Here is a 57,671-nt window from a genome sequence, read left to right as displayed (position 1 = left end):
AAGTATGGGTTAGGTAGATAGGCACAATAGTATTGCGTTGGTAAATCGCTAAGTAACTTACGGCATACTAGTGTTTTACCTGTACCCACCTCACCAGTTACCTTAATAAAGCCTTCACCGGTTTCAATGGCTGTTTGTAGCACTTGTAGCGCCTCTACATGAGGCGCTAAGCCAAAAAAGAATTCAGTATTTGGCGTTAAAGTGAATGGAAACTGTGATAAACCAAAATGCTGCAAATACATGTTCGCGTCTCTTCGGCATTACTGCTCAGAAGGATACCAACGCTCGATTAAGTCTTGTGAACGCTGTAACTCATTCGCCCAGGTATCACCACCCACCACTGTCGGCTTAAGCATAATGATGAGTTCAGTCTTCTTGGTTGATTGACTTCTATTAGTAAAGGCTTCACCCAAAAGAGGAATATCACCCAGTAGTGGAACCTTTGATACTAGCTCAACGCTATCGCTCTTCATCAAACCACCAATGACTACAACGTCACCTGACGCAGCTTTAATGACAGTGTCAGACTCGCGGATCTCACTTTGTGCAAGCGGCAGTTCAAGGGTTGAGTCACTGACTTTAATCTCTTTAGTTTGCTCTTTAACGTCGATGACTGAAGGGTGAACATGTAATAGTACATTGCCATCTTCATCAATTTGAGGGGTAACATCTAACGCGATACCAGAGAAGAATGGCGTTAGCTCGACCTGCGGCGTTGTCACTGGCGTAGTACCTGCAACGGTTGTTGACGATACGTCAGTCACAAAATACTCATCATTACCAACTTTAATCACCGCTTTTTGGTTGTTAGACGCAGTTACGCGTGGGCTTGAAAGCACATCAACATCACCTTGGGTATCAAGCAAGCTGATCATGGTATTAAAGTCACTACCTTTAACATTGATAGATGTAACCCCGCCAATCACGCTCGTAATAGAGTCGCTTAAGCCCTGACCTGCACCGGTACCAAAGGTAATATCGGTATCACCAATGTGGCCTACAACATTGTCCCATTGAATACCTTGCTGGTAACCATCAGACAGAGTCACTTCTAAGATTTTCGCTTCTAAGATCACCTGACGCTGCAGATGCGATTCGGCCTTTTTAATAAACTCACGCACCTGGCGCAGTTCATTTGGATAAGCGCGAATCGTCACTAAGCCTGCTTGTGGGGTGATCACAACCTTGCGACCATCACCAGTGTGACCAATAATTGAAGCCAGCGTATCTTCTAGCTCACCCCAGAAGTCGGTTTTGGTTTTTGAACGAATAAAAGTGCCATTAGTGTTGTCACTGCTATTGTTATTGTTGTTATTGCCGTTGGAGTTATTACTACTATTATTGCTGAAGTTGTTCGAGCTGTTGTTACTGCTGTTATTGTTGTTCGAATTATTATTGTTATCTGAAATGCGGCCCGAGCTAACAGAGGTTAACGATAACCCTTCACGTTCCATGTACAAGTAGTTCAGCGGGAAAGTCTCGGTACGCATACCTGCTGGGAAAATACGTAATATGCGGCCTTCACGACTCACTTCATAACCGTAAATATCCTCTACCACTTGCACCGCTTCAGAAAGGGTCACACCTTTTAACGATAAGGAAATACTGCCCTCTACATCTGGATGCACTGCAACACTTAACGGAGTGCCTTTAACCAGGCTTGGAAAGAACACTTTTGCATCCACATCATTTGCCGACACATCAAAACGTCGCTCAGCTGGGCGAGCCGGACTTGTAGCAGCAATATTGCGTGAGTTATTCAGTTCAGCTTGCACATCTGCAGGCATAACCGCAGGTGGTGGAGTAGCTTTAGCTGGCGCAGTAGCAGTTTGCACAGACTCATTTAACGCGCCTTTAACCGCTGTCGGCTCAGGACGATTAGTAGACTGACAAGCCACTAAACATAGGGATAGTACTGGGGTTAAAATTTTCAACGATTTCATTATATTGCCGTTCCTATCTCTTTATAACCGACTTGAATAATTGCAACTTGCCGCCATCAGAAAAGTTGACGTAGTCATCGCCTATATACGACACTCTACGCCCTTGAATCACTTCACCGACGGATACGATTTGGTCGTTAATCACGGCATGGCGATTAGCACCAGTCACAATACTCTTTAGCACTAATTTCTGGGTTGTTGTTTGCGATGACGATGTCACAACCTGGCCTTTTCCTGGCCTAGTTGGGTCGCGCAGTGTTTGGCTAGTTGCAGGCAAGCTCGCTAGCAATGACAAACATGTCACAGCCACTAGCCAACTCTTTTTACTTAGCCAATTAATCTTGCTTAGCAACACCGATAAAGTCCTTATTAATGCTCAATGTGTACATTTCCAACTCAATAGTACCTTTAGGATAACTATCAACCTGGTAATCTAATCGTTCCCAAAATAGTTTGTCTGGCATATCTTCAACGGCTTGCACAAACTTCATAATGGAAAAGTAGTCACCGGTAAGCGATAAGCGAATGCCGTGACTGTATAAGTTCATTTTCTCTTGCTCACCAACTTGGATCAGTGGCACTGGTGGGATTGATGCGAACGACTCTAACGTCACGCCCTTCATGTTCGCCAATAAATTAGATAGCACCGTCGGCATATAATCTGCTGGCACCATATCAATCATCTGCGACTTAAGCTCAGCATCAACTTGCGCCATTTGCTCTTCAAGCAACACCAAGCGCTGACGATAATCGTCATTTGGATCTAGCTTTAAGCGCTGCTCATACAGGGCGATTTGCTGCTCAGAAATACGGTTTTCATTCTCAAGGCTAGTTAACTGGCCTTTCAATCGTTGCAGATCTTTGAACTGGCCTTCAAGCAAGGTGAACGCCACCATAGCAACGATAATAATCACCACTAACGCAATAAGTCCGCGCTCGCGCTGGCTAAGGTCATTAAACTTAGTTTCTAATTGTTGCCACTGCTGATTCACTGCACACTCTCCTCAACAGGGGTACTGGTTAGCTTAAATGCCAATGGTTTATCTTCCCCACGGTTCATGGTCATTGAGGCAAACGAGTAACCTTTTAAGGTTTCAGTACCTTTAAGCTTTTCAACCCACATAGGAATGCTTTGCGCCGTTGAGCCGTAACCTTCAAACTCATATTTACCGTCATTAACGTGAATGCGACTTAACCAAACTGACGAATCAGACACCTTGGCAAGATCCATCAATAATGGTGAATAGCCCATGCTGACTTCAGAGCGTCTGGCACTTAGCTCGCCCTTGAGTAACTGTTTCAGCTCGAGCCTTTTTTGCTCTAGCTCGACTTTAGCAACCAAAGCTGCGTCAGGTTGTCTTGCTGCAATTTGTGCTTCTAGTTGCTGCTTTTTAAGATCAAATGTCGATTTTTGTGCTTGCGCGGCAATGATTTCATTGTTGCGCTGCGAGCTTTGCCACGCTAGACCCATTCCAATAAACAAGGCAACAACTACCATTACTGCGCTCGTTACCATCAAGCGCTTAAACGACAGCCTTAGTTTAGGCGGCAGCAGGTGACTGGAATATAAATTTACTGTCTGCTTGGTCATGCTTGGCCTCGCACTAATTCATGCATAGCTAACTTTGCCACAAAGTTGGCTACACCCTGATGTTCTACTTCTTGCACGGTTTGGTTAAAGTTAGCAGCCACTAACTCAGTCAAGCGCGCAGCTTCACCGCCAACAAGTAATTTGATTGACGATACAGGCGGCTGACGTAGCTGACTTTCAAAATAATCCATTGAGCGCTGGATCTCTAAGCTCAAGTTATCAGCCATGCCATAACCTAGCTCTTCAGCTTTCACCGTATCTAACTGGTTAAAGCCACGAATACGGCGGTGCATTAATAACTGCCCAGCTTTTACCACAGACAGTAACAACTCTTGCTCAGGAAGGTGCATCACCAACAGGTGCGCCATTGAGTCATCTTTGAATAAATGTCTGAGAGCCAACTCTTCAATGCTAATGCCATTAACGCTAAAGCCAAGGTCATCGCAAATCACCGCAAGCTCAACCAAGAACTCACGGCTGCAAATCACCACGTTAACTTTGTCGTTATTAGTCACTGGGCTTTCAAAATAATCGAGATGAATATTGGTAACTGGCTCAGTTACCATATCTTTGATTTGCCAGATCAATGCCTGGTTAACTTCAGAGGGTTCAACGTTGGGTTTGTCAGCTTGCAGTAGCTGATATAAGCCATCAGATAGAATGATTTGTAATTTAGCAGCGCCAAATTGAGACTTCATCGCTTCAAACGCGTCCCGCCACTGACCATTGCTCACTTCATACGTGACAGCTTGTTCTGGCGCGTCGTTTTTAGCGGCCTGGTAAACATAAATTGCACTTTCGCTTACAAACACGCCCAACTCGCCCGACGCAGAGTGAGTTTGCCAAAACGCCAACTTTTCAAAAAAGCGATTACTCATTTATGCTTTCCATAGTCTTATAAAGCACGTGGTGCTTATATTTATCTGCATTTACTATGCATGTGTATATTGACAAAAATACAACATTAGTTGTGATTTACCGTCAAAATTTGTTATCCCACAATTCTAAACGCTAATTGGCTAATTTTATAGAAATTTACTGTGAAAATGTGCCTTTAATTAAGATAGTTTGCTAACTAGGGATACACAAGTATTGACGCTATTTATTCGAATTTGCCCAAATAGGCCCAGTACATATTTAATATGCAATTATAAGACCATTACCAGCCATGACGCAGTGAAGGTACGACGACAAGTATCAGTAGCGCAATAAATAACTTAGGCCAAAATCTCAGGCTGCGCTGAGCCAAAATACTCACCTTGCGCAGCACTGACGCCCAAAATTTTCAATGTTTGCCACTCTTCAAAACTCCCTACCCCTCAGCGAGTACTTGCACCTCAGCACGATATAGGCCACCAATTAACGAGCGGATAAACAACTGGTTTTCAGAGCGTTGATGAATTTCACGCACAATTGAACGGTGCAGTTTTACTAAGTCAAAATGAAACTCTTGAATATAGTGAGTACCCACTACCTGCTGACCAACATTGTCAACTGCCAGTTTAGCGCCCATTTTACGGATCATATCAAGGGTTTTGATTAGCATAGGGTGACTCTGATGCTTAACAATAATGTCCTCAGACACCTCAAACACTAGGCGCTGTGCTAGCGGTCTGTGCTCCAATAATGTTGATTGCAACCAACGCACAAATGCGCGGCTGGTGAGTGAGTCAAAGCTCAAGTTGACGCAGTATGTATCCTTACTTACGGACATGATTTGCTGCATTACCAAAGTCAGCATTTGCCGCTCAATCTGCGGCATCAAACCACATTTGTTTGCCATTGGGATAAACAAGGTGGCGCGTACATCGCTGCCATTGGCATCATGAGCGCGAGTGAATACCTCTCGATACAGTAGCTTTTCATCACTATCGACAATGGTTTGCACTAGCGGATAAAAGCGCTTGGCCACTAACGCATTTTCTAAGAAGCTGCGCCAACGCACTGAACCTTTAGCAATTTCACTATCAAGCACACCTTTGTCGTACATAAACCAAGTGTTTATTCGCTGCAGCTGCGCCGCCTTAAGTGCCATTTCAGCTTCTTCGACAATTTGACTGGTGACATCGCCCGACTTATAAAACGCTGCGCCAACGTGTAGGTAGTTGTCTTCTTCTACCACATCATCCATTGGTAGCGCCAAACAGTTATTAAGCACCCTACTCGCCAAAGTATCGGCTTCAGTTAACGACAATTGCGGCACCACAATTGCCAGCTGATGCTTTCGGCGCCGTGCAATAAAACTATCAGGAATATTCTCGATCAGCTTATTAACAGCTTGCGACACGGCTACCATCGCTTGACTAACAGATGCAGCTCCAGAGTCGAACTCATCAAATTCAACCAACATCACCACGCCATGGGCGATCATCACTTGATGATTACTTAAGGCATCAAGACGGTTAGCGAAAAAGATATGGTTACCAATTTCAGTGTCTGGGTCTAAAAAGGTATTGGAGCGGATAAATTTATCAAAACGGCCGCGCTCTTTTTTGGCATCTTCCAGTTCATGTAACAACTTGGTCAACGCTCGATTAATAACAATAGGCTTACCCTTGCGGGAAACTTCGCTAGCAGCTTTATACTCGCCATCGAGCACTTGTTTACTGCGCGCTGCAAGCACCTCGATACCATTTACCTCGCGGCTAATCCAGCCGTAACCAAAACGTACAAACATGCCGATAGCGCTAAGCCCAATAAATAAGGTGAGATATTCGTACCAATCAGGCGAATGCAGAGTATAAGGCTGAGGCAAACTAATAAGCATCATCACCTGCTCTTTGGCATCGATCTCAAAGCGATAGCGCTTATAATAATTAAACGAGTCTGATGCTTTTGGCTCAAGACGAATAAGCGACTCGCCATTGCGGGTGAGCTCAAACTCACTGGCATGGAACGCTTGCAACATAGGCTCTAGCCACACGGTGAGCTGCTGCAGGTCTTCTTCATGATAATGCTCGGTAACAATCTGATGTAACTCAGTGACTTTTTGCTGCTGAAATGAATAGGTAAGTTGGATAAAACTGATGGCAGCGGTAAGCAAGAACACAAAAGCGACGGCCGATAGCGACAACATCCAGAAGCTGGTGAGTTTTTTAGTGAGGATTTTGGTCAATTTCATGGTACTGCGGCCCTGCAGAAAAGTGACTTATTATTGTTATAAACCAGTGTCAGATGAAACGCTGACAATCCCCTTCACAAGGGCAACTGGCGAGTTCCGTGCTCAAATATGCATAGAGCTTACTACAACACGCTAGCATGCAAACTTCAAATACAAAAAAGGGGCAAATGCCCCTTTTATTAAGTTTGCTGTGCGCATTAAAACTCTAATGCGACAAAGTTACAGCCAAATTAGATCTCATAATCTTGCGGTAAGGTGTCAATCGATGCCACACCTGAGTCTATTGCTGCTTGAGATACTGCGCGCGCTACGTTTGGCAGTAAACGTGGGTCCATTGGTTTTGGCAGCACGTAACCTGGACCAAACTCTAATGAATCCACGTCAGGATATGCAGCAAGTACTTCAGCTGGCACCGGCTCTTTAGCAAGATCTGCAATTGCACGCACTGCAGCAATCTTCATTTCATCATTAATGCAGCTAGCACGCACATCTAACGCTCCGCGGAAGATAAATGGGAAGCAAAGCACGTTGTTGACCTGATTTGGATAGTCACTGCGGCCGGTACCCATAATTAAGTCAGTGCGAGTAGCGTGAGCAAGTTCTGGCTTAATTTCAGGGTCAGGGTTAGAGCAGGCAAATACCACTGGGTTTTCTGCCATTAACGCTATGTCTTCTTCTTTTAATAAGTCTGCACCAGACAGACCTAAGAAAACGTCAGCTCCAGTAATAACATCTTGCAGAGTACGCTTGTCTGTATTGTTAGCGAACAGTGCTTTGTACTCATTAATTTCTTCACGGCGAGTATGCAATACACCCTGACGGTCTAGCATGTAGACGTTCTCACGTAGTGCACCACATTTAACAATCATGGTCATACAAGCAATAGCGGCTGCACCTGCGCCCATACACACGAAAATCGACTCTTCAATCTTCTTGCCCTGAATTTCTAGGGCATTGATGATACCAGCGGCAGTCACAATTGCGGTGCCATGCTGATCATCATGGAATACGGGTACGTTACAACGCGAGATAAGCTCACGCTCAATTTCAAAACACTCTGGCGCCTTGATGTCCTCAAGGTTAATACCACCAAATGAATCAGAAATCGCTTCAACGGTTTGAATAAACTCTTCGCTTGTACGGTGCTTAACTTCAAGGTCAATTGAATCAATGCCAGCAAAGCGTTTGAACAACAGCGCCTTACCTTCCATTACAGGCTTCGACGCCAATGGGCCTAAGTTACCTAAACCTAAGATAGCAGTACCGTTTGAAATAACCGCAACCGTATTACCCTTGTTGGTGTAACGGTAAGCATTGTCAGGATCCGCTGCAATTTCTCGGACAGGCTCAGCGACACCGGGGCTATAAGCCAGAGACAAGTCATGGCTAGTTTGCGCTGGCTTGGTCAGCTTTACAGCCGTTTTACCGGCAACTGGAAATTCATGGTAATCGAGAGCTTGTTGACGAAAATCTGACATTTTTTTACATCCTGAAATGCACAATTTTTTAAGGAATTAGGCCGCGTGTTTTGCTCGATTTCCCCACATGAAAGTTGGGGCTGGCAAAATCAGGCTAACCATACGCTAGTTAGCGATGGAGTTAAATCAAAAAATGTCCAAAACAGGACTTACCAGAGGATGAAAAACATAAAAAGCTAAAATGAAAACTTATTGAAAAACTGCACTTATAAATCAACAAGTTAAAAATGTAGGAAAATAACAAGATTTAGCAATCTCTTGTCAGTTTTATTAATTTTCGGTGCAATTTTATTCGTAAACATAACAATATTTACACTGAATAAAAAATCTCTTATTTATAACAAAAAATTTTAATGGAAATAGGGCTGCAACCCAGAAGAATTGGTCAATTGGCTAACCCACGCACTTAAAAAACAAGCAACAAAAAAGGCGCCTAAGGCGCCTTTTATGAGTAATCGAAATCGATTACTTCTTACCAAGCATACCGAAACGCTTGTTGAACTTGTCGATACGACCACCGGTATCAACAACTTTCTGAGTACCAGTGTAGAATGGGTGACATGCACCACATACGTCTAAGTGTAAATCTTTACCAGCAGTAGAGTTTACTTTGATAACGTTACCACAAGTACAAGTTGCAGTGATTTCTGCATATTCAGGGTGAATACCTGGTTTCATTTGGATTACCTCAGTTTAAGGCCATGTCGCTCTCCCAACCCGAAGTTGAGCACCACATGCAGTTAATTAACAATCTGATTTAGGCGCGAGATAATACAGCTAATACGCTATACAAACAAGCCTAATTTATCCGCAATGGACAAATTAGGCTTGATTCGCAAAATATGTTGGAATTTTTACAGCCACTTGGCAATGCACTAAAGCACTTTACCCCGCGGTATAGCTAAGGTTTAACTCGCCTTACTGGGCAAATAGGGTATCAAACTCTTCTTTGTTGCTGTCGTTATCGCGGTACACCTGAAGCACTGCATCACTTGGGCAGGCAAGCTCGACATCAGCGCGCAGCTTAGAGATTTTACCGCCAGCAAAGCCTCTTGGGTTAGCCTCATGAATCGCGAGCATGGCACCAAACAGCCCAACATCCCACGACTTAGAATACTTCTGTGCTAACTTCCATAAGGTTTCACCTTCGCCACGTTCTAACACGCAGTCGCCATTTGTTTTAATCGCCACTTCTTCTTGCGGCTCATCAAGGTCAGCAAGCTTCACCGCAATATCTGAGTTGCGAATATCTTCTACAATAGCTGCTGGTTTATCTTCTGCGCTCACTTGCTCGCTAAACGGCTCTGCCACTGAGGCTTGCATCTCTTCAACAACATCTTCATTGGCATGAGTCATATCAGCCGCGCTTTCAACAGCTTCATCTGCCGTTTCAGCCACCACAACTTGTTCAGGGTCAGAAGCTTGTTCAAAGTCTTGCGCTTGTTGCTCAGATGCTGGTGTGACTTCTACAGCATTGTCTAGTGTATCTTCTAATGCGTTTTCAGCCAGCTCGACCTTGCCTGCGACACGCAAATCAAAGCTACGTTTGTCTGCGTTCACGTCCACATAGTTATCTAATATCGACTGAGTCGGGCATTCAAGCTCAACATCAGCACGTAAATGCCCTATCTCACCACGCTTAAACGCCTGCGGGTTGGCATCATGGATTGCTAACATGGCACCAAACGTATTGGTATTCCATACTCGCTGATTTTTCGCTGCTATGCGCCATAGGGTATCGCCATCATCTCGTAGCACTTCACACCCTGCGAGGTTATCGTCGCTCATTGCTGCGCCATTGCTAGCAACAACTACAGGCTGTGATGAATAAGTGCGCTTAGCGGGCTTTTTGCTTGAGTCAGCAACTAAAGTCTCAGACTTTGACTTAGCTTGGGGTTCGGCTTGTGGCTTAGGTTGAGGCTTAGCTTGAGCTGTAACAACAGGCTTTGGCTTAGTTGCTTTCATGGTCTTTTTAGCAACCGCTTTCGACTTATTATAAAAGTCGTTGTCATCAAACACAGGCACAGGCTTATATTGCTGCCATTTAGAATGGCGATACTCAGACACGATTAACGTTGCGTTAGGATCTTGAATAGGCTCTTTGCCTTTAAGCGCAATACGCGTGCCCGTGCTTGTTAGCACTTCTAACTTTTCAAGAATAATGGTGCCGCGATAGATTTGTCGCAGATAGAAATTAAGCCGAGAAACATCTTTATGCTCGGTCTCAACATTTACGTAAATAGTAGGAAGCGAGCCTGCTTCGTACTGATTACTATCAATTCTGACATGGCTTATTTCAGCAAATGCCGTTGCTGTTGTGCCAAAAACCAGCGTAACCAGAAGGGCTAACGCTGCAAACGCTTTCATCAAATCAATCCTTTTTGATTATTTTCAGTTTTGGTAACACTTAAAAAAGCCGTAAATCACCGTACCTGAATTATTGTTTTGGATCCGTCAATGTAACTTATAAAGCAGATAACAACGCAATGATAGTAAAGAAAAATTTGCATAACTACCAGAGCTGGCTCAAAAAACCAGTTACAAATTCCAGCCTTTGTTTTTAACCTAGCAAATAGTAATACTACTGCGCATTCAAGAGTAAACCGTCTAGTATGCCGCTTTAATGGTGCCTATAACGGGATACCAACTCGAAACTAACTGGCTCACCAACATCAAGAGCTTCGCTAACTAAAACCAAAGACTGAGCTTAATACCTAGATTAAGCCTTAATCAGGTGATAATTCAACCCACTCTTTATAAGGTTGTTAACAAGGGCATAGTTAACGTCTTACCGATAGCAAACCGCAAAAATATTTAATTCACATAGCGCTAGATAAAGGTACACTGATTGTATCGTCCCTTTATGAATTTAAGCTTGTGTTTGTTGAAGTCGCCCTGCCCGTTCCTCTGCGTCAAAACTTTACCTACCAATTGAAAGCAGAACAGCAAACTCAGGTTAAAGTTGGCCTGCGGGTAAAAGTGCCATTTGGCCCTAGGCAACAAATCGGCTTAATCACCAAGCTTAATGTTGAATGCCAGTTCGATACCAGTAAAGTCAAGCCTGTCACCGAGATACTTGAGCACGAGCCATTAATCCCAGAGTCACTTTTCAAACTCACCCTGTGGGCAGCTAGATATTATTTTTGCAGCCAGGGGCAAATGCTCAGCCAAGCGCTACCGGTCGCCCTGCGTAAAGGTGAAGATGCCGCGCCCAAGTCGATTACGCATTTGGCATTAACGTCAGCAGGGTTAGAGGCAGAATTGAATGTGCTTAACCGCGCACCGGCGCAAAAACGCCTACTGCAAAAGCTGCAGCAAGAATCAAACTCACACTCTATTACTATGGATGAGTTCAACGCCCTTGAGCTGAGTAAAGCGGCATTAAAAGCATTGCAAGACAAAGGCTGGGTTGAGAAAAAGCAAGTTGAAGTGAGCATCGACCTGTCTTGGCGTCAGCAGCTGGTAATGAACGAGTCAGCCCATAAGCTTAATAAGCAGCAAGCTGTAGCGGTGTCAGTGCTTAATCAGCAGCAAGGTTATCACTGCACCTTATTAGAGGGCATTACCGGATCAGGTAAAACTGAGGTATACCTCAATGTGCTTGAAAACGTGCTTAAACAAGGTAAACAAGCGCTGATTTTAGTGCCAGAGATTGGCCTTACTCCGCAAACCATTAATCGCTTTAAGCGCCGCTTTGATGTGCATGTCGCTGTGATTCACTCAGGGCTAACCGACAATCAACGCCTCGATGCCTGGCGACTTGCGCGCTCAGGGCAAGCGGCAATTATTATCGGCACTCGCTCAGCGCTGTTCACGCCTATGGCTTATCCTGGGCTGATTATTCTCGATGAAGAGCACGATGCCAGCTTTAAGCAGCAAGAAGGTGTGCGCTATCACGCCCGTGATTTAGCAGTAATGCGCGGCAATTATGAAAAGGTGCCAGTCATCCTTGGCACAGCAACGCCATCATTAGAAACCCTGCAAAACGCCCTTAATGGTCGCTACCACCATATCGAGTTAAGTGAGCGTGCTGGTAAAGCACAAAAGGTCAAACAAGGCCTGATCGATATTCGCTCCTTGCCGCTCAAAGCGGGCATGTCTGACTCATTAATTAATGAAATGCGCATCCACCTCGATGCGGGCAATCAGGTATTGCTGTTCTTAAACCGCCGCGGCTTTGCACCAGCGCTGCTGTGTCACGAGTGCGGCCACTTACATGAGTGCGATCGCTGCGATGCCTTCTTTACCGTACATAAAGGGCTTAACGAGATTTGCTGTCACCACTGTGGTAACGAATACGCCATTCCAAAACAATGCCACCAATGCGGCAGCACTATGTTGATGGGTCAAGGCTTAGGCACAGAGCAGCTAGAGCAAGAGTTAGAAAAAATATTCCCGCAGTATCCTGTGGTGCGAATCGACCGCGATACTACCCGCCGTAAAGGCTCGCTTGAAAAACAGCTGCATGCCATTCACAAAGGCGAGTATAAGATATTAGTTGGCACGCAAATGCTGGCTAAAGGGCATCACTTTCCTGATGTCACCCTAGTCGGTTTGATTGATGTCGATGGCGCGCTATTTAGCGCCGATTTTCGCGCCCCTGAGCGATTCGCCCAGCTTTATACACAGGTTTCTGGCCGCGCAGGCCGCGCAGATAAGCCAGGCAAGGTACTGCTGCAAACTCACCAAAGCGACAATGTGGTCATTCGCGACATTCTTAAACACGGCTATCACCACTTTGCGAAAAACCAACTGACTGAGCGAAGTCAGGCACTATTGCCACCGGTTTGGCACATGCTGCTTATTCGCGCCGAAGCCCATAACGCCCAAGATGCTGATGACTTTTTGCAAGCGGTAAGCGAATTGCTGCCACAGAACACCCATTGTGAAGTCATTGGCCCAATTCCAGCGCCGCTCGATCGTAAAGCAGGCAAGTATCGCCGTCAGTTATTGTTCCAAACGAAACAGCGTAATCAGCTACAAGCGGCATTTGAGCAGGCTCTGCCGCAAATTGAGCAACTGCCACAACAAAAACGCTGCCGCTGGAGCATAGACAGAGATCCTCAGGATCTGATGTAACTCAGTTATCACTCTGCTAGCTGCTGCATTCTAATATTTCCCGCAGCCACTAAACCTAGCTAACCCCAAGCCTGAATCCGCGTCATAAAATTTTCTGCAAAAATTCACCATAATGATGCAAAACGGATAGCATTTAGGCAGTAGAAATGAGTAAAATATGCGGTTCGGTCAAACTTGAGTTTTTACTCGTTATTTGGCCAACCGCGTCATCATTTTTGAATCCACCTTGAGTGCAAAGTAACGCCATGAAATCACATATTATCTCTTTACTTGAACAAACCATTGAATCGTTTAAACAGCAAGAAATTATCCCTGCTGATTTTCAAGCACGTATTCAGGTAGACCGAACCAAAGATAAAAGCCATGGCGACCTAGCAACTAACTTAGCAATGATGCTAACCAAGGTGGCAAAGAAGAACCCACGTGAAATCGCGCAGTTGATCATCGACAACCTGCCTGAGTCTAGCCATGTCGCTAAAGTTGAAATTGCAGGCCCAGGTTTCATCAACTTCTTTATTGATGACAACGCCCTAGCCAACCAACTGCAAGCAGCGCTAAACGATGAGCACCTTGGTATTGAATTACCAAAGCCGCAAACCATTGTGGTTGACTACTCATCACCAAACCTAGCCAAAGAAATGCACGTAGGTCACCTGCGTTCAACTATTATTGGCGACAGTGTGGTTCGCGCACTTGAGTTCTTAGGCCACAAAGTTATCCGCCAAAACCACGTAGGCGACTGGGGTACTCAGTTCGGTATGCTATTGGCATACATGGAAGAGCTACGCGCAAGCAACCAAGAGCAAGCATCACTTGAGCTTTCTGATCTACAAGAATTCTACCGCGCCGCAAAAGTACGTTTTGACGAGTCAGAAGAGTTTGCCACTCGCGCCCGTAAGCTAGTAGTTGAGCTGCAATCAGGCGACGAATACTGCAACAAACTATGGCGCGAATTTAACGACATCTCGCTAAGTCACTGTATGGAAATCTATGAGCGTTTAGGTGTTAGCCTAACCCGTGAAGACGTACGTGGCGAAAGCGCATATAACGATGACCTAGACCAGGTTGTTGCCGACCTTGATGCCAAAGGCCTACTAACTGAAAGTGACGGCGCTAAAGTTGTATTCCAGGACGAGTTTAAAACCAAAGACGGTGAGCCACTGCCAGTTATCATCCAAAAAGCAGATGGCGGCTACCTATATGCCACAACAGATATGGCAGCAATGCGTTACCGCTCAAACTTGCTAAAAGCTGATCGCGCACTGTACTTTGTTGACCTGCGCCAAGCGCTGCACTTCCAACAAGTATTTAGCCTAGCCCGTCAGGCTGGTTTTGTTAGCCCAGACATGTCACTAGAGCACACAGGCTTTGGCACCATGAACGGTGAAGATGGCAAGCCATTTAAGACCCGCTCTGGCGGCGTAGTTAAGTTGGTTGACCTGCTTGATGAAGCCAACACCCGTGCACTTGAGCTAGTACGCAGCAAGAACCCAGATATGGACGAGCAAACGCTAACTGAAATCGCTCGCGTTGTTGGTATTAGCGCAGTTAAGTACGCTGACCTTTCTAAAAACCGTGCCAGCGACTACATCTTTAGCTTCGAGCAAATGCTGAGCTTTGAAGGCAACACTGCGCCTTACCTACTGTACGCTTACACCCGTGTAGCGGGCATCTTTAAGCGTGCTGAAGGCGTTGATTTAACCGACGCTAAGATTGTACTTGAGCATGAAAAAGAGAAAGATTTAGCAACCAAGCTGGCTCAGTTCAACGAAATTCTTGCGCGCATGACAGATAAAGGCCAGCCGCACGTACTATGTGGTTACCTGTACGAGCTAGCAAGTGAGTTCTCAAGCTTCTACGAGGCTTGCCCAGTGCTGGCAGCCGACACCGAGGAGCAAAAACACTCGCGTCTATTGCTTGCTAAGCTAACTGCAAACACCCTGAAAACAGGTTTATCACTACTAGGCATCGAAACCTTAGAGCGCATGTAACTATGAGCCGAGATTACGCCAACCGTAAACCAAGAAACGCTAAGCCGCGCAGCTCGCGCGGCAAAAAAGCGCCTGCTAAAAAGCCAGTGCCATTCGGTATCATCTTGTTTACCGTCAGCTTTGCCGCCGGTTTCATTTACTTTTTGTACTGGTTAGCCACGAGCGATGCGCCAACACCTGTTGAGCCTGCGCCCGTAGTTAAGGAGCAAACTAAACCCAAACCTAAGCCAAAAGCGCAAGACGAGCTGCCACCTAAGCCTCAACAAAAATGGACTTACCAAGAAGAGCTTGAAAACAAGCAAATCGAGGTAGACATTCCTGAGTCAGAAATGGTGCAGGTAAAGCTTTACCAAATGCAATGTGGCTCATTCCGTAAAGAGTCGCAGGCCGAACAACTAAAAGCGCGAATTGCATTCCAGGGTATGGAAGCGCAAGTTAAGCGCACCGAAGGCACAACCGGCCTTTGGTACAAGGTGGTACTTGGCCCATTTGAAGGTAAACGTAAAGCTGAAAGCCAGCGCCACATTCTGCAACGTGGCGGCATTAACGGCTGTAAAATTTGGCTGTGGCAATAAGTCTGCTAGTCATCCAAGACAAGTAACCAAAGCTTAATCGCCCCAAAATCCACCGCTCAGGCCACTTTATGTGGCCTGAGTGTTATCTATACCTTGAATTTATCTGCACTGTCCCCATATCTGCTTTATCAGTCAGCCAACGACACAGACTCCTTGGCTGTTAAATGAAGAGGATTTCCCGTGACTACAATCGTATCCGTACGCCGCAATAATCAAGTTGTCATCGCAGGCGATGGCCAAGTTTCCCTCGGCAATACTGTCATGAAAGGCAATGCACGTAAGGTGCGTCGTCTATATAACAACAAGGTGCTAGCAGGTTTTGCTGGCGGCACCGCAGATGCATTCACCTTATTTGAACGCTTTGAAACCAAGCTAGAAATGCATCAAGGCCACTTACTTAAATCAGCGGTTGAGCTAGCCAAAGACTGGCGCACAGACAAAATGCTGCGCAACCTAGAAGCCATGCTGATTGTCGCCGACACTGAAGCATCATTAATCATCACAGGTAATGGTGACGTAGTACAACCTGAGCACGACATTGTCGCTATTGGCTCAGGCGGCAACTTTGCCCACGCATCCGCACTGGCTTTAATTCAAAACACTGAGTTAACAGCCCGTGAGATTGCTGAAAAATCGCTAACCATTGCAGGCGATATATGCGTGTACTCGAACCAGCACAAAACGATTGAACAAATCGACTACTAAATTCTGAGCGTAAGGAACAACTATGTCTGAAATGACACCTCGCGAAATTGTCCACGAGCTGGACACGCACATTATCGGTCAACAAAATGCCAAGCGCTCAGTTGCAGTAGCACTGCGTAACCGCTGGCGTCGCATGCAGCTTGAGCCAGACTTGCGCCAAGAAGTGACCCCAAAAAACATTCTTATGATTGGCCCAACCGGTGTAGGTAAAACTGAAATTGCCCGCCGCCTAGCTAAGCTTGCTAACGCGCCATTCATTAAAGTTGAAGCCACCAAGTTCACCGAAGTGGGCTACGTAGGTAAAGAAGTTGAGCAAATCATTCGCGACCTTACTGACTCAGCGGTAAAAATGACCCGCGAGCAGCAAATGAAGAAGTGCCGCTTCCGCGCTGAAGAACAAGCAGAAGAGCGTATTCTTGATGCCCTACTGCCAAAGCCTAAGAGCGAGTGGGACGCTGACAACAAAGATGACTCAAACACTCGTCAAATCTTCCGTAAGAAATTACGCGAAGGTCAGCTAGATGACAAAGAAATCGAAATTGATATCGCTGCGCCGCAAATTGGCGTTGAGATCATGTCGCCTCCAGGCATGGAAGAAATGACCAACCAGCTTCAAGGTCTATTCCAAAACATGGGCGGTCAAAACACCACTAAACGCAAGAAGATGAAAATCAAAGATGCGTTTAAACAACTGGTTGAAGACGAAGCGGCCAAGCTAGTCAACCAAGAAGATCTTAAAGAACAAGCTATCGATTTAGTTGAGCAAAACGGGATCGTGTTCTTAGACGAAATCGACAAAATCTGTAAGCGTGGCGACACCTCTGGTCCAGATGTATCACGCGAAGGTGTACAACGCGACCTACTACCACTAGTAGAAGGCTGCACCGTTAATACTAAGCACGGTATGGTTAAAACTGACCACATCTTGTTTATCGCCTCTGGTGCGTTCCAAATGTCTAAGCCATCAGACTTAATCGCTGAGCTGCAAGGTCGTCTGCCAATTCGTGTTGAGCTAGACGCCCTGAGCGCAGGAGATTTTGAGCGTATTCTTACCGAGCCTCACGCATCATTAACCGAGCAATATGTCGCATTAATGGGTACCGAGGGCGTAACCATTGAGTTTGCCGAGTCTGGCATTAAGCGTATTGCAGAAGCTGCATGGCAAGTGAACGAGCGCACTGAAAATATTGGTGCCCGCCGCCTGCACACGGTAATGGAAAAGCTGATGGAAGAGATCTCATATGAGGCCTCTGACAAGTCTGGCAGCGCATTTGTGATTGACGACAAGTACGTCAATGAGCATCTTGATCTGCTAGTACAAGATGAAGACCTAAGCCGCTTCATTCTGTAACAGCTAGCAAACTATTGGCGTGGTGATCAGTTAACGGTTAGCGATTAGCAGTTAGCCGCTGCAACATTATAATGTGAGCCAATACTGATTTACCCCAAGCTATATTCGCTAAACTAGGTGACTCACTTTTTCGTAGTAATACGTTAAACAGTCACCTTTTTATTAACTAAGCTTTTAGCAACACACTTCATTAAACGAGAGAGAACACCATGACCACACCTAATGTCTCAGGCATAAAACTCAAGCGTAAATCACGCATGTTAGAAGTCACCTTTGATAACGGTGAGGTATTCAACATCAGCTGCGAAATGCTGCGAGTGCACTCTCCATCAGCCGAAGTGCAGCGCCACGGCAATCCTATTTTGGTCACCCACAAGAAGAATGTGAACATCAACGCTATTGAACCAGTGGGCAATTACTCAGTAAAGCTAGTGTTTGATGACGGCCATGACACCGGCTTATTCTCGTGGAAGATTTTGTACGAGCTAGGCAGTCAACAAGTCGAAATCTGGGAGCGTTATCTGGCACGTTTACGTGCTGAGAAAGGCTCACGTGAGCCGCTTATTGATATGGCAGTACAGTATAGTTCTTAGTGATTTTGATAGCGGGTAGATTGATAGAGTCGCAATCTACTCGCTGTTTTGCTCGCCCCCTCTTAAAGCAAGCTCTTTTCAATTCACTTACCTGCTGTAAACCGCGACTTACCTGCAACTCAATTAATCAACTTTGCGCATTAATCCCATTATGTGTGCATGCTCACTTTTTCAACATGGAATGGTGCTCCGTTATCTGTTAACTTCAATATATACAAATAGTTAATTGAGCATTTGCAGATGTGGGAGCTTGGCAAAACGCGCATGCGCGTTAATCCCGTTACGTGCGCATGCGCACTATATAAATGTTATAAATTTTATTTAGATATGGAAGTCTTGAAGAAGTGACATTAGAACCAGTATATATTGCGGCATGTGCTAGCACGGCTGCCGCACTCATTGCATTATTTGGTGCTGTATTTACTCAGCGAAAAACTGCAGAGGCTGCGGCTCAAGCACGAAGCGCAAATGAGGAACTCGCTTTTCGTCTTAAGCAAATTGAGGAGCATCAACAATCTAGTTTGGTAAAATTTCAAACCGAACTTGAAAGAATGACTCATGTGGTCAATTTAAACCACTCAAAGCGGGTCGAAGTCTTAACTGAAGCTTACGCAAAGCTAGCTGATATTAAAATCAAATTGGAAAGTTACGTTGTACCGATGTTTATTGACTCCGAGACTAAGCAACTAGAAACGCTGGTTGAATCATCTAGGCAATTCGAAGAGTTGTACAAGTTTTGCTCAAGGAACGCTCTTTTCTTTAATGAAAAATCAAACATCATGGGAGCATTGGGAGACTTGATGGGTCATATCAATAGAATGCGCAATATGGCAGAAAAGGATCAAAAAGAGGTGAAGCCTGAGCAAGCGAGGGTTGTAATCAAAGGTGTATCTCCTTTGCTCTCAACAATTGCTAAGGAAGTGCGTCGAGATCTGAAGCTAGATTTATAACAAACCAATTAAGTACGCTCCCGTTGGTCGCCGGACTCGCTCCGCTCGCCGCTTATTGGTAGCGTTAGGTTTTTAGTTCAACTTTCGAGATTATTTTACTTATGGACAAGGTTTCTACTATATACATCACTATAGGAACAGCAATATTAAGTTCAATTATTGCAATTACTGTAGTTTTACTTAACCAGTGGTTTCTTGAAAGGAGAACTCGTAGAGAACTATTACGTGGAAAATTAGAAGAGCTCTATTTATTGTTATTAGAAACGATCGAACTACAAAGCCAAAGATATTCTCTTTACTTAAAAAAATCATGAACATAGTGGTTTTGAACAATGGAATAGTCAAAAAGATACGATTGAACTTCTCTATCACAAGTTAAAAATGTTTCAGAGTCTATATTTTGGAGCTTTGAACAAGAAGTATCTTTTGTTTTTTCACCACCACGCATCACTTAATGAAATCATTTATAGGTTTAATCATTCAGAAATTAAAATTCCTGAACATGACGAGATGTGCAAGCGTTTCGCAGATGTACACTTTTCTTTAACAGAGTTGAGGGCGTTCATAGATTCAAAACGTGAAAGCTTAATACGTCAGGTCGGTCATAAGCAAAATGAACTTGATAATGCATTAGAGCTCTTAAATGAAAAAGTAAAAACCTAACAAGGCAATTATGCGTGGGACGTTAGTAATCTCAAGAGTAACATGGCCACCCATAATCATTAAACATTCACAAACACTAAACTACGCATATGAAACTCGTTTATTACTGAACAGGATTTCCGCTAGCCAACATGAGCGGCAAGGTCGAGTAGGACGTTGGTGAGTTTAGAAGATACGTCTTACTACCACGGTGTGGTACGTAAGGCGTTTTTGTATGGGTTCGATAAATCTCACAAACAACAATTATTAGCCAAAACCTAATAATAAATTAGCTATTTCCCATCTAATCCTTACAAAAAATCCAATCTATACTAAACATCTGTGACTTTGAATTTGATGAGTGTATAGATGAAAATTTGGATAAGCCTGATGTTGTTTTCCCTTGTTTCAACGGCGAGTATCGCAAGCCAAGAACCTCCGCTGCCTAAGCTGCATCAAGCTGTTATTTCTGGTCAACTATCAGATGTTAAAGCATTGGTCGAGTCAGGTGCCGATATCAATCAGTTGGATGGCAAAATGGGTAATAGTCCTGCTCATATTGCTGCGCAAACCGATCATACCGAGATCCTTAAATACCTATTGGATAATGGCGCATTTATCAATCTACAAGCACCTCGCTCTGGTCACAGCCCACTGATGGTCGCTGCCTGGTATTCAAAAAGCGACAACATCAAATTATTGTTTCAATATTCAGAATTAAACATTGAGTTAAAGACGCCATCGGGCGCCAAAGCTGAAGATATGGTTGGCGGCTGGGATCGCAATGTTGAACCACATGAAGCCAAGCTATATCAAAGCCTAAAGCAGCTATTTACCCAAAAACGCGCCGAGCAGACTGCCCAACTTGAATCACAGAAAATCTTAAATACCGTCGAGAGTACTCAGCTGTCTGAGCAAGAAAAAGTGAAGCAAATATCCGCTCTGCTTAGGCAAGGGCAAGATGTGAATCAACGTCGCCCGGTTTATTCAACCGGCAATGACTGGCACACGCCATTACTGATTTCTGCGCGAAACGGATATGGGAAAATCGTCAAGCTGCTATTGGATAATGGCGCAGACCAAACGATTACAGGCTACCCAATGGATGCAATTGCATTTCATAAAGCCGCCTACATGGGACACCCTGATATTGTTGAGCTGTTAGTTAAAGATAAACGAGCAGCGCAGGTGCTTAACGCTCAAGGGCCAAACAACGGCTACACTCCACTGCATGATGCCATTTGGCACGGCAATACTGAGGCGGCTAAAGCATTTATCGAAGCAGGCGCACTGCAAGATTTAACCACCTATGAAAACGACACGCCACTTGAACTCGCAGAGCGTTACCAATATCAAGACATTATCGAGCTGCTAAAGAAAAAATAGTTTATTCTGTCTTTAATAACGAAATGGCAACCTTGTACCTTTGCCATGAATTAAGAAACTATTCATACCTCGAAGAGTTATTTATATTTTGTTACTTAACAAATCAATTTAAAATACAGAGAAACAGCATTGCCACGCCATTAATACAGAGTATTCAAAGCACAAAACCATCTATATAAAGCAAAAAAATACTACAAGCTACAACATAACTACTAGTACTTAAATACTAATCCTTACCGATAATAACAAAGATAAAATAACGTATAAAACAACGCCTTGCGAAAAATAATTTATTTCAACGCTTGCATATCTTGCAAAACTAAAATAGGTTTAACCAAGCAATAACAACATCAACCAAAAGCAAGGAAGAAAAAATGAAGAAAACAGTTCAGGTATTTACACTATCAATCGCATCCCTATTAATCTCACTTCCAACCCAAGCAAAAAGCAACACTCAAGAAGTAGAATCAACCCAAATAAAAAATGACAACAAAACTTTTGGAAGCTACATATGTAGAATTGCACCAAAAATCTGCATGAAGAAGTAATAACCTTACTTTACCCTACGCATTTAAAAACAAAGAATGTAAATAATACCAACGTATTTTAAATCTTAGCGTAGTAAAAGCCGAAATATGTCACTAAAGAGCCTTACTGGGGAATAACACTTCTAACAAGGCTCTTTAAATTACAACAAAAAGAGACAATATAAATAAATCATCAACACATATGAAGTAATTATAATATTTTTCACTAAAACCCTTTGGTTTATAATCGAAGTTTTAATTAACCACCAGTTAATTTCAGCCCCCCCTTTGAGCTACTCTCACTCGTTCAAATTCAAAAACCATGCCCACAATTTAACCAATCGCACATTAGCAGCCTACGCCAAGCTATATAACAACTCACTCCCGCTTTAAAATGCTCACTTTCTGCTTCACGGCCGAAGCAAGCATTTTGCACCAATACAGATTTGTATAGTCATTGAAGAGTCATTTTAAAGAGAAGATATGCACCAAAAACAAAAACAAGTACAACAACAAACCCGCATCCCTCTGAGTAACCGTGTTATCAGTAAACCTCTGTACCACCTAATACTTGGTCTCACCCTTTGTTGGGGCTTTGGGGTTAACTGGTGGATGGTGCAAAACATTCACCCAACGGCATTTATCGATTACAGCGTACTGCTGTTCCTTGGTTTCTATTTTGGCAGCTTTATATTGGGCTGCTCGTTATTTCAGGGCTCAAGCAACGCGCTAGTCAGCTTTATTGGTTTTAACCTAGTGGTTGTGCCATTAGGGCTGGTTGTTAACATCGCCACAGACGGTGTTGCTACACCATTGATCACCTATGCAATGGAGCTTACCGCCCTAGTAACCGTTACCATGATGTGTTTGAGCATGTTATTCCCCGGTTTCTTTAAAAGCATTATCGGTAAGCTCGCCTTAGTTGGCTTAACCTTAGTCGCGGTCGAACTCGTTTATATCTTTGTGCTTGGCGGCAGTAATATTCTCATCCACGCTGGCATGGTGGTGACATTTGCAGGGTATATCGGTTATTACTGGGTACATGCTTGTGAGCAGGAACCAACATTAGACAATGCAATCGATGCGGCGGCCTACTTGTATATGAGCATCATCAATTTGTTTTTACGTATTCTCGAAATACTGAAACGCTAATTCGTTAATCGCGCAGGTAAATCGCTAGCCTGCGCTTGTTAGATGCTAGACCCACAACTTCAGGAAACATCACCATGTCTAAAATTGAATTTTCTAGCTCGGATACCGCCCGCATGGTAGAGAAGCTACAGACTTACTTTGAAAATGAGTTAAATCAAGATCTTGGGCAGTTTGATGCTGAGTTTCTACTCGACTTCTTCGCTAAAGAAATGGGCGGCTATTTTTATAATCAGGGCTGATACCAATTAGCACAAGTATGTGATCATTCTTACTGGTTAAAGCCGCTTATAACTTCGTTAGAAATTTTGTAGGTAGAATGACTAGCTAGCTGCAATTTCCGCCTTGTTCTAAGCGACTTTTCCTGCGTAATCTCTGAACACTTATTTATCCCAATTGGTGTTAAATGATGCCAAAGCGATTTTTGAAGAGCGCATTCAGTCAATTGATGATGATATTTACGCTATTGAAAAGCAGGTCGACTAGGGTTCAGATAACAATGCAAATAAAAAGGCAGACCATTAGGCCTGCCTTTGACTGGGGTGATGAAAACTAACTTGCTACTGCTTTTTCTGTAATTCACAGATACATCAGCGAACTAGTAGCAATGGTGGCGACTCATTAAGTGAGGGATAGTTACCGCCACACAACTCAAATCAATAAAAGGAGAAGCTCATCGTCCTAGATACGCCTCTCCAAGAGTGAGGTTATTGTTTTGAGTATTTCGCTGCATTCTCACCGGCAAGTTTACCGAAGGTAATGATGTCAGAGATTGCGTTACCACCTAAGCGGTTAGCACCGTGAACACCACCTGTAACCTCACCAGCACCGTAGAAGCCAGGAATCGCTTTCTTATCTTCCGTTAGGATGCCTGAGTTCTTGTCAATTGATACACCGCCCATAGTGTGGTGAACACCTGGTGTGACTTCAATTGCGTAGTAGTTACCTTCATTTAGTGCGCGCGGTAGGTTTGGACGCTCAAAGTCAGTGTCTTTACCTGATGCCACTAGCTTGTTGTATTGCGCGATAGTAGCCGCTAGTGCTTTACCATCAATACCTTCTAGTTTACCTAGCGCTTCTGGGCTTTCAGCTGTTGGTACAACACCTAGCTTGATGTACTTGTTGATTTTCTTCAGTGAGTTGCGTACTGAGTCATCGAAAATCAAGTAAGCAGTTTTACCCGTTTGTTTTAAGATAGCCGCCGCTGCTTTATCGCGAGTAGTGATTTCGTTAACGAAACGCTTACCTTCACGGTTAACCAGAATCGCACCATTACCACGTACCGCTTCAGTTACCATCACACCACCTTTAACAGATAATGTTGGGTGAGCCTGAATGTACTGTACGTCTGTCATGCCTGCGCCAGCATTGCCCGCTACATCTAGACCGTCACCAGTTGCTCCCGGCTGGTTGGTAGAGATAAAGCCTTTAAGCTTAGGATCGTAGCTTGCTACGCGGTCGTTGTTTTTACCGAAACCACCTGTCGCCATAATCACAGCGTCGGCTTTCACCCAGTAGTAACCTTTGTACTTACCTTTAACCAGTAAGCCTTTAACCTTGCCACCTTCTTTAAGTACTTCAACACCACGAGTGTTCATGCGTAGGTCGATGTCGCGTTTAACAGCATTATCGTAAAGCACTTGAATCACGTGAGCACCAACACCTGCACCACCTGTCGGACGGTGAGAACGGTTAGCAGAAGCACCACCCATACGACCGATGTCGTTTAAGTCAGCACCTAGACTAGTTAACCAGTCTACTGATGATTTTGAGTTACCGGTTAAGATCTCAACTAGCTCAGGCTGGTTAAGGTTACGACCACCTTTCATGGTGTCTTTGTACATAGACTCAACGCTGTCTTTGATGTCTTTAGCTTTTTGTTGATCAGTCCAGGCAGCGTTCATACCACCAGCAGCCAGCTTAGCGTTACCACCAATCACAGGCTCTTTTTCAATCAACATGACTTTGGCACCTTTGTCATGTGCCGCAACCGCAGCAGCGAAACCAGCACCACCTGAACCAACGACCAGTACATCAACTGTCGCGGCAGGATCGGCTGCTAGTGCTGCTTTGCGGTCAGCAGCGTCTTTTGCTAGCTCTGCAATTGATGGCTCGTAACGCTCCCATTTAGCGCTGTATGGCATATCAAATTCAAAGCTATGGCATGAGTCACAGTAGTTAACAGATTTTTCGTGACCTGCGTGACATGCTGTACACGCAACATCACCAGGGAAGTGAGATTCATGAGCATTGTAGTTTTTGCGAGTGTTGCCCTCAGCAACTTCAGCTAATGTACCGTGGCACGATACACACTGCTCATTCTCATAAGTCAGGCTGTCGTTCGATAGCTCTCCGCTCTCTAAGTGGCAGCTATCACACTCCATGTTCTCACCGTGGAAGTCTGCCAATGTATCATTTGCCACTGCTCCACCGGCAAATCCTGCTGTTCCTAAAATCGCTGCTAGTAGTGCTGCGCATTTAGTTATTTTCATTTTTCTCACCTTGTCACACGTTTGTTTTAAGGTAAGTTTGCGCCGCAAATTGGCCGCTCTCAATTGCACTTGCAATAACACGTTCCAAATTTATCCGTGGATCACATCTTCAATTTTCCCCTATGCAAAAATGCATAACCCTGAGAACGACTATGCATTTTTGCATAATGCCCCGTGAGCCTAATCACAAAGCATTGACGAGTGATATTTAAAATTGGAGTTTGAATTAGCCGCGACCGATACACTGCCAATGTTCCAGTATTTAGCAGTAAAGATTTACTCAGAACCGCGCTCTGCATCACCTTTACTATCAGTTGATTTTGCTAAGCTAATTTAATGAAATCAGTTCTTCGATTACTCCTATTTATTACTTGCCAAGCTGTTGTTTTTAATACCATAGCTGCGGACACTATTGCCGATGAAAATCTGGTTCAGCAAGCGCTAAAAACCAGCGCGACCATCCGCTCTAGTGAAGCAAGTTACGATCGCATCGTATTTGGCGTGCACTCCAAAACGGCCCCGCTAGAGTGGCGCGCCAACGGCATTGACCAAGGCTTTAACGTTGAGTTGATGAACCGCATTGGGCAGATACTCGATAAACCGATTATGGTGCGCCGCAAAACCTTCCAGCAGTTGATTGAAGATGTAGAAGACCCAAGCAGCGATATTGATGTGATTGCTGTGGTTTCGCCAATTGGTATTTCACGCAACCTAAGCCAGTCAGACCCAATTTATGCAACCCATGCTAAAGCCTATACACGTCAGGGCGCGCCATTTATCGAAACCTGGTCAGACTTAGACGGTAAACGTGTCGCTATTAAACATGGTGCACTGGTTGATGTGTTTTTAGAAAAGCAGCCACAAAACTTCACCCCAGTTACCGTAGATTTATACGAAACCGGCTTTCAGCTGCTTGGTGAAGATTTAGTTGACGTGGTACTAGCAGAGAATTTTGTCGCCCGGCGCTTACAGCCTAAATATCCCTTAGTGCGCAGCTCAAGTAACCCACTTATTTTTGGCGCTTTTTCGTTTGTCAGCCATCCATCAAAACAAGCGATGATGCGTGATATTAACGACGCATTAAGGCAGCTAAAACTCTCAGGTGAATATGATCGTTTAGTACGTAAATGGTTTGGTACTGGGCGCGAGAAAGTCGACATCACCACTACAGAGCAAAAGATGCTAGCACTGGCAATTGTGGTGGCGCTTATTTCGGTGATCGGCGCGCTTTATACTGCTTATGTCAGTCGTAATTTACGAGTGCGCTCAGAGGCGCTTGCACTTGAGCTAAAACAGCGCAAAATCGCAGAGAAACAAATTTCCAGCTTGTCGCAGCAATTTCAAAATGTGCTAGATGGCATTCCTCACTGCGTGACAATTCTTAATAGGCAAATGGACTGTTTATGGAGCAACGATGCTGAGCAGCTGCTACATAAAGACGAGTTCGAATATCTCGACGGCATGCCCTTTGCGCTTGAGCAAAGCGTCAAACAGGTACTGGATACCCAAGGTTCATTCATTGCCGACATGCGCTACAACTCGCAGTTCTGGCAGGTGCAAATTCACCCGATCGCCAATGAGCAAGCTGTGGTGCTAGTGCAAGAAAACACCGAACAACATGTGCTGCGCCAGGCCAATGACGAAGCTAGCAGGCTTGCATCTTTAGGTGAGCTATCTGCAGGTATTGCCCATGAAATAAATAACCCAACCGGCATTATCATTCATTCTGTCGCCCTGTTTATGGACGCCATTAAAGACTTACAAGCCGCTGCAGACAGCTACCAAAACCAAAACCCATTTTGGCTAGTTGCAGGGCTAGAGCCCGAGCAAGCCTTTGAAGAACTGCACCACAGTGCGCAAGCTGTCGATGACAGCGCCAAGCGCATTAGCCGCATTGTAAACGACCTAAAACGTTATGCCTTGCCCCATGAAGACAGTCATCATCAGGCTGTTTCAATTAACGAGGTGGTTGAAGTGGCGCTGCGCCTGACTGCCAATCAAGTAAAACGCCTACAGGTAAGTGTGGAGTTACAACAACCTGAGCCAATCATTACTGGCGATGCCCAGCAGCTGCATCAGGTACTTATTAATCTTATCCAAAACGCTTGTCATGCCTGCGACTCATCAGCCGACACCATTAGCATTGTTACCCAACAAGATGCTGACAAGGTGTATGTAATGGTCAACGACACAGGCTCAGGCATGGATAATGCGACACTTGCACGGATCACCGAGCCATTCTTTACCACGCGCCGCTCATATGGCGGTAGCGGCCTTGGTTTATCGGTATGTAGCCGCATCCTAAAAGAGCATGGAGCTAACATGCTGGTGCAATCAGCACTAGGCCAAGGTAGCCGCTTTACCCTCACCTTTGACCGTTTAAATCCTAGCTCAAGCTTAGCCAGTGACCCAACGCCAATTCACAAGGAGCAATCACGCCTATGATCTTAGCCAGAAACATCCTGCTAGTAGACGATGAAGCCCCTTGGCTACGCACTCTGTCGGTGACTTTGCAGCGCTTAGTGCCAGAAGCAATTATTGATACCTGTGTTGATAGCCGTCAGGTAATGAATCGCCTCGAAGCCACCGACTATGCGTTGGTGCTCCTGGACCTCACCATGCCTTATCACTCTGGCGAGCAATTACTTGAAAGCATTCGTCAGGCGCAGCCAAATACCCGAGTGATTATTGTAACTGGCGTGAATGAAGTGGAAACCGCAGTGCGCTGCATCAAACATGGCGCCTATGATTACTTCATTAAAACCGATGATGTTGCAGATTTAGGCCGCTCGGTGAGGCGCGCGCTGGAGGTAGTTGGGCTAGAGCGTAACTACAAGCGCATTAAAGACAGCTTTTTGAGTAAAACCTTAAGCCGCCCTGATGCGTTTAGCCATATTCTCACCTGCGAGCCTGCGGTACTGGATCAATTTCGCTATCTTGAAGCCATTGCCTTTAGCCCTGAGCCGATTCTTATTGAGGGTGAAAGCGGCAGCGGTAAGCAAGCTTTTGCGCAAAGTTGCCACTTACTTAGTGCGCCAGATGCGCCGTTTATTACCATCAACCTCGCGGGGATATCGGCACGCCAGTTTGATAAGCAGTTATACGGCGAGCTAAGCACTGAGCCGGGAAAGTCAGTGGCTGGTGCAATCCATAAAGCGGGCAGCGGTATTATTTATTTAAAAGAGATTGCTGAGCTGCCCAGAGAGAGTCAGGCAAAGCTGGTTGAGCTACTAGAGCAGAAGGTATACTTCCCACTTGGCAGCGAGCAAAGCTACGCGGTTAACTGCCGCTTTATTGCCTCTACTCAAGCAGATCTTTTAGCACTTAATAAAGACGGTAAGTTACGTAGTGACTTAATGTATCGCCTACGCGGTCACAAACTCAGTTTACCGCCGCTGCGAGAGCGTCGCCTCGACATCAGCATTTTGTTAAACCACTTTGTGCAACAGGCTGCCAACGAGCTTGAATTAAGCCCGCCGCCAGTCCCTGCTAACCTTGCCACTCAGCTACAAGACTATCCCTTCCCCGGCAATATTAACGAGCTAAAAGCCATGGTTTTGGATGCAGTAAGTCGCAGCAGTAGCGTAACCCTAAATACTGCGCCATTTATGCAGGCAGTAAATGATTGCAAAGATGTGGCCGCTCCCGTGGCTAAATTTAGTTTTGGTGCTGAACTACCAACCTTAGCTGAAATCAGTCAGGCACTGATTGATGAGGCCATGAGTCGCAGTGCACAAAACCAAACTGCTGCTGCGCAAATGCTGGGCATTAGCCAAAGTGCATTAAGCAGACGCTTAACTAAAGATAAGTAGAAACAAAATCCATAAAAATCAATATATTATAAACAAAACTCGGCATTTTGTTGCTTATATGCCAAAATGCTGAGCTATCAAATAATTCACCTTAATAGTCAATTTTCCACATTCGCACCAAAGCCGCTTAATTTCTACCGTCATCCATGCTATAAGACTGACTATAATAAAGTGATTTAAATCACATATATGCTTGCCAATGTTGCAGGCATTACCATTTTGATTGTGTGGAAGTCGATGACTATGGCAAACCCTGCTCAGCGTGCAACTAAGCTTTTTGTACAAACCTTTGGCACCACCGCCGACGAGCTTTATCAAGCTCCTGGGCGGATCAATATTATTGGTGAACATTCAGATTACAACGAAGGCCTAGTGCTGCCCGTTGCCATCAACTTTCATACGGTTATTGCTGTTAAACACCGCGACGATTATCAATTCCGCGCGGTGAGCGATGCTTTTCCGGGACAAATTGAGCAGTGGGAGTTTGGTAACGAAGGTAATATTGACGATGACGGATTGTGGTTCAATTACCTTAAAGGGATCACCGCCGCGATGGCGCAATCGGGTTTATCCGCCAAAGGCTTAGATCTCGCCATTGTTGGTAACGTGCCTTTAGGCGCAGGCTTATCTTCTTCTGCCGCACTTGAAATCGCGTTTGGTACAGCAATCTCTTACGCCGACCAACTGCATTTGTCGCCACTTGCCATTGCCCAAATTGCGCAGCGCGCCGAAAGCCAACTTATGCGCCAACAGTGCGGCATTATGGATCAAATGATCAGTGCATTAGCTGAGTCTGATCATGCCCTGCTTATCGACTGTTTAGCCCTCGACAGCGAGCCAGTGAAACTGCCTGACTCACTAAGCCTGATTGTTATCGACCCACAAATCGACCGCAAAAAATTCACCGCTCAATTTGCAGAGCGCAGACAAGAATGCTTTGAAATTGCCGATATTCTTGGGCTCGATTCCCTACGCGATTTAACTCACTTGCAGCTGCAACGTGCTAAGCAATCCTTAACCGAAACCCAATATCATCGCGCTTTGCACGTGATGACCGAGAGCCAGCGCACGGCAAGTGCGGCGCGGGCATTGCAAGAAAACAATATGCCACGTTTTAGCGAGCTAATGCGTCACTCACAGCATTCTCTGCGTGAGAACTTTGATGCTGTCGATCCACAAGCCGATAAACTCGTGACCCTAATTGATGAGTTAATTGGTGATAATGGCGGCGTAAGAATGAGTGATGGCTGCATTATCGCCCTGGTTGACCACAGCCTCACCGATGATGTGATTAATCTGGTTGAGCAAGCATTCTTTAAACAAACTGGGCGAGACGCTGTTATCCACTTATGCTCAGCATCTAGCGGCGCTAGCCGCTTGTAATTAACGTCTACATGGACAACGCCCTGCTTTAGCAAATTCATTAGCACTGACACTAACACTGACAAAGTAAACGGAACGGCAATAACAAAATGACTATGGTAAAGGTAACCCAACTTCAGCCGTGGCAAGACCCACGCGGCGGTGAGATCCAGCGAGTACAGTTAGATAACGGCGCAATTACCATGGAAGTGCTAAGCCTTGGTGGCATTATTCGTACCCTAACCACAGCCGACAAGCACGGTCAGCATGACAATATTGTATTGGGCTGCGACAGCATTGAAGACTACCTTAAGCAATCTGCTCATTTAGGCGCCATTGCCGGGCGCTATGCTAACCGTATCGCTAATGGTCAGTTCACCGTTAACGGTGAGCAATATCAGTTAAGCGTGAACAACGCCACTAATTGTCTGCATGGTGGTGAGCAAGGCTTTAACCTCAAACAATGGCAAATGAATTTGCTTGATGATGGCGTACGCTTAACCCTAAGTAGTCCTGACGGCGATATGGGCTTTCCCGGCAATTGTAATGTGACTCTTGATTACCGCTTAGATGGCGATAGCCTCACTGTCGACATTAAAGCCACAACCGACAAAACTTGCCCGCTTAGCTTAACTCAACACAGCTACTTCAACCTTGGTGGCCAGCAGTGCCACAGCAATACTGAGCATTTAGTGCAAGTTGATGCCAAGCAATATTTGACCATGAATGACGTCGGCATTCCGCAGCAAATGCTCAATGTTTCAGGGACTGATCTTGATATGCTGCAAGCCACACCTATGGCGGTGCAAACTCAGCGCACTGCACTTGCAGCGACAAATGGTTTCGACCATTGCTACGTACTTGAGCAAACTGACACCAACCAGCTGCAACGTTTCGGCAGCATTGTTGAGCCAAACTCGGGCCGCTCATTAACCCTATACACCAATCAGGTTGGCGTGCAGCTTTATGGCGCTAACTTCTTATCTGGCACTGTGGGTTATCAACAGCAGGTTTATAACGACCATCAAGCGATTTGTATTGAGCCGCAACTGGTGCCTGACTCGCCAAATCAACCTCACCTGCCAGGCAATGGTTTTACTCAGCCGGGCGAGACTTATCATCATGTCAGTCGTTATCAGTTTGGGTTAGCAGATTAATTACCAGTTATTTGCCGCGAGCTGCTATCGGCTAGCCAATAACTACAAGGAAGTTTGATGCAAATACGCAAAGCGACCAGACGTGACATTGATGTCGCATGGCAGATCCGTAAACAGTCAATCAAGGCCCAGTGCATTGAACATTACCCTCCTGAAGTCATTGAGCCTTGGCTCAATGGTTCGCTACCAGAGGGCTTTGCAGCTGAGTTAGAAAGTAACTTTTACGTTGCTTTTGAAGGTAATGAAATTATTGGTCTAGGCGCGTTCAGTTATAGCGAAAACAAAATCTACGCTATGTTCGTTAAGCCTGAATTTATGGGTAAAGGCGTTGGGCGGCAGATCATGGCTTATCTCGAAGCCTTGGCTCTCGAGAATAATATCAATACCGTCCACCTTGACTCGACGCTGAATGCTGCGCCGTTTTATCACTCGTTAGGCTATGTTGGCGATACGGTCATCAAATACAATAATCCACGAGGTTTTGTGATGGACTGTGTTGCTATGCAAAAAGAGCTCAGCAGCTAATGCCAATAATTCGTGTTCGAGACAAATGCTAGCAACAAAAAAGGAATAACCTAGGTTATTCCTTTTTGTTTCAATAACATCAATAGTGATGCGGATGCCAATTGGTTTAAAAAGCACATGGATTAATCCATGTCATCTAGGTTGTCACCCATTTCATCAAAGTCTTTGGTGTCCTCATCGTCATCATCATCGTCGTTTTCAATGTACTCAACGACTTCCTCTTCAACCATTTCTTCATCTTTCGATTTAGTCTTGGTAGCCGGTGCACTATCTGGCACGGCAGATAAATCCAGTCGTGATGGATGCTTTGCTAAAAACTCATTACGAGCCGTTTCCCAGGCATCTCCAAACTCGGCTTTAGCGGCTTTAGTTTGTTCAGCATCTAAATCATGGAGATTGGGAGTCACTATGTCTTCGACAAACTCGATAATGGCATTACGGCCAGAGTGGAAGAAGTTTAATCGGCCAGGAGAGGCCTCTGGTAAGCCGCCGTCATAGACCACAACTGTATTACCCTTGCTGGTGCGTAATTCGCCGTACCAAACTTGTTTCGCAGCTTTATTGAACATATATGCTAACACCTTTAATCAACACATATTGGAAGTGTAAAAGTTATTGATTACAAGCAGATTTAGTCACAGCGAATAGGCTTATATCTGCTTTGCCTTAATGACCGTATTTAAACAGAAAAAAATCCAGAATCAATGCCTTTAATAATGAATTTTTTACTAAAAACTCAGCACTTGATTCAAAATTTAACTCTAGTTCACAAAACTAACTCATGGTTTACCGTTCACGCATAAGACAGGCAACAAAATTGCACAGCGCCTTAGCTTGCTCATAATTTAGTCGAAAAATATTAAGGTTCAAGCTGCCAAAAACAAATTTTGTGTTTCTAAAACTGACCGCTTGCCAATCTATCCAACTCCAGCGCCACTACTTTAGTTGCAAGACGATTTTGCCCTTGTGCTCTCCAGACTCCATATACTCATGCGCTGCAACTACTTCACTAAGCGCAAAACTGCGATCGACCTGTAGCTGTATCGTGCCAACATCCAATAGCGGCCAAACAGTTTGCTTCAACTCTGCTGCAATTGCTGCTTTGGCGGCAACAGATTGTGGCCTCAAGGTTGAGCCGGTCCAAATGACCCGTTTTGCCATTAACCTAAATACATCTACTGTAGCCTTAGCACCCGATTGCATTGCAATGGATACGATACGCCCATCTGAGGCGATCATTTTAAGGTTTTGGTTAATCATTTCGCCGCCAGCCATATCGAGCACCACATCTACACCTCGCCCGTTGGTCAGGCTCAGCACAGCGTCAACTAACGATGTTTGTGCATCTGCGCCATAACCTGGCACCTGCACGCAATGATCGGCACCAATTTGTAAACAATAATCGCGCTTTTGCGCTGAGCTAACTGTGGCGATCACCTTGGCACCAAACGCCTTAGCCAACGCAATCGTAGTAGAGCCTATGCCTCCTGCGCCGCCATGTACAAGTAGCCACTCATTTGCTTGCAGTTTACCGCGCATAAACACATTGCCCCACACAGTAAAAAAGGTTTCAGGCAGTGCGGCCGCTTGCATCATCGACATACCTAGAGGGATCGGCAGGCAATGCTGCGCATAGGTCACCACATGGGAAGCATAGCCGCCACCAGGCACTAGAGCGCAAACCCTATCACCAGCTTGCAATTGACTCACTTCACTGCCAATCGCGATTACGGTACCAGCTACTTCTAAACCCAGAATTGGGCTGGCATCTTTAGGCGCAGGGTATGCGCCTTGACGCTGCTTAATATCAGGGCCATTTACACCAGCACAGTGCACTTCAATCAATACTTGATTAGCACCTAGCTGTTTAAGCTCACCCTTGGCGAGTTGCATCATGTTTGCGTCACCTGTGTCAGGCAAGTCGACATAGGTAAATGGCTGACAAATTTGGGTCATAATACTGTCCTTGCTAGGTTAGTGATTACACTTTTTATCAATTGCTAAAAAAACACGAGTTGCAGACAAAGTAATATAAATTTAATAGGTTATATCAATAAACTGCGAGCTACACACTTCTTTGTGCACCTGAACTTCAGGTATATTTATCCCAAAACTCAGGTGTTTTACTCAAAACTAAATTAAAATTAGCCCTCAAATACCTTGGAAGGAGAAGCTGTGGACTATAGTGCTCATTATGGTGTCATTATTCACCGTGACTTTGTTCCACTACATGTCGACGACAACTTTGCGCAGACCTTTGGTTTTGATAGTGCTAACGACGTGCTGGCGTTAAGCTCAGTACTTGATTTAATTGCCCCTGATTCCCGCGATATTGCTGCTCATACTTACTATGCCTTGATGAGTGGTATAGAGAAACCTCAAGTTCGCAGCTATATCAATCACCGCCTCGATGGCACGCCGATGCAAGTGCTGGCGGTAGAGCACATTGTTGAGTGGCAAGGACGCAGCGCACTGCAAATCACCATAGTCGACCTGTCTGACGTCATGCTTACTCGTGACCGACTTGCCGCCAGCGAAAAGCGCTATCGTGAGTTGGTCGATGGCTCAGTGCAAGGCGTGTTGGTACACCAGCACTTCAAGCCACTCTTTTGTAATCAAGCCTACGCAAATATTTTAGGTTTTGACTACCCTGAGCAAGTATTGGCATTGGAGTCGATTATTTCGGTTATTCACCCAGACTTTCAAAAACAGCGCATCACAGTTACCGAAGTGCTGGATGACCATGAAGGCAATAAGTTAGCTGCCTCACCCAAAACGGAAATCAAATGCATTAAACCTAATGGCGAAGAAGTATGGGTTGAACTCATTGAGCGTAATATTGAGTGGGAAGGGCAAAGTGCATCTCAGGTGACCTTAACCGACACCACTGAGCAGTATCTATTAAAGCAACAGCTGCAACACCAAGCAGAAATTGATGAGCTAACGCAAATTCTTAACCGCCGCGCTTTTAGCCAAAAAGCAGAGCAGATTTTCGCAAATGGTGGCGATCCACTCAGCCACTTCTGCGTGCTCTTTGATATTGATGACTTTAAACACATCAATGACTGTTTTGGCCATCAAATTGGTGATGAGGCAATTTGCTATTTAGTGAACCTATTTGCCGCCAATTTACCCCACGATGCATTATTTGGCCGCTGGGGCGGCGAAGAGTTTGTTATCTTGTTGTCGTGCTACGACATCAACAACGCCTACAACAAGTGCGAAGCATTGCGTCATCAACTGGAAAACCATCTGTTTTCAACTGAGCAGCACGACATAAAACTGAGTGTCAGTCTTGGGTTATCACCCATGATATTTAAGCAAGATAGCATTAGTTTGAGCGCCACGATTAACGCTGCAGACAAGGCCTTGTATCAAGCTAAAACTCAGGGGAAAAACCAGACGGTGATAGCTAATAAATAGTTACAAGCAAATAGCCGCGAATAGACCGCTACGAGTAGATGGTAGCCATTAAATAGCTAGCCGTTCATGAACATTTATTGCACGTTTTTATGAGGTATAAATGAACTTTGAGGAAGCAAGCCTCTTTAGAAGGGATGCTAAAGTGGAGCCATCATGGATGATTTTACGGCGTCTTGCACCATCAAAGTTCGTTTGTCCTTAGCTAGCCGCCTTGCATCACGTCGGGTCTTGATGGACTATCACCTCAGCATCGTCAAACAAGGCTGCCACGCTCGATTCCACCTCATCTGCAATTTTATGAGCTGCACGTAAACTAAGCTCACCATCTATCTCTAAATGCATTTGCACAAAGGTGGTTTTTCCCGCCTCCCTTGTGCGTAGGTCATGCACACCGCTCACTTGCTTATGAGCCTTAACTGTATCTATGATTTGCTGACGCGTTGCTTCATCTAGCTCGCGGTCTAACAAGGTTTGAATCGAGCGAAAACCTAAATCAATAGCTTGCTGACCAATAAACAAGGCTATTGCGATGGCAAACAAGCCATCAGCCCACCACCAGCCATATTGCGCCAGTACCAAAGCCAGCAATACTGCGCCATTGAGCAATAAGTCAGACTTATAATGCAAAGAGTCCGCCTCAACCACAGTGCTGTTGGTTTTCTCCAGCGCCCTTTTTTGAAGCATCACCAACGCTAGCGTGAGCACAATGGCAATAACCGACACAATAATGCCCAAAGTTGCCTGATTGACTGGCACAGGGTTAATCAACCTATCACCACCATAGAACAACAATAGAAATGCCGAGCCGAGAATAAATGCCGATTGAGCTAATGCAGCTAGCGGTTCTGCCTTACCATGACCAAAACGATGATCGGCATCAGCGGGTAAAATGGCATAACGGATGGCGATAAAATTCACCACTGATGCCAATGTATCGGCAACCGAGTCGGTCAAAGACGCCAACATACTCGCCGAGCCTGAATGCAGCCAGGCAATCAACTTAATGGTAATTAGGGTAATGGCTGTTGCCACTGCAGCGCGGCTAGCAAGTTTGACCCAAAAGTCATATTCAGAATCAGGTTGTGCAGACATCAGCGTTATCCAACAAAGATTTAAGTGCGGAGTTAATAAAAGCTTAACGGTGGCAGGCAAGTTAAGCCAGTAGCTTTACTTAGATATAACCTGAGCTCGAGATAATAAATCGGTTTCTAACGGCTATTTTTGCCTACTTCTGCGTTGAAGCTACTTGCAATAGACTAGCTATTTACGCGCAGCTTCGCCTTGAACTAAACAAAACTATCTCGCTAGAAACATAGTGCTAAGTATAACCCAGGGCCAAAGAGCCATTGGCACTTCCTTATCCCGAGTTCAGGTTAAATACCAGTTTGAATCGATTGCAATAATCGAAAAGTCGGGCGAGTCGTAAATAGCAAACGGCCACAAACTGATGTTTGTGGCCGTTTAGCGCCGCTAGATGAGATGAGTACCTAGCGACTTTACCAACGTCTGGGGAGAATCATTGGTAAATTTGGGGATGCGATTAAACTAAATGTTAATTCGCTAGCGCCTTATGCGATTCGCTTAACTGTACTAACTTAGCTGTACTAGCTTAGCGGCGACGCTTTTTACCGCGCTCAAGCATTTCTTGAAACTTAGCTTGCTGATCTGAATCCAAGATTTGGTAAATCTCATTTTGCATACGCAGTTGATCAAGCATCTTTTGCTGATGATTAGCTTGGCCAGCTTCTACAATGGCTTGTGCTTGGCTTTCGTCAAATTGCGGTGCGGTAACCAGTGCAATGACTTCTTGCTTGCGTGCTTGCTTATCCGCTTTCTTAGCTTCACGCTCGGCATCTGTCATTTCTGGCTTGTATTTCTGCACTATGGTTTTAACCTGAGTTTTTTGCTCTTCGGTCAAATCTAGCTTTCGTAGCATTTTGTGCATGCCACCACGCTTGTGATGCTTACGCTTTTCCATTTTCATTTCTTGCGCAGTTTCAGTTTGGGTATTCTCTGCTGACACAGGAAGTACAAAACTGGTGCCCACAACTAAAGCAATGGCTGTAGCAATCGATAAAGGTGTTTTCATAACGGCTTCCTCTTTTGGTCAAAACTCTTTTTGGTCAAGAATGTATTTGGTTGAAGCATATTTGCTTAACTTGGTGACCATTGTAGAAGCTGCAATGTCAAACAGGGTGTGCAAATAGTAAAGCAACGTAAAGTAACCCAAGCAAGATTGTTACAATCATAAAACTGCGCGTGCTCACACTATCAATAAAAACCAACTAACTAGCTGAACTTTTTAACCTCTTACTCAGTCCACCAGTCGTATTCAGCATGAATTACCCACTTTCTAACGCTGCTGCTCGGTTTTATGCGAGCTAGTTAACGAATTGCTTAATTTCTAATTTATTGACCATTGCTTCGGCATAAAATAGTCACACATAGATATTTCTCGAGGTTCATAATGAACAGACTGCTTGTCAGTATTTTGATTTTTGTTTCAGCGCTTAGCTTCGCACTTACTGGTGAAGTGAAAGCCCAAGATGTAAACAATGACTTTTGGGTTGAGCAACAAGCCAATGGCGAACCCAAGGTAAAACTGCACTTCTTTTGGTCGCAAACTTGCCCTCACTGTAAAGAAGCGCATCCGTTTATTGATGCGCTAGCAGAGCGAATCGACTGGATTGAACTCCACGACTACTTAATTAGCGCTGACGGCACTGTTGATAAACTGATGGAAGTGGGCAAAATGACAGGTGTTGAGCCACGCTCAGTACCTTATTTTGCCATTTGTGGTGAAGCCGTTGTCGGCTATAACAACCATGATGTCACAGGCCGTTACATCATGGAGCGCTTAGAAGCTTGTTACCAAAAAGCTGGCGGTACACCCAATATTACCACTCAGCTAGATGACTACTTCGCCGAGGCATCAACCGAAGAAGAACCACTATTTGGTACCTGTTCTGACACATCGGCAGATCCTGAAGCCGCTGGTACTTGCGGTATGGGCGTATCACCTGCGCCATCAGTGCAGCCAGTAGACATTCCACTGATCGGTGCTGTACAGCCAGACAAGATGTCACTACCACTACTTACTGTGGTCCTAGCAGGTGTGGATGCATTCAACCCATGTGCATTCTTCGTATTGCTATTCTTGCTTAGCATCATGGTTAACGCAGGTAGTCGCAAACGCATGTTACTGGTTGGCGGTATTTTCGTATTCTTCTCAGGCTTTATTTACTTCATCTTTATGAGCGCCTGGTTGAATCTATTCCAACTACTTGGTGGCGGTGACGGTGGCATCATTATTACCTGTGCCGGTATTCTCGCCTTGATTGCTGCTGTGGTGAACATGAAAGATTACTTCTTTGGCCGAGGTGACGTTAGCTTGTCGATGTCGGTAGAAAACCGTGGCAGCTTAATCAAACGTATGGGCAAGCTGTCAAAAGCCAGCTCACTGCCTACTATGATTGTTGGCTCAACTGTACTGGCGATTTTGGCTAACGCTTACGAACTACTTTGTACAGCCGGCTTCCCGATGATCTACACCTCGGTATTGTCGATGTCTGGCCTGGACACTGCTGAGCGCTACATGTACCTGGTGGCTTACAACGTGGTTTACGTTATTCCACTCGCTGCCATCGTGATTGCCTTCTCGGCTACTTTAGGTAAGCGCAAGCTAACTGAAAAAGAAGGTGAAGTACTTAAGCTCATGTCAGGCATCATGATGTTTGGTTTAGGTAGCATGCTGGTACTTGACCCTAACTCAATGCAAAACCCGGTTATTTCAATTGGCTTAATCCTAATGTCGATTGTCCTAACCTTTGTCGTCAACAAGGCTAAACGCTACATCCTTCGCGATAAGAAATAATCGCCGCTTATACCAATTGGGATAAGTTAGTGATCAGAGATTACGCAGGAAAAATCGATTAGAACAAGGCATAAATTGCAGCAAGCTAGTTGTTCTAGCTTCAAAATTTATAACGAAGTTATAAGTGATTTTAACCAGTAAGAATGATCACATACTTGTGCTAATTGGTATTTATGTAAAGCAGTGCAATGTTGATTCCTTCTGGGTCAGCATTGCGCTACAGTTTCAATACCAATCAGGATAAATAAGCGTACATACTTGTGTTGATTGGTATCGACGCCCCTAATCAATGGGTATCTTGCATTATTAATACCTGCGTTGAGGATCCTAATGAACCGCATTTTGCTTGTTGACGATGACCTAGGTTTATCTGAATTACTGACACAACTCCTCGAACTTGAAGGCTTTGAGCTTAACCAGGCTTATGACGGCCAGCAAGGTTTAGATATGGCGCGCCAATCTCAGTACGATTTGATCTTACTTGATGTAATGTTGCCTAAACTCAACGGATTTGAAGTATTAAAGGAACTGCGTAAAGACACCAGCACCCCAGTGCTAATGCTTACCGCACGTGGCGATGAAATTGACCGAGTGGTCGGTTTAGAAATTGGCGCAGACGACTACCTACCAAAACCGTTCAACGACCGCGAACTCATTGCGCGTATCAAGGCGATTTTGCGCCGCTCGCAAGGCAGTAATGACAATCACACCCAGCAAGATAACATCAGCTTTGGCGACCTAGTGCTGGATAAAAATCGTCAAGAAGTGTTCTGCAACGAAATACCTATCAATCTAACTGGCACAGAGTTTTCTTTGCTTTATCAGCTAGTCAGCAATGCCGGCGAGCTAATGACCAAAGAGATTTTATCTGAGCTGGTGTTAGGCAAAAAGTTGATGCCGTTTGACCGCAGTATCGACATGCACTTATCCAATGTACGTAAGAAAATTCCTGAGCGCAGCGACGGGCGCCCTCGCGTAAAAACATTGCGCGGCAAAGGTTATATCTGGATAACCTAAGCCATGAAAAGCCCTGTCAGCCGCTTATTCGTCAAGTTACTCCTTGGTTTTTGGTTATGCAGCTCATTACTGATCGGCATGTTTGCCTTGCTACCATTGATTCAGGAGCGTCACGACCGCAAACCACTGCCACCAAGACTAGAGTTTGTGCTTGATCGCTTTGCCGAGCGTATGCAAGACATGCCGCCGGGACTTGATCAAGAAGATATTAAAAAGCTGACCAAATGGCGCTCTAACGAGCATGGGCCGATCCGCTTTTATCTTACCAATGAACAAGGCCATGTACTTAACTCACGCCGCCCAAGTCGGGCGCTACGTAAGTTTATTCTAATGGCAGAAGAAGCTGGCCAGCCCATAAGCCATCAGTTTCGCGACCAACTTATGTTTGGCCCCCACAAGTTTGTTGCCAACGGCGAGAACTATTTAGTTTATGGCCGCTTTCCTGAACATCACCCTAAGCCCTGGTTTTTCTTCTTTAGCGACAACAAGCTGCTGACAGCCATCATGGCTATCGGTCTATCAGGTTTAATCTGTGGCCTGCTCGCCTGGTATTTAGGTAAGCCGCTTCGTAGCCTCAAACACAGTGCTAACGCCTTGGCTGCTGGAGATCTAACCAGCCGTGTAGATAAAGCTACTACTAAGCGGGTTGATGAAATGGGCGAGCTCGCGATTGCATTTAACGGCATGGCAGACTCAATTGAGACTATGGTAAAGAGTCAGCAGCGGCTAATGGGCGACATATCTCATGAGCTGCGCACACCACTTACACGCTTGCAACTGTCACTGGCACTAGCGCGCAAGAAACACCAACATATTGATGAATTTGACCGCATTAGCTATGAAGCAGAGCAGCTTGATGACCTAATTGGCGAGCTACTAAGCCTATCGCGTATTCGCCTTAATGCTTCTGCACCAGTAATGGACATAGAACTCAGCGAATCTCTCAGTCAGGTGCTTGACGATGCTGAGTTTGAAGCAGAGCAACAGCAAAAAACGCTGAATATTCATATTCCTGACTCGCTACGCTTTAACCATCAACCTAAAGCCCTAGCAAGAGCAATAGAGAACTTACTGCGCAACGCAATTCGCTATGCCAACAGCCAAGTCACCATTACAGCCCATGAGCTTGAAAATGATATAAAGATAATCGTGAGTGATGACGGCCCTGGCATTGATGAGCAAGAGCTAGAAGCGATATTTGCACCCTTTTACCGCCCAGACTCTGCGCGCGATAGAGAATCTGGCGGTTGGGGACTCGGCCTTGCGATCACTCAGGCTGCGGTGCAAGCCCATAAGGGCGAAATTACAGCAACCAATGCCACGCCCCATGGCTTATGTGTCACCATTAGCTTGCCACGCTAAATGACCTGACACTTAGGCTAACATTACATAGGCACTACAAAAAATATCCGTACAACGTGTATCCATTCAAGAAATGAGTGTTATGATTATGTTAATTTTCATAATTTTACTGACTCATGGCACGTTTACTTGTAATCATCTCAATACTAATATTGGCGGCAAAGGCTAATGCTAACTCTCAGCAGTTAGACATTATCGCCATCAACTATCCGCCCTATATTGACGAGAAGCTGCCTAATTACGGTGAGTCTTATCAGTTGATCGAACGCGCATTTAGCGGCACACAAATCAATATCAATGCCAACTTCTTGTCTGCCGCGCGGGCATTAAAAGAGGTAAATACACAAAATTGGTGCGCCAGTTTTCATCCCCCTATTCCTGCTACGCCAGATCACACATTGGTGATCACCAAACAAGAGCTTGTTAAACTGAGACTTCACCGTCTATTGGAAGCTAACGAGTTTGTTGGAGATGAATTAGACGGCAAGGTCGTCGCACAATTGAGAATGATAGCCCCAAAAGGCGTCACCAAAAGCTTTGTTGAGCAAGGGGCAGAGCTGTTTTTAGTTGAGTCATTACCTCAGGCCGTATCTTTACTACTTAAAAGCCGCGTTGACTACATCTATGGTGACACAGCCGCAGTCGAATTTGCCGCCGACAATATGAACCTGTCTTCAGCGCTAATCCAACCATCAATGAAAACCTACCGTGAATTTCCCGTGGGTTTGTGGTTCAACAATCAATGCGACATCAGCAAAAACGCGATTAAAATCCTCGAAGCCCAAGGATTCCCATCTAAAACCTTCACTAAAGACACCGACAAGGTAAACCTCAAACCGGGTGCTCAAGCTAACGGACCTTTTAGCTTTTACTAGCGCTGCTGCCTTCTGGGCAGATACCATTTACCCCCTCAATTGGCTATAATCGCCGCTCTTTAAAGTCGTCAACGAGAGCGCCATGTTCCATATTGCTTTATTTGAACCTGAAATTGCCCCAAACACGGGTAATATTATTCGCCTATGCGCCAATAATGGCTCGCAGTTACACCTGATTGAGCCACTCGGTTTCGACCTTGAAGAAAAAAAGCTTCGCCGCGCTGGTTTGGATTATAAAGATCTCACCAATGTGACTCGCCACAAGAACTTTGAAGCCTTTGCCAAGGCCATGGCAGGTAAACGTATCATGGCTTGCACCACCAAAGGCAGCCGCCCGCACAGTGAGATTGAGTTTAAAAAAGATGACGTGCTGCTGTTTGGCCCTGAAACTCGTGGTCTGCCAATGGATGTGATCAACAACACGCCGTTAGAGCAGCGTTTACGTATTCCTATGTCTGGCACATCACGCAGCTTAAACTTGTCTAACTCGGTGGCAATTATTAGCTATGAGGCTTGGCGTCAAATGGGTTATGAAGGAGCACTGTAATGAAGAAAGATCGCAGCGCAAATGCTATTTCAGATGAGACGAAACAACAAGCGATGGCGGTTGCTAAAGCCAACCAAAAACCAGGGCAAACCAAAGAGCAAACTAAACTGATTGCCGCAGGTATCGAGAAAGGCATTGCTGAGTATAAAAAGCAGCAAAAAGCCAAGGCTAGAACACGCGATAAGCAGCGCAAAGCGCAGATTAAAGCTAAGCAAAATCAACAAGCCGCTGAGCTTGAACCTGTTGAGTTTGAACAACCAATCTATACCAGTCAGTTCACTCCGCTAGCTAAAGCCTTAGCGGTGTTATTAGTGGTGAGCTGGGGCGTGATTGCGGCTTTGTGAGCGAGTTAGCGCTTGTGATGTCGGCTCGATGACAAGTGTTCTGCAAGTCAAAAAAGCTAGTTAGAACAGCTCAATGTCATCTTGCTCTTCCTTAGCAGAGTGCAGCGCTCTGTATTGCTCAAGCGCCTCATGCAATGGTACGCCTTTAAGCACACAATCAAACATATGCTTTTCACATTCAAGCGAATAAGTCTGCTTAATCTCTTGGTTCACTTGTTGCCAGGCTAGATGACTGCCACGTTTAGTATCATCAGCTAAGATCTCTTCGGTTAAACCCAGCCCAGTAGTCACATGCTGCAAACGCTGAGAAAGACGATCATAAAACTGGAAAGCTATCACTCCTTCATTGACCTTATCAGCGAGCTGTTGGCCATGAAGCAGTATCTCCGCGGGAGTATCTTGCTTGGTCTTAAGGTAATCATTGACCTGTTGTTGATGGGTCGCCATATCGGTGAACAACTGCCCCAACCCAGACATATTTTGCTCGCCATCGGTGAGACTTAACTCAATTTGCGCCATCGATAACAGCAAGAGTTTAATAGTTTCGTGCACATGGGTAAGCTGCTGCTGAGCAGATTGATTCGGGGCGCTAACTGACTTAAAAGCAGAGTGAGCATTGATTGGGTGAACTTTTGAATCTGACATACTTCATATCCAATGAGCCCATATCTTCCCTGTTCGAGCCTGTTATTGTTTTAACTAAAAATATACACCTAATTGCTGACGCCCGCAGAGTAAATTTAATACTTTTTAGTGCTTTTAGCCCAATTAGACACAATAAAAAACCGCCTAGGGTTCCTAGACGGCTTTATACAGACGGCTTGGCTAAGCCAAACTTATTAGATCACTTAGCACCAAAGCCTGGATCGGTAATCGCCACTTCAGTGACTTCGCCGTACTCTTTAGCGATATCGCGAATTTTCTCGGCGTTGCCAATCAGCACATATTGCAGCTTATCTTGTGGGAAATACTGCTTAACTAATCTTTGTGCTTCTTCAAGGGTTAAGCCATCAACACGCTTCTGGAAATCGTTGATATATTCATCACCAAAGCCATACAGGTATTGATCTGACATCAAAGCAGCAAGCTGACCATTGGTTTCAAACTTAGGTGGGAACTGGCCTTTCACGTACGCTTTTGCAGAATCTAACGTCGCTTGGTCAATCCCTTTCTCCCATAGGCGAGCGTAGGTTTTCAACGCTAAATCGATGGCTTCTTTGGTTGTAGCAGACTTAGTAAAGGTGCTAATTCTAAATACACCTGCATCTTTATAAGTAACAAATGCTGAGCGCGCACCATAAGTTAGACCGGCATTAACCCTTAGCTCATCGTTAAGCCATGAGGTAAAACGGCCACCCAAAATGGTGTTTACTACGGTTAATCCAACCAAATCGGCATTGTCTTTACGCACGCCCATACCACCGATTAAGAAGGTGGTTTCAATTGCATCTGGTTTATCAACCAGCATCACTCGGCTCTTATTCAGCTCAGGTAAATGTTTAGCCAGCTCAGGCTCAGCAATTGCAGCACCATTTTGCCAATCTTCAAAGCTCGCTTTTAACTGCTGTTTCATACTCGCTAAATCAAAGTCACCCACGACACTAATTTCAGTGTTACTTGGTTGATAATAGCTTTGGTGAAACTTGCGTAGCTGCTCAACGGTTAAACCCTCGATGCTTCCAGCGTACCCCGATGGAGCATTCGCGTATGGGTGGTTACCAAAAACCAGCTGGTTGTAGTAGCGACCAATTACTCTGCGCGGACTCTCTTTCTCTTGCGCTAGCCCAACCACGGTACGCTGTTTTAGCTTGGCAAATTCAGCATCATCAAAGTCGGGATTACGCAGCACATCGTTAAAGATTGGCAGCACCTTATTTAGGTCTTTTGCCATGAAGTTACTGCTAACATAGCTGCCATCCATCGCGCCTGATGTCGCGATTTTTGCGCCAATAAAATCAAGCTCTTGCTCAATTTGCGACTTAGACTTACCACCAGCACCTAGCATTAGAGCATTGGCGGTGAGATTCGCAATACCTGGCACAGCGTCGTTTACTGCACCCACTTTAACCACGGCGTTAAAGGTAATTAGCGGCACCTCTTTTTTAACCATTAGCTTAAGGGTTAAGCCGTTTTCTAAGGTCACGGTTTCATAGGCTGGCATTGCAAATGAATTGCTCACCACAGCCGCAGAGGCACTGCTGGTATCGGTTGTGCTATTACAACCACTTACACCTAGCGCGCAGGCTAAAACTAAGCTTGATAGAGTTAGTGTTTGCTTGATCTTCATTGGTCAGCCTCCTCTGTTGCGGCTAACACACCGACCGAGCGATTCGCTCTAACTAAATAGGTTTGCGCTACGCGCTGAATGTCTTCCACGGTTACCTTGCTGTATGACTCTGGCGCATTGAATAGCTGCTCAAAGCTGCCGAAGAATAACTCGTACGTACCTAAGGTATTGGCTTTACCGTTAATGGTTTCCATCGTGCGGTAGAAGTTGATTAACTTAGCGTTTTTCACCTTCTCTAGCTCTTGCTCAGTGACACCTTCACGGGCAACCTTGTTGATTTGCGCAATCGTTTCCAGTTCGAGCTCTTTTGCCGTGACACCCTGGTTAGCAACAGTCATGATGTAGAACAGGTTTGGGTCGAACGACATTGGCATGTAAGTATCAGCAGCAACAGCAATTTGCTTGTCTACCAATGCTTGGTATAAACGCGAGCTATTGCCCTGACTAAGAATTGCCGTTAATAAATCAAGCGCGTAGTAGTCGGCGTGGCTGGTTGCAGGCACGTGGTAAGCCAGCATCACATTTGGTGTACTGACTGACTCTTTACGCAAGAATACTCGACGCTCACCTTTTTGCAGCGGCTCAACGGTGCGCACCTCTTGCGGCGGCTCTTGTGCAGGAATTGGCGCAAAGTACTGGTTAGCTAGACGCTTAACTTCAGCAAGCTTTACATCACCAGCGATCACCACCACAGCATTGTTCGGTGCGTAGTAAGTTTTGTGATACTGCTTAAGATCTTCAAGGCTCCAGGCAGCGATGTCAGACTCATGACCAATCACCGACCAGCGGTATGGATGCGCCTGAAAAGCAACGCCTTTCACAGCTTCATTGATTGCGCGCCAGTTTGAGTTTTCTAAACCTGTTAAACGCTCAGACTGAACTACACCACGCTCTGACTCAACCATCTTTGGGTCAATATCAAGGTGTTGAATGCGGTCCGCTTCAAGATCAAAAATAGTTTCTAGAGCGTTAGCTGGGAACCAGTCGGTATAAACGGTGAGGTTTTCTGTGGTGTACGCATTGTTAGCACCACCAGCGGCTTCCATAGTGCGGTCAAACATCTTAGGGCCGTACTTTTTCGAGCCATTGAACATCATGTGTTCAAAGAAGTGTGAAATACCGGTAATGCCAGGTACTTCATTGCGCGAGCCGACTTTCCAAAATAAGTACATATTAGCATTAGGGATTGAGCTATCCTCTAACACCATGATTTTCATCCCATTATCTAGGGTGAAACTGTCAACATCGGCAGCAGTTGTCGCCTGCGCACTTGCTGTAAATAGCCCAAGTGACAGGGTTAACGCCGTAAGTATGCGTTTCATTAATTTCTCCTTTCCAGCTCCATGATTGGAGCTATTCCATCGGTATGTGATGCTGTTCTAACACGGTAGTGAGCTATCATCGAGCCTAGAGACTGCTAAAACTCACAAAAGGCAATCACCTGCAGCATAAATTACCCTTTTAGACTCAGTTTGTTAACCGCAATCAGGCGAGAGGAGGGATTGATTTGTATCTGAATATGTAAACAAATTTGCAGACTTAACGGGACAATAGTCCTAGGCTCTTAGTGTTAACCCAAGTAAGGAGCAGGCTTTTTTTTGGATTTAGTCAAGAATTAGTCAGGATTTAATCAAGGCTTAGTGAAGAACACTACGTCTTTGCCGATCACTTCTAGTTGCCAGCCAAGCTCACGGGCTAGCCACTCAAAGGTGGCTTCAGAGTAGAAATTGATATGTGTTGGGTCATTCTTGTAGTGCCAGTTAACAAACTCAGCTTGTCCTAACACGCGCTTAGTCATAATGGCTAAGGTGCCACCAGCTTTGAGCATTGCACTTAGTTGCGTAATCAGCGCCTTGGCATCATGCACATGCTCTATCACCTCGGTCATGCTAATAAAATCAAATTGTAGCGCAAGCAGGCTTGGGTCATTGTGGTAATAAAGGTCATAGTTCATCACCTTCACACCTTGCTTTGCCGCCATTTGACTTAATACCGCGCCTTCACCACAGCCAAAATCTAGGCCGATAATATCGCTAGCATCCCCATGGCTTTCATTAGCCAAAACTTTATCGAGTAGCGGCGTTAAGGTGCGAGATAAAAAACGCTGGTAACCCTCGTCAGCAACATCATTGTCATGTAAGTCATAAAAGGCTTTTTCATCCGCTTCGCACAGGTGATATTCAGCGGGTACAGTCACCAACTTACATTGCTGACACTGCAGATAATGACGTTTTTTATCTTGATGGAATGCTTGCAAATCAGCGCTAAGACAAAGAGGACATTGAGACATAAAGCGGTATTACTTATTTATTGAGTTTAAGGCGTTATAGCTAACAACACTAGGAGCTGCAGCACCAAAGCTAACTAATCTTTGGTTTCTGGCGACATTTTCTTGATAATTTTACGTTCTTTCTTGGCAGCTTGCTGCGCTTCCTGTAGGTACTTTTGCTCACGGGATTTACGTTCATTGAACTGCGCCTGAGCCTTATCACGCTGCTCTTGTTCCCACTCACCATTTTGTTGATGTGACAACACATCAAGCTCGCGTTTAGCCGTTTCAGCCGCCGCTTTACGCGCCTTTTCAAGCTGCTCATTTTCCGTCTTATGGTAAGTTTTTTGATCTTCGCTGAGTTTGTCAGATAAGGTCATTTTCAGCTTAGGCTTGTCGCTAGCACTAGCTGCAGTGCTTATGAGCAACGAGCTTATGAAAATCGGACTAATGAACAGCAAGCCAGTTAATAAAACTGAGCCAGTATTTTTGATTGTCATATCTGTCCTACTCCTTGTTAACTTACAGCCTTATTGCCAACGGCTCGCAATTATAAACTACTTAGTCTGATAACGCTGTTGCACGTCCTTTGGCATAGCTTGCAGCCTATGTTGCACCATTGCCTCTAAGGCTGCAAATAATGGCTGAGTATCCAGCTGTCTATCTAACTCGTTTAGCATAATCGCTGTGGCTTCCAAGGTTGATAAACTATCTTCGCGCTTAGCTTTACGAATGGTGTACTTTGATGCGTTAGCAACATCTAAATGCAGCGCAGACAGTTCAAGTAACCAAGGATTAAGCTGCAACATACGATAAGCTTTTTTCCAGGTGCCATCGAGCAACAATAATATACAATCCTTAGGTGCATTCGCCTCTGCAGCGCTTTGGCTATTATCGTTGGGGTACAGCAAGTAAATCGGCTTGCTTTGCTCGCTCAAATACGCCCTAAGCTCAACAAAGTCTTGTTGATTCTCGCCCACTTCTACTCGCAGCTTTGGCATCACCAACTGCATCAAGCGCACACTGTTCTTCGCATGCTTGGTTTCAGATGGATGCTGCATCACAATCACTTCGGTTTGCGCTGTCATCTTTTTAATAGCAGCACAAATACAAGCTGATTGCGGGTAAAGACAGTTAGGGCAAATAGCGCGTTTGGTCACAAGGTCAACCTAATTAAAGATTGTAGTAAACTAGGTAGGTATGAGTGTAACCGATCTAGGGCTACTGATCTCAACAAGCCAGATTAAATCGTTTTCAAAAATCTGGCTTGTAAATTGTGATGCATAACGTAACCAGCTACGGATGCTGTTCTTGGTGCAGGTGACTCAATTTAGGCATCGCCATCATAAGCAAATACAGTAGTGAGCTGCCGCCCATAATCACCACTACAGCCCAAGGTGCAGTCAAACTCGTTTGTTGAATTAGTCCGGTTAATACCGATGCGCCTGCCATTTGAATAAAGCCAAGCATGGCTGCAGCGGTACCAGCACGCTCACCAAACCCAGCTAGCGCCATAGTAGTTGCAGGGCCGAGCACTGCAGCAAAACCAATACACAAGAGTACCATGGGCATCATAAAACTAAGTGCAGCCGCCATGCCTGTTTGCGGCCCCATAGTTGCAGGGCAATTTCAATCACAGCTGCGCTCAGCATTAGCGCAAACGCGACAATCACACCAGGTCGATTACCAATACGCTTGATAAGCACTGGCGCAGCAAAACAAGCAACAATATTGATTGCAGCATTAACGCCAAATAAGCCACTAAACGTCAGCTCAGATACACCTAGATGACCAATCAACCAAATCGATGAGTAAGACACGTAACATAGGATTGATGCCATCGACACCATGCAGGCACCGGCATAAAACAAGAAGTGCGAATCGCTAAGCACAGGTTTATAACGCGCCCAACGAAATAACTTGCCACTGCTGTCAGTGTTTTGCGGGCGAGTTTCAGGAAATGCAAACGCAACCACTAGCAGCACAATCACGGCGTAGGCAGCCATAAAAATAAAGGTTGATCGCCAGCCAAATTGCATGGCAAGTAAGCCACCCAAAGTTGGCGCTAGCGCTGGCACTACACAAATAGCACCATTCAAATAGCTATACATGGTCACGCTTTGCTGCTTGTCATAACAATCGCGCACAGCACTGAACACAACAATCGAGGTTGAACAGGCACCCACACCTTGCAAAATACGCGCTAGCTGCAGCAGCTCAAACTGCTCGGTCATCGCGCCAAACAAGCTGCTAAAGCCATAAAGCAAGATACCAAATAGCGCGATTGGTCTACGACCGAATCTATCCGCTAACGGTCCAATTAATATCTGCCCCACCCCCATAGCCAGCATAAATAGCACCAGGGTTGATTGCACGTCGTGGTGCTCAACACCATAGTCCGTTGCCATTGTTGGCATAGACGGCAAATAGATATCAATGGCTAATGGGCTTAATAGCACCATCATCATTAGGGTTGGGAACAGATTTCGCTTCATATTCGGCTCAAATGAAAAGGTTTAAACAAAAATAACGCTATTATTTTAGTTGAGCATTGATATGAACAGAAATGGTATATAATCCTAAGTAAATTTCCATATAGGAATATCTGGTGCATATCGATAAGCTTGCTCGTATTGATCTCAATTTATTGGTTATCTTACAAGTACTACTTGAAGAACAAAGTGTGACCCGCGCCGCAAGTCGCTTAAATGTTAGTCAGTCGGCTGTGAGTAAAAGCTTAAACCGTTTACGTGATACATTAGACGACCCGTTATTTCAGCGCACCGCTCACGGCCTGAAGCCTACAGCACATGCGGAGATACTAAGTCAGCAGCTACCCAATTTATTGCAAAGTCTGTATCAGCTCACTCAACCTCCAGCATTCTTACCATCTGACAGCCAAAGGCGTTTCTCGTTTGCCATGGTTGAGAGTGCTTATGAAACCTTGTTCCCGTTGTTCATTGGCCCGTTACTCAAGCAAGCACCACAGCTGAAACTCGACTCATACGTGTGGAATCAAAACTCGCTGCAGGACTTGCAACTCGGGCAAATTGACTTTGGTATAACCGGGCGCGACATTCACCCGCAAGCCGATAAGCAGTTCGACCAACTCCCAGAAGGCATAGAGCAGCAAAGTCTATTTCAAGACCGCCAAGTGTGCTTAGTACGAGATGACCACCCAATACTGGAGAAAGTGCAAAACCAACAATGGCAAATTGCCGATTACCTTGATTTATACCATGTACAAGTGCGCTGTGAGGGTAAAGACTGGTGGGCGATGGACTACTATCTTGCCGAGCAAAACCTAACTCGCAAGATCTCCGTCACCTTACCTGACTTTTATGGCGCGGCCAGCTTGTGTGCCCATACAGATTTGATTTTCACCCTACCATCTAGCTTTGCCAAACATGCAATGAAGTTATATCCGCTGAGCTTGATCGAGCTACCGTTTGAGTTTATTCCAATGGAATATGTATTACTGTGGCACGAGCGCAACAACGCCGAACCTGGGCACAAATGGATCCGCGATATTATCTCTAATCGGATTGATGAAAACCTATAGATTGACCCCTTCCCAATAAAAAATGCCCTGTAATTACTTATTACAGGGCATTAATAAATTTAAAACGGCTCGGCTAGCTACTAGCGCGTATTACCCTTAGTAAACATGGCAATTACAATGCCCGCTAAAAATAGACTCGCAATAAAGGTGACAATGGCGGGCGCCATACCAAGCGCTTGCACATTAATGGCCAAAGCCGCCACCACTAAGCCACCCGCAATGCCCCAGTTTAACGCTGCAGGCAATGTGGACTTTCTCAGTACCCAAAAACTTGCCAGAATGAGCATAAAACCCAAGTACATCATGCGCTTTTCTCCTCTAACACTTCTGTATTCATCGCCATCGACTGGGTTTTCACCTTGCCTGCAACATAAAAGCTAAGTAAGCCTAAAATTAAAAAGCTCACATCAATTGCCGCAACCAAGCTGTATTTGGCGCTAAATAGATATCCTAAGTAGCCATCCACCGTAAATAGCTTTAACGGCATAATGACAGTTAGCAGCAATGCGACTAACAAGGTATTGGCTTTGAGCAAACGACGATACTCGATAGGTAGAATGCACAGCACTAACCACGCGACCCAACTACCAAAGAAGATAGGCGCAAACCAACTGTTTTGCGCAACACCAACAACTGTCGCATTTAATATTACCTGTGCTGGGAACATTGCAGCACAAGCCAGCACAATACCGCCGCATGAGCCGATAACAAAGCGGTTCCAACGCTGATAAGCAATTGGCGATAAGTCACTGTTATTGCCGCGGCTGCGCTTGGCTAGCCACATCATTACACCAGACAAGGGTATTAACGCGGTTGATAAACCCAAAAAGCCCCAAAGGAACTTCACGAATACGCCTGAGAAGTTACCGAAGTGCAACGGGAACAGCCACTCAATCACTGTAATAGCCCAACCATTGATATCACCAAGACTAGACATAGACTTAGCAAACTCACCGTTGCCCTTGTATTCAAGCAGCTCAGATGCAAAGTTCTCCCCACCCATCATGCGGGCATACACCACTGAGTTTTTGTCATTAAGCGCCATCAGAGTTAAGTCCATCAACACTGCTTTTTGGTCAATTTGCTCAATGCTCGACATAATCGAGGCGATTTCTGTCGGTTGATACTCCTGACTAATAACGGGCTCAGGCATGGCGGTAAAGGTTTCGACTAGCTTGTCTTGGTCACCATTAAAGCTCACGTAGGCTGCTGCAGGTAGTAAAATAACCGTCGCTAAGCCTAGGAAAGCACCTGTAAAACCAATAACTAAGTGAAATACACTACCCCACAGACCAAACAACTTATGCGCGTCGCTGGTTAGCACGCTAAAGCTCTTTTCACGTCTAAAGGTGAACAGCTGCTTGAACATTTCCCTATGGATATAGAGACCTGTGATCACCGATACCATCAGGGTTAATCCCATGAAGCCTGTTAAAATGAGGCCAATTGGTCGGCCTAAATGTAAATCGGCATGGAAGTGACCAATAAAAGAGCCTGAATTATATTTACGCCCCATGTAGTAATCGCCAGTGGCACCATAAAACTCACGTTTAAGCTCTAAAGTATTACTGTCTATTTCATAGGCATATACCGCCGCATGCTCGTGATTTTCATCACCGTGGTGCGACTCAAATAGCAAGGTCAAATCTGTGTAGTTGTAGCCGGTCGGCATGTAAATATGGATATTTTCGGTAAACTCGGCTGGCACCTTCTCGCTATAGTGATTCACCAGCTTTTGCACCTGCTCACCTGACACGGCTTGAGGAACATCATCGGTTACCGTATTTGACCAAATCACTAACTCAGGACGAGCAAATACCGCTACGGCACCAGTAAAAGCGACAATAAACAGTAATACACCGGTTACCACACCCACCCAACTATGTAGCTGAAATAGCTTCTTAATCGTTAAGCTCTTCATGCACTCGCTCCTTGAGTCAACGCATAGTAACTCAAACCTGCATGACTAAAGGTTAGCGCCAGCATCACAACTAAAGGATGCCAGGCTTTTTCAGCCATATAGGTGTAGATAAATAGCCCGCTCCAGATAAATGGGAACAGTAAAATAGGAATAAGGATTTGCTCTTCAAACGAAAATGGAAGATACACTGTCATGCCCGGGATCATCACAGTTGCCGTGATTAGCGCCAATATGATCGCCATTAAATTACGCCGCTTTACAGCGTCAAAGGTGGATTTCTTGCTCATGCTGTTGCCCCGCCCAGAATGTTAGCAAAATATTAACACGATCAACAATAATGAGAATAGGTGTTATTTTTATTTACATTAAATTATTGCAGTTGAATCAGAATATGGATGCAAGCCATGCTCATCAATTGCACCGTTCAAACAACTGACACTCAAACACAGCAAACAAAGGGGCTATTACAAAAAGAAGCCCACTAGCAGCAATGCCGCTCCCGCCGCTATGCTGATTAGCGAAGGCACTTTAAGCTGTGGCAATTGCAAAGTGATCACCACACCGCTCACTATGCTAAACGCTAGGCTCAAGCCAAACAGCACCGAGAAAATTTTGAAGTAAGTGCCTGCAAACCCCTTATGCACAATCAGCAATGACTCAAGAAGATCATGCTCTTTAATATGCAAATCAGCGACTTTGTCATCATCAGTCGCCGACAGCGCTACTTCGCGCTCGTAGTTGTACCAATAGTGCACACCTTCATACCAATAGTATTCGCTAGGTCGCTCAACATATTTGTCCCCCACTAAGTAGGCGGTCACTATCGCTTCAGCTTGCTTTTCATCTTTAGTCCAGCCTTGTGGCATCTCAATAAAATACTCAGATTCCGATGTGACACTCCCTTTAATATCAAAGAAGTACAACATTCCCGTGGTGATATAAACTAGGGTGATAGGTAAGAAAAAACATGCAAAGTAAGCATGTAGTTTCATCCATAACATTCTTGTTTTTGCTTTCATGGCGTTCCCAAACAACAAAAAGCGGCCACAACAACTGTGACCGCTTACTAACTCAGCACTTAAAACTGATAACTGATTGACGCGCGAATATCACGACCCGCTTCTTTTAGACCGGCAACAATCCCCCAATCAGGAATACTGCTGTAATCACCGACACTTGAGTGATCACGGTAGTCTTCATCAAACAGGTTTTGTACCGCCAGATTAACCTTGAGACTGTCGTTGCTAAGTGGCGTCCACTGAGCGTAGACGTCATGCACCTGGTAACCGTCTTTATCTATGGTATAGGTACGATCAATCCAGCCGATGTCTACCGCGCGGTGCAGCACTTCGATGTTGTTTAGGTCTTGTACGTAGGTGAAGTTCCAACCGAATTCAATGTCATCGGTCAGCGTGTACTTAAGATTCAAGCCCCAGGTGTCACCACGGGCATTTGCTAAACCAATGTGCTCATAACCTTCAACAGTATGGCCGTTAATTTCTGCATCATTGTTACTGTAGTTAGCCATTATCCGTAGATCTTCAAACCAATATACGGCGCGCACTTCAAAACCTTTGGTTTCTAAGGTGCCAACATTCTCGTAGTAGGTACCCTGTCCAAGTTGATCCTGGATAACGTTATCAATGTCGCTCTTATAACCCGTAGCAGTGACCTGCCAGCTATCATCTTCATAGGTAATCGCGACCTCAGTGTTATCCACTTCTTCAGCTTTTAGGTTGGGGTCAAGCGAGCTGTAACCTGCCTCAACAGTGAATGCATCGCCAACTTCCTTGCCGCGCATCGCTTGTGCGTAGCCTGCATTAAAACGCCAGTTATCACTAATTTGATACTGCACACCAATGTTAGGACTAAAGCCATCGCTGTCGGTTTTAGCATCGTAAGTAATTTGCTCAAGGTCATATTTGTCGTAGCGCAAACCAAAACTTAGCAGTAAGTCTCGATTGATTTGCCAATGGTCTTGGGCATAAAACGCGGTAACTGAACCTTCTTCTTTAGCGCCGTCGCCACCGCCATCAACCAGAGGTTTTGAATGAACTTCATCCTTACGGTGCTCAACGCCATAAGTAATGGTGTGGTTACTTACGTAACTTTGGTTGCGAAGGTCAAAGCCGTAGGTAGTGACTTTACCTTGATACTTGCCCCAGCGGTCATAGACGTCTTGTACCACCTTAGCCTCGGTGTGATACGCACTTAAATCCAAATTGACAGCATCGTTTAGCTCAAACAGGTAGTTGGCCACAAAAGTGTCACGGGTAAGCTCAATCGGGTATAAGGTTGCCCCTTCTAACGCCGGCCAGTTAGGGCGCTGTGAAAACTCACCTTCCTCTTTGCGAGACTCGTAGCTAAAAGTAATCGATTGTGAGTCGGTGATGTCACCACCAAGTTTGAAATAACCTAGCTTTTGCTCACCTCCAGTGCCGTTAATTTCAACGCCACTGCCATCTTTCATGTTGTTGCGGTCTGAGTAAACGTAAGAGCCAAGCACGCCCCAATCGTCACCTAAGCGGCCATAAAGGGTTGCACTGCCTTTGTAGCCGTCATTGCTAAAGTAGTTACCTTTTAGCTGACCACCAAAGCTCTCACTTGAGTCCAGTAAGTCATCAACACCTTTGGTTTTAAAGCGGATTGCACCGCCTACCGCGCCAGCACCTGCAGTCGCTTCACCTGCACCAGCTTGCACTTCAACTTCACGCAGTAGTTCAGGATCAATCGAGACACGGCCCATGTGGTGGAATAAGGTACTGGTTTGCGGTGCGCCATCTACAGTGACATTTAATAGGGTATCTTCAAGGCCACGAATGTAGACCTTTTGCGCAATACCTAGCGAGCCACCCACAGACACTGATGGCACTAGGCGGAAAACATCGGCTAAGTCATTGGCTTGATACTTTTCAAGCTCTTGCGGAGTAATAACGGTATTTGTGGTTTTACCAACAATCGCAATAACCTCAACATCATCGAGATTATCTTCCTTGTCAGCTACCTCTTGAGCAACAGCTGTTTGCGCGCTAAGAGCGCACAGCACTGCCGCTGCCAGTGGTGCTAGGCGTTTGGTAGGAGAAGCTAAATATTCCGATATGTTCATGCGTTACCTATATTCCTTTAAATAATCCTCAAATGAGAATTATTGTTATTTAAAGGCGAGGTAACAGCGGTTTTACAAATTTTACACTTAGTTTAGCCAATACTTATAAACCTTTTGCGATGGGAAAGGTCATGCGCATTTGTAAACCGCCAAAGGAATGATTCGTTGCCACAACGCTTGCGCCTATGGCTGTGAGCTGCCTTTGGGCTAACGACAGCCCTAACCCAAAGCTATTGCCCGCACGCTCGCGAGACTTATCAACCCGAAAGAAGGGTTTAAATATTGCCGACAATAACTCTTCTGGTACACCAGGGCCTTGATCAAGAATATCTAACACCGCTTGCTGTTTGTCGCAAACAAGCTTTATTTGCACCACACCACCAGCAGGCGTGTAGCGCAGCGCGTTACGCAAAATGTTCTCGATAGCTTGCCCCGCAGCGCGGTGACTGGTGTTGTGTAACACAACTGAGTCTGGCAGTTCAGTGGTTATCTCACGGTCGGGGTACTCATAGCGTGCATCGGTAGTGATGACATCAATCAGATCAACCAGCTCCATTGATTCTTGTTGCAACTCAGGGCGCTCATTCTCAAGCCAGGCTAATGCCAAACTGTCTTCTACCAACTTGCGAATATGTTGTGACTCTCGCTCTATTCG

49 protein-coding genes and 2 pseudogenes (2 of these 51 cut by a window edge) are annotated in these 57,671 nt (G+C 45.2%); 23 read left to right on the top strand and 28 right to left on the bottom strand.

Annotation, left to right across the window (positions count from 1 at the left end; all coding sequences use genetic code 11):
- The 10 genes and pseudogenes from EXU30_RS11895 to EXU30_RS11850 form a co-directional block, all read right to left on the bottom strand.
- Positions 1-242, bottom strand: partial view of an ExeA family protein gene (locus tag EXU30_RS11895; protein WP_130600323.1) — the beginning only. The gene continues 703 nt to the left of window position 1, outside the view; 242 of the gene's 945 nt are visible here — the first part of the coding sequence; its start codon is at positions 240-242; the stop codon falls past the left edge of the window.
- 18 nt (positions 243-260) lie between these two features.
- A complete protein-coding gene (mshL, locus tag EXU30_RS11890) occupies positions 261-1,943 on the bottom strand; it encodes a pilus (MSHA type) biogenesis protein MshL (protein ID WP_130600321.1) in 1,683 nt (560 codons plus the stop codon).
- Positions 1,944-1,956: 13 nt separating this feature from the next.
- Positions 1,957-2,253 carry an MSHA biogenesis protein MshK gene (locus tag EXU30_RS11885; protein ID WP_130600319.1) on the bottom strand — a complete coding sequence of 99 codons (297 nt, stop codon included), beginning with the start codon at positions 2,251-2,253 and terminating at the stop codon, positions 1,957-1,959.
- A 25-nt stretch (positions 2,254-2,278) separates the two neighbouring features.
- Positions 2,279-2,935, bottom strand: a complete 657-nt coding sequence (locus EXU30_RS11880; protein ID WP_130600317.1) for an MSHA biogenesis protein MshJ — start codon at positions 2,933-2,935, stop codon at positions 2,279-2,281.
- Positions 2,932-3,534, bottom strand: coding sequence for a PilN domain-containing protein (locus EXU30_RS11875; RefSeq protein WP_130600314.1), 603 nt, complete (start codon positions 3,532-3,534; stop codon positions 2,932-2,934). The genes EXU30_RS11880 and EXU30_RS11875 overlap by 4 nt, the downstream gene beginning before the upstream one ends.
- Positions 3,531-4,412, bottom strand: coding sequence for a biogenesis protein MshI (locus EXU30_RS11870; RefSeq protein ID WP_130600312.1), 882 nt, complete (start codon positions 4,410-4,412; stop codon positions 3,531-3,533). The genes EXU30_RS11875 and EXU30_RS11870 overlap by 4 nt, the downstream gene beginning before the upstream one ends.
- A gap of 339 nt (positions 4,413-4,751) precedes the next feature.
- Positions 4,752-6,655, bottom strand: a pseudogene (gene csrD / locus EXU30_RS11865) (RNase E specificity factor CsrD).
- Positions 6,656-6,885: 230 nt separating this feature from the next.
- Positions 6,886-8,133, bottom strand: coding sequence for a malic enzyme-like NAD(P)-binding protein (locus EXU30_RS11860; RefSeq protein WP_130600310.1), 1,248 nt, complete (start codon positions 8,131-8,133; stop codon positions 6,886-6,888).
- A gap of 465 nt (positions 8,134-8,598) precedes the next feature.
- A complete protein-coding gene (gene rpmE, locus EXU30_RS11855) occupies positions 8,599-8,811 on the bottom strand; it encodes a 50S ribosomal protein L31 (protein WP_130600308.1) in 213 nt (70 codons plus the stop codon).
- Positions 8,812-9,051: 240 nt separating this feature from the next.
- Positions 9,052-10,500, bottom strand: coding sequence for a LysM peptidoglycan-binding domain-containing protein (locus tag EXU30_RS11850; protein ID WP_130600306.1), 1,449 nt, complete (start codon positions 10,498-10,500; stop codon positions 9,052-9,054).
- Between the two features lie 510 nt (positions 10,501-11,010).
- Between EXU30_RS11850 and priA the strand changes: the two genes are divergently transcribed.
- The 10 genes from priA to EXU30_RS11800 all read left to right on the top strand — a co-directional run bounded on the left by priA (position 11,011) and on the right by EXU30_RS11800 (position 23,323).
- Positions 11,011-13,212 (top strand): primosomal protein N', encoded by a 2,202-nt coding sequence (priA, locus tag EXU30_RS11845; RefSeq protein ID WP_130600304.1) that lies wholly within the window; start codon positions 11,011-11,013, stop codon positions 13,210-13,212.
- Positions 13,213-13,457: 245 nt separating this feature from the next.
- The gene (gene argS / locus EXU30_RS11840; RefSeq protein ID WP_130600302.1) at positions 13,458-15,203 is read left to right on the top strand and encodes an arginine--tRNA ligase; all 1,746 of its coding nucleotides are present in this window, start codon (positions 13,458-13,460) and stop codon (positions 15,201-15,203) included.
- Positions 15,204-15,205: 2 nt separating this feature from the next.
- Positions 15,206-15,778, top strand: a complete 573-nt coding sequence (locus EXU30_RS11835; protein WP_130600300.1) for an SPOR domain-containing protein — start codon at positions 15,206-15,208, stop codon at positions 15,776-15,778.
- 180 nt (positions 15,779-15,958) lie between these two features.
- Positions 15,959-16,483: an ATP-dependent protease subunit HslV gene (hslV, locus tag EXU30_RS11830; protein ID WP_130600298.1), complete on the top strand. Its 525-nt coding sequence runs from the start codon at positions 15,959-15,961 to the stop codon at positions 16,481-16,483.
- Between the two features lie 22 nt (positions 16,484-16,505).
- The gene (hslU, locus tag EXU30_RS11825) at positions 16,506-17,834 is read left to right on the top strand and encodes an HslU--HslV peptidase ATPase subunit (protein WP_130600296.1); all 1,329 of its coding nucleotides are present in this window, start codon (positions 16,506-16,508) and stop codon (positions 17,832-17,834) included.
- Positions 17,835-18,043: 209 nt separating this feature from the next.
- Complete coding sequence (locus tag EXU30_RS11820; protein WP_130600294.1) at positions 18,044-18,427, top strand: gamma-butyrobetaine hydroxylase family protein; 384 nt, start codon at positions 18,044-18,046, stop codon at positions 18,425-18,427.
- 344 nt (positions 18,428-18,771) lie between these two features.
- Positions 18,772-19,377, top strand: coding sequence for a hypothetical protein (locus EXU30_RS11815; protein ID WP_130600292.1), 606 nt, complete (start codon positions 18,772-18,774; stop codon positions 19,375-19,377).
- 1,011 nt (positions 19,378-20,388) lie between these two features.
- Entirely contained in the window at positions 20,389-21,405 is a 1,017-nt protein-coding gene (locus tag EXU30_RS11810) for an ankyrin repeat domain-containing protein (protein ID WP_130600290.1), read from the top strand.
- Positions 21,406-22,415: 1,010 nt separating this feature from the next.
- Entirely contained in the window at positions 22,416-23,084 is a 669-nt protein-coding gene (locus EXU30_RS11805) for a Bax inhibitor-1 family protein (protein WP_130600288.1), read from the top strand.
- Positions 23,085-23,158: 74 nt separating this feature from the next.
- Complete coding sequence (locus EXU30_RS11800) at positions 23,159-23,323, top strand: DUF2164 domain-containing protein (protein WP_130600286.1); 165 nt, start codon at positions 23,159-23,161, stop codon at positions 23,321-23,323.
- Positions 23,324-23,788: 465 nt separating this feature from the next.
- Here the strand turns inward: EXU30_RS11800 and EXU30_RS11795 are convergent, their stop codons facing one another.
- Positions 23,789-25,573, bottom strand: coding sequence for a flavocytochrome c (locus tag EXU30_RS11795; RefSeq protein WP_130600284.1), 1,785 nt, complete (start codon positions 25,571-25,573; stop codon positions 23,789-23,791).
- A 336-nt stretch (positions 25,574-25,909) separates the two neighbouring features.
- Here EXU30_RS11795 and EXU30_RS11790 point away from each other — a divergent pair, with 336 nt between their 5' ends.
- From EXU30_RS11790 to EXU30_RS11770, 5 genes are all read left to right on the top strand, one after another.
- Complete coding sequence (locus tag EXU30_RS11790; RefSeq protein WP_130600282.1) at positions 25,910-28,018, top strand: ATP-binding protein; 2,109 nt, start codon at positions 25,910-25,912, stop codon at positions 28,016-28,018.
- Positions 28,015-29,385: a sigma-54-dependent transcriptional regulator gene (locus EXU30_RS11785; protein ID WP_130600280.1), complete on the top strand. Its 1,371-nt coding sequence runs from the start codon at positions 28,015-28,017 to the stop codon at positions 29,383-29,385. The genes EXU30_RS11790 and EXU30_RS11785 overlap by 4 nt, the downstream gene beginning before the upstream one ends.
- A 243-nt stretch (positions 29,386-29,628) precedes the next feature.
- A complete protein-coding gene (gene galK, locus EXU30_RS11780) occupies positions 29,629-30,768 on the top strand; it encodes a galactokinase (protein WP_130603441.1) in 1,140 nt (379 codons plus the stop codon).
- A 95-nt stretch (positions 30,769-30,863) separates the two neighbouring features.
- Positions 30,864-31,904, top strand: a complete 1,041-nt coding sequence (locus EXU30_RS11775) for an aldose epimerase family protein (protein WP_130603439.1) — start codon at positions 30,864-30,866, stop codon at positions 31,902-31,904.
- A 57-nt stretch (positions 31,905-31,961) separates the two neighbouring features.
- Positions 31,962-32,429, top strand: a complete 468-nt coding sequence (locus EXU30_RS11770; protein WP_130600278.1) for a GNAT family N-acetyltransferase — start codon at positions 31,962-31,964, stop codon at positions 32,427-32,429.
- Positions 32,430-32,551: 122 nt separating this feature from the next.
- Here EXU30_RS11770 and EXU30_RS11765 read toward each other — a convergent pair whose 3' ends face one another.
- Together EXU30_RS11765 and EXU30_RS11760 are read right to left on the bottom strand one after the other, a co-directional pair.
- The gene (locus EXU30_RS11765; RefSeq protein ID WP_130600276.1) at positions 32,552-32,998 is read right to left on the bottom strand and encodes a hypothetical protein; all 447 of its coding nucleotides are present in this window, start codon (positions 32,996-32,998) and stop codon (positions 32,552-32,554) included.
- 367 nt (positions 32,999-33,365) lie between these two features.
- A complete protein-coding gene (locus tag EXU30_RS11760) occupies positions 33,366-34,385 on the bottom strand; it encodes an NAD(P)H-quinone oxidoreductase (RefSeq protein ID WP_130600274.1) in 1,020 nt (339 codons plus the stop codon).
- Between the two features lie 219 nt (positions 34,386-34,604).
- Here EXU30_RS11760 and EXU30_RS11755 point away from each other — a divergent pair, with 219 nt between their 5' ends.
- Positions 34,605-35,852, top strand: coding sequence for a sensor domain-containing diguanylate cyclase (locus EXU30_RS11755; protein WP_165399009.1), 1,248 nt, complete (start codon positions 34,605-34,607; stop codon positions 35,850-35,852).
- 216 nt (positions 35,853-36,068) lie between these two features.
- On the opposite strand, the gene fieF is transcribed toward EXU30_RS11755, so the two are convergent.
- Positions 36,069-36,944, bottom strand: coding sequence for a cation efflux pump FieF (fieF, locus tag EXU30_RS11750; protein ID WP_130600270.1), 876 nt, complete (start codon positions 36,942-36,944; stop codon positions 36,069-36,071).
- Positions 36,945-37,461: 517 nt separating this feature from the next.
- Complete coding sequence (locus tag EXU30_RS11745) at positions 37,462-37,941, bottom strand: Spy/CpxP family protein refolding chaperone (protein WP_130600268.1); 480 nt, start codon at positions 37,939-37,941, stop codon at positions 37,462-37,464.
- Between the two features lie 378 nt (positions 37,942-38,319).
- On the opposite strand from EXU30_RS11745, the gene EXU30_RS11740 reads away from it, so the two are divergent.
- The 6 genes from EXU30_RS11740 to EXU30_RS11715 all read left to right on the top strand — a co-directional run bounded on the left by EXU30_RS11740 (position 38,320) and on the right by EXU30_RS11715 (position 43,871).
- Positions 38,320-39,726 (top strand): cytochrome C biosynthesis protein, encoded by a 1,407-nt coding sequence (locus EXU30_RS11740; RefSeq protein ID WP_130600266.1) that lies wholly within the window; start codon positions 38,320-38,322, stop codon positions 39,724-39,726.
- A gap of 330 nt (positions 39,727-40,056) precedes the next feature.
- Positions 40,057-40,743 carry a response regulator gene (locus EXU30_RS11735; protein ID WP_130600264.1) on the top strand — a complete coding sequence of 229 codons (687 nt, stop codon included), beginning with the start codon at positions 40,057-40,059 and terminating at the stop codon, positions 40,741-40,743.
- 3 nt (positions 40,744-40,746) lie between these two features.
- Positions 40,747-42,105, top strand: coding sequence for an ATP-binding protein (locus EXU30_RS11730; protein ID WP_130600262.1), 1,359 nt, complete (start codon positions 40,747-40,749; stop codon positions 42,103-42,105).
- A gap of 116 nt (positions 42,106-42,221) precedes the next feature.
- Complete coding sequence (locus tag EXU30_RS11725; protein WP_130600260.1) at positions 42,222-42,980, top strand: hypothetical protein; 759 nt, start codon at positions 42,222-42,224, stop codon at positions 42,978-42,980.
- Between the two features lie 82 nt (positions 42,981-43,062).
- A complete protein-coding gene (gene trmL, locus EXU30_RS11720) occupies positions 43,063-43,527 on the top strand; it encodes a tRNA (uridine(34)/cytosine(34)/5-carboxymethylaminomethyluridine(34)-2'-O)-methyltransferase TrmL (RefSeq protein WP_130600258.1) in 465 nt (154 codons plus the stop codon).
- Complete coding sequence (locus EXU30_RS11715) at positions 43,527-43,871, top strand: DUF2956 domain-containing protein (protein WP_130600256.1); 345 nt, start codon at positions 43,527-43,529, stop codon at positions 43,869-43,871. The genes trmL and EXU30_RS11715 overlap by 1 nt, the downstream gene beginning before the upstream one ends.
- 60 nt (positions 43,872-43,931) lie before the next feature.
- Here the strand turns inward: EXU30_RS11715 and EXU30_RS11710 are convergent, their stop codons facing one another.
- From EXU30_RS11710 to EXU30_RS11680, 7 genes and pseudogenes are all read right to left on the bottom strand, one after another.
- Positions 43,932-44,516: a hypothetical protein gene (locus EXU30_RS11710; protein WP_207234065.1), complete on the bottom strand. Its 585-nt coding sequence runs from the start codon at positions 44,514-44,516 to the stop codon at positions 43,932-43,934.
- A gap of 199 nt (positions 44,517-44,715) precedes the next feature.
- Complete coding sequence (locus tag EXU30_RS11705; protein WP_130600254.1) at positions 44,716-46,158, bottom strand: M16 family metallopeptidase; 1,443 nt, start codon at positions 46,156-46,158, stop codon at positions 44,716-44,718.
- Positions 46,155-47,480, bottom strand: coding sequence for a M16 family metallopeptidase (locus EXU30_RS11700; RefSeq protein ID WP_130600252.1), 1,326 nt, complete (start codon positions 47,478-47,480; stop codon positions 46,155-46,157). The genes EXU30_RS11705 and EXU30_RS11700 overlap by 4 nt, the downstream gene beginning before the upstream one ends.
- A 308-nt stretch (positions 47,481-47,788) precedes the next feature.
- Complete coding sequence (locus EXU30_RS11695; RefSeq protein WP_130600250.1) at positions 47,789-48,448, bottom strand: class I SAM-dependent methyltransferase; 660 nt, start codon at positions 48,446-48,448, stop codon at positions 47,789-47,791.
- A 74-nt stretch (positions 48,449-48,522) separates the two neighbouring features.
- Positions 48,523-48,927, bottom strand: coding sequence for a hypothetical protein (locus tag EXU30_RS11690; protein ID WP_242620198.1), 405 nt, complete (start codon positions 48,925-48,927; stop codon positions 48,523-48,525).
- A gap of 57 nt (positions 48,928-48,984) precedes the next feature.
- On the bottom strand, positions 48,985-49,587 hold the full coding sequence (locus tag EXU30_RS11685; protein ID WP_130600248.1) for a tRNA-uridine aminocarboxypropyltransferase: 603 nt from the start codon (positions 49,585-49,587) through the stop codon (positions 48,985-48,987).
- 136 nt (positions 49,588-49,723) lie between these two features.
- Positions 49,724-50,922, bottom strand: a pseudogene (locus EXU30_RS11680) (multidrug effflux MFS transporter).
- A gap of 113 nt (positions 50,923-51,035) precedes the next feature.
- Here EXU30_RS11680 and EXU30_RS11675 point away from each other — a divergent pair.
- On the top strand, positions 51,036-51,989 hold the full coding sequence (locus EXU30_RS11675; RefSeq protein ID WP_130600246.1) for a LysR substrate-binding domain-containing protein: 954 nt from the start codon (positions 51,036-51,038) through the stop codon (positions 51,987-51,989).
- A gap of 80 nt (positions 51,990-52,069) precedes the next feature.
- Here the strand turns inward: EXU30_RS11675 and EXU30_RS11670 are convergent, their stop codons facing one another.
- The 6 genes from EXU30_RS11670 to EXU30_RS11645 form a co-directional block, all read right to left on the bottom strand.
- Entirely contained in the window at positions 52,070-52,294 is a 225-nt protein-coding gene (locus tag EXU30_RS11670) for a hypothetical protein (RefSeq protein WP_130600244.1), read from the bottom strand.
- The gene (locus tag EXU30_RS11665) at positions 52,291-53,910 is read right to left on the bottom strand and encodes a PepSY-associated TM helix domain-containing protein (protein ID WP_130600242.1); all 1,620 of its coding nucleotides are present in this window, start codon (positions 53,908-53,910) and stop codon (positions 52,291-52,293) included. The genes EXU30_RS11670 and EXU30_RS11665 overlap by 4 nt, the downstream gene beginning before the upstream one ends.
- Complete coding sequence (locus tag EXU30_RS11660; RefSeq protein ID WP_130600240.1) at positions 53,907-54,197, bottom strand: hypothetical protein; 291 nt, start codon at positions 54,195-54,197, stop codon at positions 53,907-53,909. The genes EXU30_RS11665 and EXU30_RS11660 overlap by 4 nt, the downstream gene beginning before the upstream one ends.
- A 177-nt stretch (positions 54,198-54,374) precedes the next feature.
- Positions 54,375-54,929, bottom strand: coding sequence for a PepSY domain-containing protein (locus tag EXU30_RS11655; protein ID WP_130600238.1), 555 nt, complete (start codon positions 54,927-54,929; stop codon positions 54,375-54,377).
- 59 nt (positions 54,930-54,988) lie between these two features.
- Positions 54,989-57,016: a TonB-dependent receptor plug domain-containing protein gene (locus EXU30_RS11650; protein ID WP_130600236.1), complete on the bottom strand. Its 2,028-nt coding sequence runs from the start codon at positions 57,014-57,016 to the stop codon at positions 54,989-54,991.
- 103 nt (positions 57,017-57,119) lie between these two features.
- A protein-coding gene (locus EXU30_RS11645; protein ID WP_130600234.1) for a sensor histidine kinase crosses the window boundary here: on the bottom strand, positions 57,120-57,671 show its 3' portion. It continues 804 nt past the right edge of the window; only the last 552 of its 1,356 coding nucleotides appear in the window; its start codon lies beyond the right edge, outside the window — the gene reads right to left on this strand; its stop codon occupies positions 57,120-57,122.

Source organism: Shewanella maritima (assembly GCF_004295345.1).
Classification (GTDB): Bacteria; Pseudomonadota; Gammaproteobacteria; order Enterobacterales; family Shewanellaceae; genus Shewanella; species Shewanella maritima.
The sequence above is the reverse complement of the archived record's forward strand: the minus strand, read 5'-3'. Positions and strand labels throughout refer to the sequence as shown.

Excerpts from the sequence above, each read along its gene's own strand:
- EXU30_RS11725 (WP_130600260.1), top strand. The coding sequence starts at position 42,222 with ATGGCACGTTTACTTGTAATCATCTCAATACTAATATTGGCGGCAAAG.
- EXU30_RS11655 (WP_130600238.1), bottom strand. The coding sequence starts at position 54,929 with ATGAAAGCAAAAACAAGAATGTTATGGATGAAACTACATGCTTACTTT.
- EXU30_RS11760 (WP_130600274.1), bottom strand. The coding sequence starts at position 34,385 with ATGACCCAAATTTGTCAGCCATTTACCTATGTCGACTTGCCTGACACA.
- EXU30_RS11820 (WP_130600294.1), top strand. The coding sequence starts at position 18,044 with ATGACCACACCTAATGTCTCAGGCATAAAACTCAAGCGTAAATCACGC.
- rpmE (WP_130600308.1), bottom strand. The coding sequence starts at position 8,811 with ATGAAACCAGGTATTCACCCTGAATATGCAGAAATCACTGCAACTTGT.
- EXU30_RS11690 (WP_242620198.1), bottom strand. The coding sequence starts at position 48,927 with ATGACAATCAAAAATACTGGCTCAGTTTTATTAACTGGCTTGCTGTTC.
- EXU30_RS11665 (WP_130600242.1), bottom strand. The coding sequence starts at position 53,910 with ATGAAGAGCTTAACGATTAAGAAGCTATTTCAGCTACATAGTTGGGTG.
- EXU30_RS11710 (WP_207234065.1), bottom strand. The coding sequence starts at position 44,516 with ATGTCAGATTCAAAAGTTCACCCAATCAATGCTCACTCTGCTTTTAAG.
- EXU30_RS11670 (WP_130600244.1), bottom strand. The coding sequence starts at position 52,294 with ATGATGTACTTGGGTTTTATGCTCATTCTGGCAAGTTTTTGGGTACTG.
- EXU30_RS11660 (WP_130600240.1), bottom strand. The coding sequence starts at position 54,197 with ATGAGCAAGAAATCCACCTTTGACGCTGTAAAGCGGCGTAATTTAATG.
- EXU30_RS11800 (WP_130600286.1), top strand. The coding sequence starts at position 23,159 with ATGTCTAAAATTGAATTTTCTAGCTCGGATACCGCCCGCATGGTAGAG.
- EXU30_RS11875 (WP_130600314.1), bottom strand. The coding sequence starts at position 3,534 with ATGACCAAGCAGACAGTAAATTTATATTCCAGTCACCTGCTGCCGCCT.
- fieF (WP_130600270.1), bottom strand. The coding sequence starts at position 36,944 with ATGTCTGCACAACCTGATTCTGAATATGACTTTTGGGTCAAACTTGCT.
- EXU30_RS11745 (WP_130600268.1), bottom strand. The coding sequence starts at position 37,941 with ATGAAAACACCTTTATCGATTGCTACAGCCATTGCTTTAGTTGTGGGC.
- mshL (WP_130600321.1), bottom strand. The coding sequence starts at position 1,943 with ATGAAATCGTTGAAAATTTTAACCCCAGTACTATCCCTATGTTTAGTG.
- trmL (WP_130600258.1), top strand. The coding sequence starts at position 43,063 with ATGTTCCATATTGCTTTATTTGAACCTGAAATTGCCCCAAACACGGGT.
- EXU30_RS11770 (WP_130600278.1), top strand. The coding sequence starts at position 31,962 with ATGCAAATACGCAAAGCGACCAGACGTGACATTGATGTCGCATGGCAG.
- EXU30_RS11805 (WP_130600288.1), top strand. The coding sequence starts at position 22,416 with ATGCACCAAAAACAAAAACAAGTACAACAACAAACCCGCATCCCTCTG.
- EXU30_RS11695 (WP_130600250.1), bottom strand. The coding sequence starts at position 48,448 with ATGTCTCAATGTCCTCTTTGTCTTAGCGCTGATTTGCAAGCATTCCAT.
- EXU30_RS11735 (WP_130600264.1), top strand. The coding sequence starts at position 40,057 with ATGAACCGCATTTTGCTTGTTGACGATGACCTAGGTTTATCTGAATTA.
- EXU30_RS11790 (WP_130600282.1), top strand. The coding sequence starts at position 25,910 with ATGAAATCAGTTCTTCGATTACTCCTATTTATTACTTGCCAAGCTGTT.
- argS (WP_130600302.1), top strand. The coding sequence starts at position 13,458 with ATGAAATCACATATTATCTCTTTACTTGAACAAACCATTGAATCGTTT.
- EXU30_RS11785 (WP_130600280.1), top strand. The coding sequence starts at position 28,015 with ATGATCTTAGCCAGAAACATCCTGCTAGTAGACGATGAAGCCCCTTGG.
- EXU30_RS11775 (WP_130603439.1), top strand. The coding sequence starts at position 30,864 with ATGGTAAAGGTAACCCAACTTCAGCCGTGGCAAGACCCACGCGGCGGT.
- EXU30_RS11700 (WP_130600252.1), bottom strand. The coding sequence starts at position 47,480 with ATGAAACGCATACTTACGGCGTTAACCCTGTCACTTGGGCTATTTACA.
- hslU (WP_130600296.1), top strand. The coding sequence starts at position 16,506 with ATGTCTGAAATGACACCTCGCGAAATTGTCCACGAGCTGGACACGCAC.
- EXU30_RS11705 (WP_130600254.1), bottom strand. The coding sequence starts at position 46,158 with ATGAAGATCAAGCAAACACTAACTCTATCAAGCTTAGTTTTAGCCTGC.
- EXU30_RS11765 (WP_130600276.1), bottom strand. The coding sequence starts at position 32,998 with ATGTTCAATAAAGCTGCGAAACAAGTTTGGTACGGCGAATTACGCACC.
- EXU30_RS11850 (WP_130600306.1), bottom strand. The coding sequence starts at position 10,500 with ATGAAAGCGTTTGCAGCGTTAGCCCTTCTGGTTACGCTGGTTTTTGGC.
- EXU30_RS11810 (WP_130600290.1), top strand. The coding sequence starts at position 20,389 with ATGAAAATTTGGATAAGCCTGATGTTGTTTTCCCTTGTTTCAACGGCG.
- galK (WP_130603441.1), top strand. The coding sequence starts at position 29,629 with ATGGCAAACCCTGCTCAGCGTGCAACTAAGCTTTTTGTACAAACCTTT.
- EXU30_RS11795 (WP_130600284.1), bottom strand. The coding sequence starts at position 25,573 with ATGAAAATAACTAAATGCGCAGCACTACTAGCAGCGATTTTAGGAACA.
- EXU30_RS11835 (WP_130600300.1), top strand. The coding sequence starts at position 15,206 with ATGAGCCGAGATTACGCCAACCGTAAACCAAGAAACGCTAAGCCGCGC.
- EXU30_RS11740 (WP_130600266.1), top strand. The coding sequence starts at position 38,320 with ATGAACAGACTGCTTGTCAGTATTTTGATTTTTGTTTCAGCGCTTAGC.
- EXU30_RS11870 (WP_130600312.1), bottom strand. The coding sequence starts at position 4,412 with ATGAGTAATCGCTTTTTTGAAAAGTTGGCGTTTTGGCAAACTCACTCT.
- EXU30_RS11730 (WP_130600262.1), top strand. The coding sequence starts at position 40,747 with ATGAAAAGCCCTGTCAGCCGCTTATTCGTCAAGTTACTCCTTGGTTTT.
- EXU30_RS11715 (WP_130600256.1), top strand. The coding sequence starts at position 43,527 with ATGAAGAAAGATCGCAGCGCAAATGCTATTTCAGATGAGACGAAACAA.
- EXU30_RS11860 (WP_130600310.1), bottom strand. The coding sequence starts at position 8,133 with ATGTCAGATTTTCGTCAACAAGCTCTCGATTACCATGAATTTCCAGTT.
- EXU30_RS11650 (WP_130600236.1), bottom strand. The coding sequence starts at position 57,016 with ATGAACATATCGGAATATTTAGCTTCTCCTACCAAACGCCTAGCACCA.